This window comes from Burkholderia sp. LAS2, from assembly GCF_018417615.1.
Lineage (GTDB): Bacteria > Pseudomonadota > Gammaproteobacteria > Burkholderiales > Burkholderiaceae > Burkholderia > Burkholderia sola.
The window spans coordinates 1,085,235-1,140,363 of record NZ_CP071053.1 but is presented as its reverse complement, the minus strand read 5'-3'; the positions used below and the strand labels follow the sequence as shown (position 1 = coordinate 1,140,363).

At 67.9% G+C, this 55,129-nt stretch carries 55 protein-coding genes and 1 pseudogene (1 of these 56 running past the window's edge); 23 read left to right on the top strand and 33 right to left on the bottom strand.

The features are described from left to right. Together JYG37_RS25545 and JYG37_RS25540 are read left to right on the top strand one after the other, a co-directional pair. Nucleotides 1-32: the 3' portion of a DOPA 4,5-dioxygenase family protein gene (locus JYG37_RS25545; protein ID WP_089489893.1), read on the top strand. It extends 322 nt beyond the left edge of the window; 32 of the gene's 354 nt are visible here — the last part of the coding sequence; the start codon falls outside the window, past its left edge; it ends in the stop codon at nt 30-32. 118 nt (nt 33-150) lie between these two features. Further along, complete coding sequence (locus JYG37_RS25540; RefSeq protein ID WP_050013386.1) at nt 151-576, top strand: nuclear transport factor 2 family protein; 426 nt, start codon at nt 151-153, stop codon at nt 574-576. Between the two features lie 59 nt (nt 577-635). Here JYG37_RS25540 and trhA read toward each other — a convergent pair whose 3' ends face one another. The 3 genes from trhA to JYG37_RS25525 all read right to left on the bottom strand — a co-directional run bounded on the left by trhA (nt 636) and on the right by JYG37_RS25525 (nt 3,761). Continuing rightward, on the bottom strand, nt 636-1,256 hold the full coding sequence (gene trhA, locus JYG37_RS25535) for a PAQR family membrane homeostasis protein TrhA (protein WP_050013387.1): 621 nt from the start codon (nt 1,254-1,256) through the stop codon (nt 636-638). Between the two features lie 208 nt (nt 1,257-1,464). After that, the gene (locus tag JYG37_RS25530) at nt 1,465-1,671 is read right to left on the bottom strand and encodes a YbdD/YjiX family protein (RefSeq protein ID WP_050013388.1); all 207 of its coding nucleotides are present in this window, start codon (nt 1,669-1,671) and stop codon (nt 1,465-1,467) included. 11 nt (nt 1,672-1,682) lie between these two features. After that, nucleotides 1,683-3,761, bottom strand: coding sequence for a carbon starvation CstA family protein (locus JYG37_RS25525; RefSeq protein WP_050013389.1), 2,079 nt, complete (start codon nt 3,759-3,761; stop codon nt 1,683-1,685). Between the two features lie 269 nt (nt 3,762-4,030). On the opposite strand from JYG37_RS25525, the gene dapF reads away from it, so the two are divergent. The 8 genes from dapF (at nt 4,031) to JYG37_RS25485 (ending at nt 10,300) form a co-directional block, all read left to right on the top strand. After that, the gene (gene dapF, locus JYG37_RS25520; protein ID WP_089489894.1) at nt 4,031-4,843 is read left to right on the top strand and encodes a diaminopimelate epimerase; all 813 of its coding nucleotides are present in this window, start codon (nt 4,031-4,033) and stop codon (nt 4,841-4,843) included. Beyond that, nucleotides 4,840-5,724 (top strand): RNA polymerase sigma-70 factor, encoded by an 885-nt coding sequence (locus JYG37_RS25515; RefSeq protein ID WP_089489895.1) that lies wholly within the window; start codon nt 4,840-4,842, stop codon nt 5,722-5,724. Before dapF ends, JYG37_RS25515 begins: the two co-directional genes overlap by 4 nt. A gap of 209 nt (nt 5,725-5,933) precedes the next feature. Further along, nucleotides 5,934-6,413, top strand: coding sequence for a carboxymuconolactone decarboxylase family protein (locus JYG37_RS25510; RefSeq protein WP_050013392.1), 480 nt, complete (start codon nt 5,934-5,936; stop codon nt 6,411-6,413). Between the two features lie 75 nt (nt 6,414-6,488). Beyond that, nucleotides 6,489-6,890 carry a cupin domain-containing protein gene (locus tag JYG37_RS25505; RefSeq protein ID WP_050013393.1) on the top strand — a complete coding sequence of 134 codons (402 nt, stop codon included), beginning with the start codon at nt 6,489-6,491 and terminating at the stop codon, nt 6,888-6,890. Nucleotides 6,891-7,000: 110 nt separating this feature from the next. Further along, nucleotides 7,001-8,005, top strand: coding sequence for a LysR family transcriptional regulator (locus JYG37_RS25500; RefSeq protein WP_050013394.1), 1,005 nt, complete (start codon nt 7,001-7,003; stop codon nt 8,003-8,005). Nucleotides 8,006-8,210: 205 nt separating this feature from the next. Then, complete coding sequence (locus tag JYG37_RS25495) at nt 8,211-8,966, top strand: SDR family oxidoreductase (RefSeq protein WP_050013395.1); 756 nt, start codon at nt 8,211-8,213, stop codon at nt 8,964-8,966. 25 nt (nt 8,967-8,991) lie between these two features. Further along, nucleotides 8,992-9,507: an Ohr family peroxiredoxin gene (locus tag JYG37_RS25490; protein WP_050013396.1), complete on the top strand. Its 516-nt coding sequence runs from the start codon at nt 8,992-8,994 to the stop codon at nt 9,505-9,507. 40 nt (nt 9,508-9,547) lie between these two features. Then, complete coding sequence (locus JYG37_RS25485; RefSeq protein WP_213346152.1) at nt 9,548-10,300, top strand: SDR family NAD(P)-dependent oxidoreductase; 753 nt, start codon at nt 9,548-9,550, stop codon at nt 10,298-10,300. A 55-nt stretch (nt 10,301-10,355) separates the two neighbouring features. Here JYG37_RS25485 and JYG37_RS25480 read toward each other — a convergent pair whose 3' ends face one another. Beyond that, nucleotides 10,356-10,784, bottom strand: coding sequence for a PRC-barrel domain-containing protein (locus tag JYG37_RS25480; RefSeq protein ID WP_050013398.1), 429 nt, complete (start codon nt 10,782-10,784; stop codon nt 10,356-10,358). A gap of 438 nt (nt 10,785-11,222) precedes the next feature. Next, nucleotides 11,223-12,353, bottom strand: a complete 1,131-nt coding sequence (locus tag JYG37_RS25475; protein ID WP_050013399.1) for a 3-deoxy-7-phosphoheptulonate synthase — start codon at nt 12,351-12,353, stop codon at nt 11,223-11,225. A gap of 283 nt (nt 12,354-12,636) precedes the next feature. Between JYG37_RS25475 and JYG37_RS25470 the strand changes: the two genes are divergently transcribed. Together JYG37_RS25470 and JYG37_RS25465 are read left to right on the top strand one after the other, a co-directional pair. Continuing rightward, nucleotides 12,637-13,191 carry a hypothetical protein gene (locus JYG37_RS25470; RefSeq protein ID WP_050013400.1) on the top strand — a complete coding sequence of 185 codons (555 nt, stop codon included), beginning with the start codon at nt 12,637-12,639 and terminating at the stop codon, nt 13,189-13,191. Between the two features lie 28 nt (nt 13,192-13,219). After that, nucleotides 13,220-13,642: a hypothetical protein gene (locus JYG37_RS25465; RefSeq protein WP_089489899.1), complete on the top strand. Its 423-nt coding sequence runs from the start codon at nt 13,220-13,222 to the stop codon at nt 13,640-13,642. A gap of 99 nt (nt 13,643-13,741) precedes the next feature. On the opposite strand, the gene JYG37_RS25460 is transcribed toward JYG37_RS25465, so the two are convergent. Next, a complete protein-coding gene (locus JYG37_RS25460) occupies nt 13,742-14,452 on the bottom strand; it encodes a YceH family protein (protein WP_050013493.1) in 711 nt (236 codons plus the stop codon). Nucleotides 14,453-14,860: 408 nt separating this feature from the next. Here JYG37_RS25460 and JYG37_RS25455 point away from each other — a divergent pair, with 408 nt between their 5' ends. Then, the gene (locus JYG37_RS25455) at nt 14,861-15,622 is read left to right on the top strand and encodes an SDR family oxidoreductase (protein ID WP_124556552.1); all 762 of its coding nucleotides are present in this window, start codon (nt 14,861-14,863) and stop codon (nt 15,620-15,622) included. Nucleotides 15,623-15,639: 17 nt separating this feature from the next. Here the strand turns inward: JYG37_RS25455 and JYG37_RS25450 are convergent, their stop codons facing one another. Genes JYG37_RS25450 through JYG37_RS25440 form a run of 3 tightly spaced genes read right to left on the bottom strand, consistent with a single transcriptional unit; the run spans nt 15,640 to nt 18,070 of the window. Next, nucleotides 15,640-16,344: an MOSC domain-containing protein gene (locus tag JYG37_RS25450; RefSeq protein WP_050013403.1), complete on the bottom strand. Its 705-nt coding sequence runs from the start codon at nt 16,342-16,344 to the stop codon at nt 15,640-15,642. Then, on the bottom strand, nt 16,341-17,237 hold the full coding sequence (locus tag JYG37_RS25445; protein ID WP_050013404.1) for a dihydrodipicolinate synthase family protein: 897 nt from the start codon (nt 17,235-17,237) through the stop codon (nt 16,341-16,343). The genes JYG37_RS25450 and JYG37_RS25445 overlap by 4 nt, the downstream gene beginning before the upstream one ends. A gap of 50 nt (nt 17,238-17,287) precedes the next feature. Continuing rightward, nucleotides 17,288-18,070: an aldolase gene (locus tag JYG37_RS25440; RefSeq protein WP_213346151.1), complete on the bottom strand. Its 783-nt coding sequence runs from the start codon at nt 18,068-18,070 to the stop codon at nt 17,288-17,290. A gap of 134 nt (nt 18,071-18,204) precedes the next feature. On the opposite strand from JYG37_RS25440, the gene JYG37_RS25435 reads away from it, so the two are divergent. Both JYG37_RS25435 and hutC read left to right on the top strand, forming a co-directional pair. Then, a complete protein-coding gene (locus JYG37_RS25435; RefSeq protein ID WP_050013406.1) occupies nt 18,205-18,747 on the top strand; it encodes a helix-turn-helix domain-containing protein in 543 nt (180 codons plus the stop codon). Between the two features lie 31 nt (nt 18,748-18,778). Continuing rightward, nucleotides 18,779-19,516, top strand: a complete 738-nt coding sequence (gene hutC / locus JYG37_RS25430; RefSeq protein ID WP_124556554.1) for a histidine utilization transcriptional repressor HutC — start codon at nt 18,779-18,781, stop codon at nt 19,514-19,516. Between the two features lie 82 nt (nt 19,517-19,598). Here hutC and JYG37_RS25425 read toward each other — a convergent pair whose 3' ends face one another. Together JYG37_RS25425 and JYG37_RS25420 are read right to left on the bottom strand one after the other, a co-directional pair. After that, complete coding sequence (locus tag JYG37_RS25425) at nt 19,599-20,447, bottom strand: phytanoyl-CoA dioxygenase family protein (protein WP_124556555.1); 849 nt, start codon at nt 20,445-20,447, stop codon at nt 19,599-19,601. A gap of 31 nt (nt 20,448-20,478) precedes the next feature. Then, nucleotides 20,479-21,282 carry an ABC transporter substrate-binding protein gene (locus JYG37_RS25420; RefSeq protein WP_050013409.1) on the bottom strand — a complete coding sequence of 268 codons (804 nt, stop codon included), beginning with the start codon at nt 21,280-21,282 and terminating at the stop codon, nt 20,479-20,481. Nucleotides 21,283-21,637: 355 nt separating this feature from the next. Here JYG37_RS25420 and JYG37_RS25415 point away from each other — a divergent pair, with 355 nt between their 5' ends. Together JYG37_RS25415 and JYG37_RS25410 are read left to right on the top strand one after the other, a co-directional pair. Continuing rightward, nucleotides 21,638-22,138 carry a nucleotidyl transferase AbiEii/AbiGii toxin family protein gene (locus tag JYG37_RS25415; protein WP_213346150.1) on the top strand — a complete coding sequence of 167 codons (501 nt, stop codon included), beginning with the start codon at nt 21,638-21,640 and terminating at the stop codon, nt 22,136-22,138. 170 nt (nt 22,139-22,308) lie between these two features. Then, a complete protein-coding gene (locus JYG37_RS25410; RefSeq protein ID WP_213346149.1) occupies nt 22,309-23,172 on the top strand; it encodes a LysR family transcriptional regulator in 864 nt (287 codons plus the stop codon). 56 nt (nt 23,173-23,228) lie between these two features. Here the strand turns inward: JYG37_RS25410 and JYG37_RS25405 are convergent, their stop codons facing one another. Genes JYG37_RS25405 through JYG37_RS25395 form a run of 3 tightly spaced genes read right to left on the bottom strand, consistent with a single transcriptional unit; the run spans nt 23,229 to nt 26,192 of the window. After that, nucleotides 23,229-23,705, bottom strand: coding sequence for a nuclear transport factor 2 family protein (locus JYG37_RS25405; RefSeq protein ID WP_176016309.1), 477 nt, complete (start codon nt 23,703-23,705; stop codon nt 23,229-23,231). 53 nt (nt 23,706-23,758) lie between these two features. Further along, nucleotides 23,759-24,943: an amidohydrolase family protein gene (locus tag JYG37_RS25400; RefSeq protein ID WP_124594829.1), complete on the bottom strand. Its 1,185-nt coding sequence runs from the start codon at nt 24,941-24,943 to the stop codon at nt 23,759-23,761. A 49-nt stretch (nt 24,944-24,992) separates the two neighbouring features. After that, nucleotides 24,993-26,192 carry an amidohydrolase family protein gene (locus tag JYG37_RS25395; protein WP_213346148.1) on the bottom strand — a complete coding sequence of 400 codons (1,200 nt, stop codon included), beginning with the start codon at nt 26,190-26,192 and terminating at the stop codon, nt 24,993-24,995. 459 nt (nt 26,193-26,651) lie between these two features. Here JYG37_RS25395 and JYG37_RS25390 point away from each other — a divergent pair, with 459 nt between their 5' ends. Together JYG37_RS25390 and JYG37_RS25385 are read left to right on the top strand one after the other, a co-directional pair. Further along, nucleotides 26,652-27,302 carry an outer membrane lipoprotein gene (locus JYG37_RS25390; protein WP_124594832.1) on the top strand — a complete coding sequence of 217 codons (651 nt, stop codon included), beginning with the start codon at nt 26,652-26,654 and terminating at the stop codon, nt 27,300-27,302. 287 nt (nt 27,303-27,589) lie between these two features. Further along, entirely contained in the window at nt 27,590-28,099 is a 510-nt protein-coding gene (locus JYG37_RS25385) for a GNAT family N-acetyltransferase (RefSeq protein WP_050013494.1), read from the top strand. Nucleotides 28,100-28,164: 65 nt separating this feature from the next. Here the strand turns inward: JYG37_RS25385 and JYG37_RS35145 are convergent. Next, a pseudogene (locus tag JYG37_RS35145) lies at nt 28,165-28,275 on the bottom strand (glycoside hydrolase family 28); the annotation flags it as partial. 509 nt (nt 28,276-28,784) lie between these two features. On the opposite strand from JYG37_RS35145, the gene JYG37_RS25375 reads away from it, so the two are divergent. After that, a complete protein-coding gene (locus JYG37_RS25375) occupies nt 28,785-30,146 on the top strand; it encodes an aspartate aminotransferase family protein (RefSeq protein ID WP_124631362.1) in 1,362 nt (453 codons plus the stop codon). Nucleotides 30,147-30,269: 123 nt separating this feature from the next. Here the strand turns inward: JYG37_RS25375 and JYG37_RS25370 are convergent, their stop codons facing one another. After that, nucleotides 30,270-31,454, bottom strand: a complete 1,185-nt coding sequence (locus JYG37_RS25370; RefSeq protein ID WP_213346147.1) for a M20 aminoacylase family protein — start codon at nt 31,452-31,454, stop codon at nt 30,270-30,272. Between the two features lie 29 nt (nt 31,455-31,483). Beyond that, the gene (locus JYG37_RS25365) at nt 31,484-32,716 is read right to left on the bottom strand and encodes a diaminopropionate ammonia-lyase (protein WP_213346146.1); all 1,233 of its coding nucleotides are present in this window, start codon (nt 32,714-32,716) and stop codon (nt 31,484-31,486) included. A gap of 177 nt (nt 32,717-32,893) precedes the next feature. On the opposite strand from JYG37_RS25365, the gene JYG37_RS25360 reads away from it, so the two are divergent. Then, on the top strand, nt 32,894-33,370 hold the full coding sequence (locus JYG37_RS25360) for an Lrp/AsnC family transcriptional regulator (RefSeq protein ID WP_213346145.1): 477 nt from the start codon (nt 32,894-32,896) through the stop codon (nt 33,368-33,370). A 63-nt stretch (nt 33,371-33,433) separates the two neighbouring features. Here the strand turns inward: JYG37_RS25360 and JYG37_RS25355 are convergent, their stop codons facing one another. From JYG37_RS25355 to JYG37_RS25325, 7 genes are all read right to left on the bottom strand, one after another. Continuing rightward, the gene (locus tag JYG37_RS25355) at nt 33,434-35,158 is read right to left on the bottom strand and encodes a tannase/feruloyl esterase family alpha/beta hydrolase (RefSeq protein ID WP_089489911.1); all 1,725 of its coding nucleotides are present in this window, start codon (nt 35,156-35,158) and stop codon (nt 33,434-33,436) included. A gap of 33 nt (nt 35,159-35,191) precedes the next feature. Further along, nucleotides 35,192-36,340, bottom strand: a complete 1,149-nt coding sequence (locus JYG37_RS25350; RefSeq protein WP_050013420.1) for a porin — start codon at nt 36,338-36,340, stop codon at nt 35,192-35,194. 66 nt (nt 36,341-36,406) lie between these two features. Next, nucleotides 36,407-37,612, bottom strand: a complete 1,206-nt coding sequence (mhpT, locus tag JYG37_RS25345; protein ID WP_050013421.1) for a 3-(3-hydroxy-phenyl)propionate transporter MhpT — start codon at nt 37,610-37,612, stop codon at nt 36,407-36,409. A 211-nt stretch (nt 37,613-37,823) separates the two neighbouring features. Beyond that, nucleotides 37,824-39,737 (bottom strand): feruloyl-CoA synthase, encoded by a 1,914-nt coding sequence (locus tag JYG37_RS25340; RefSeq protein WP_213346144.1) that lies wholly within the window; start codon nt 39,735-39,737, stop codon nt 37,824-37,826. Then, nucleotides 39,734-41,182 (bottom strand): aldehyde dehydrogenase, encoded by a 1,449-nt coding sequence (locus JYG37_RS25335; protein ID WP_213346143.1) that lies wholly within the window; start codon nt 41,180-41,182, stop codon nt 39,734-39,736. Before JYG37_RS25335 ends, JYG37_RS25340 begins: the two co-directional genes overlap by 4 nt. 71 nt (nt 41,183-41,253) lie before the next feature. Continuing rightward, nucleotides 41,254-42,084 carry a p-hydroxycinnamoyl CoA hydratase/lyase gene (locus tag JYG37_RS25330; protein WP_050013424.1) on the bottom strand — a complete coding sequence of 277 codons (831 nt, stop codon included), beginning with the start codon at nt 42,082-42,084 and terminating at the stop codon, nt 41,254-41,256. A 234-nt stretch (nt 42,085-42,318) separates the two neighbouring features. Beyond that, nucleotides 42,319-42,822, bottom strand: a complete 504-nt coding sequence (locus JYG37_RS25325) for a MarR family winged helix-turn-helix transcriptional regulator (protein WP_050013425.1) — start codon at nt 42,820-42,822, stop codon at nt 42,319-42,321. 252 nt (nt 42,823-43,074) lie between these two features. On the opposite strand from JYG37_RS25325, the gene JYG37_RS25320 reads away from it, so the two are divergent. Continuing rightward, a complete protein-coding gene (locus JYG37_RS25320) occupies nt 43,075-43,479 on the top strand; it encodes a hypothetical protein (RefSeq protein WP_213346142.1) in 405 nt (134 codons plus the stop codon). Between the two features lie 105 nt (nt 43,480-43,584). Here the strand turns inward: JYG37_RS25320 and JYG37_RS25315 are convergent, their stop codons facing one another. The 8 genes from JYG37_RS25315 to JYG37_RS25280 form a co-directional block, all read right to left on the bottom strand. Next, nucleotides 43,585-44,487, bottom strand: a complete 903-nt coding sequence (locus JYG37_RS25315) for an SMP-30/gluconolactonase/LRE family protein (RefSeq protein WP_213346141.1) — start codon at nt 44,485-44,487, stop codon at nt 43,585-43,587. A gap of 50 nt (nt 44,488-44,537) precedes the next feature. Further along, nucleotides 44,538-45,557 (bottom strand): L-arabinose ABC transporter permease AraH, encoded by a 1,020-nt coding sequence (araH, locus tag JYG37_RS25310; RefSeq protein ID WP_050013427.1) that lies wholly within the window; start codon nt 45,555-45,557, stop codon nt 44,538-44,540. A gap of 31 nt (nt 45,558-45,588) precedes the next feature. Beyond that, a complete protein-coding gene (gene araG / locus JYG37_RS25305) occupies nt 45,589-47,136 on the bottom strand; it encodes an L-arabinose ABC transporter ATP-binding protein AraG (protein WP_050013428.1) in 1,548 nt (515 codons plus the stop codon). Nucleotides 47,137-47,157: 21 nt separating this feature from the next. Then, nucleotides 47,158-48,171, bottom strand: coding sequence for an arabinose ABC transporter substrate-binding protein (locus tag JYG37_RS25300; RefSeq protein WP_050013429.1), 1,014 nt, complete (start codon nt 48,169-48,171; stop codon nt 47,158-47,160). A gap of 96 nt (nt 48,172-48,267) precedes the next feature. Further along, nucleotides 48,268-49,197, bottom strand: a complete 930-nt coding sequence (locus JYG37_RS25295; RefSeq protein ID WP_050013430.1) for a Gfo/Idh/MocA family protein — start codon at nt 49,195-49,197, stop codon at nt 48,268-48,270. A gap of 25 nt (nt 49,198-49,222) precedes the next feature. Further along, nucleotides 49,223-50,152 carry a dihydrodipicolinate synthase family protein gene (locus tag JYG37_RS25290; protein ID WP_050013431.1) on the bottom strand — a complete coding sequence of 310 codons (930 nt, stop codon included), beginning with the start codon at nt 50,150-50,152 and terminating at the stop codon, nt 49,223-49,225. 49 nt (nt 50,153-50,201) lie between these two features. Next, complete coding sequence (locus JYG37_RS25285; RefSeq protein ID WP_124639023.1) at nt 50,202-51,560, bottom strand: MFS transporter; 1,359 nt, start codon at nt 51,558-51,560, stop codon at nt 50,202-50,204. Nucleotides 51,561-51,691: 131 nt separating this feature from the next. After that, nucleotides 51,692-53,443, bottom strand: a complete 1,752-nt coding sequence (locus JYG37_RS25280) for an IlvD/Edd family dehydratase (RefSeq protein ID WP_089489919.1) — start codon at nt 53,441-53,443, stop codon at nt 51,692-51,694. Between the two features lie 114 nt (nt 53,444-53,557). On the opposite strand from JYG37_RS25280, the gene JYG37_RS25275 reads away from it, so the two are divergent. Continuing rightward, entirely contained in the window at nt 53,558-54,508 is a 951-nt protein-coding gene (locus tag JYG37_RS25275; protein ID WP_050013434.1) for a LysR substrate-binding domain-containing protein, read from the top strand. An 18-nt stretch (nt 54,509-54,526) separates the two neighbouring features. On the opposite strand, the gene JYG37_RS25270 is transcribed toward JYG37_RS25275, so the two are convergent. Next, entirely contained in the window at nt 54,527-55,003 is a 477-nt protein-coding gene (locus JYG37_RS25270; protein ID WP_050013435.1) for an OsmC family protein, read from the bottom strand. Between the last annotated feature and the right edge of the window lie 126 nt (nt 55,004-55,129).

The window sequence follows — 55,129 nt, the reverse complement described above, 5'->3', positions numbered from 1 at the left end:
ATGCGCTGAATCTCGACGCGCTGGCCGGCTAGGCGCCACCCGCAGAGCGCCCGCGGCGCGGCCCGGCATCCACGTTTCGGGTCGACGTGAAACGTCTCGCGGCGGCGCACCCCTACAGTGGTTTCCGTGATCGACTTCCGGAAACCCGCCATGACACCCGCAGACACCGATGCCGATGCCCGGCGCATCCATGACGACTGGCACGCGGCCGTCGTCGCCCGCGACCTCGACGCGCTGATGTCGCTGTATGCCGACGACGCGGTGCTCGAAACGCCGCTCGTCGTCGCCACGCTGCCCGAACACGGCTCGGGCGTGCTGCACGGCAAGGCCGCGATCGGCGCGTTCTTCGCGGCCGGCCTGCGCAATCCGGACAACCCGCTCGGACGCTGGTACCGGACCGGGCTGTTCTTCTCGAACGGCCGCCAGCTCGTCTGGGAATACCCGCGCGCCACGCCGGACGGCGATCAGGTCGATCTCGTCGAGGTGATGGATCTGCGCGACGGGTTGATCGCGCATCATCGCGTGTACTGGGGATGGGTGGGCTTCGGCGCGCTGCGGGACGCGCCGCGCCGGTAGCGCATGCTGCGGCCGACTCGCGACGCGCGGAGCATCACGCGCTCAACGCGCCATGCCCCTCACGCGACATACATCGCGACACTGACGAACTGGCACAGGCTGCCGGCCAGCACGAACAGGTGCCAGATACCGTGTCCGTGGCGGATGCGTTCGTCGTTGATGAAGAAGTAGATCCCCGCGCTGTAGATCACGCCGCCGGCCACGAGCCATGCGGTGCCGACCGGCGGCAGCGCGTGGATCAGCGGCCGCACGGCGACGAGCGCGAGCCAGCCCATCAGCACGTACAGGATCATCGACAGCAGGCGCGTGCGGCGCCCGAGCGTCAGCTCCTGCACGATGCCGAACACGGCGAGCCCCCAGCTCACGCCGAACAGCGACCAGCCCCACGGGCCGCGCAGCGTGACGAGCGTAAACGGCGTATAGCTCCCTGCGATCAGCAGATAGATCGCCGCATGGTCGCATTTCTGCAGGATCGCCTTCAGGCGCGGGTTGCGCACGCTGTGATAGGCCGTCGAGATCGCGTAGAGCAGGATCAGCATCGCGCCGTACACGCTGAAGCTCACCACCTTGTACGGGTCGCCTTCGAGCGCGCCCATCGTCACGAGCGCGACGAGGCCGGCCACCGACAGCACCGCGCCGACGAGATGGGAAATGCTGTTGAAACGCTCACCGACATGCACGACGTGTTCTCCTGCGGTCCATCGGGAAAAGAAAGTGCCCTAATGATACCGGCGGCCGGATGCCGCCGCGCTGCGCGCGGGCAAACGGCACGCAAGCGCCCTGCGGTGCGCGTCGTCGGCCCACCAAAGAAAAAAGCGCCGCGACAGCCATCGCGGCGCTTCCGTTTCGATACCGAACCGATTCGTCAGGCGATTGCAACGGCCCGGTTCAGCAACACTTCCCCGCCCCCGACCCGTACCGCGCATTCTGACGCTCACGGAAGAATTCCTCGTACGTCATCGGCTCGCGGTCCGGATGGGTGTCGCGCATGTGCGCGACGTAGGTATCGTAGTCGGGCAGGCCGACCATCAGCCGCAACGCCTGCCCAAGGTAACGCCCCGCGCTGCGCAGGTCGCCGCCAAGATCGCTGAACATCGCGGCCCCCCTTAACGTCCGCTGCCGAGCGCCTGCGCGGCCGGCATCGCTTCGTACGGCGTCTCGCGCACGGTCGGCTTCGACTCGCGGCGCGCGCGCAGCACGGCGAGCAGGCCGTACACCGCGATCGCCACGACGACGAAGATGAACAGCCCGGCCAGCGCCGCATCGATGTAGTCGTTGAAGATGATCCGTTTCATCTGCGCGATCGACTTCGCCGGCGCGAGCACCTTGCCCTCGTCCACCGCGGCCTGCAGCTTCGCGGCGTGCGCGAGGAAGCTGACCTTCGGGTTCGCGTCGAAAATCTTCTGCCAGCCGGCCGTCAGCGTGCAGATCAGCAGCCACGCGGTCGGCACGATCGTCACCCAGGCGTAGCGCTCGCGCTTCATCTTGAACAGCACGACGGTGCCGAGCACCAGCGCGATCGCGGCGAGCATCTGGTTCGAGATGCCGAACAGCGGCCACAGCGTGTTGATGCCGCCGAGCGGATCGACCACGCCCTGGTACAGGAAGTAGCCCCACGCGGCCACGCACAGCGCGGTGGCGACGAGGTTGGCGGGCAGCGACTCGGTGCGCTTGAGCGCCGGGTGGAACGTGCCGAGCAGATCCTGCAGCATGAAGCGGCCCGCACGCGTGCCGGCGTCGACGGCCGTCAGGATGAACAGCGCCTCGAACAGGATCGCGAAGTGATACCAGAACGCCATCATCGCTTCGCCGCCGATCACCTGGTGCAGAATGTGCGCCATGCCGACGGCCAGCGTCGGCGCGCCGCCCGCACGCGCGATGATCGTGGTTTCGCCGACGGCCTTCGCGGTTTGCGTGAGCATGTCGGGCGTCAGCACGAAGCCCCATTGCGTGACGGTGTTCGCGACCGCTTCCGGCGTCGAGCCGAGCACGGCGGCCGGCGCGTTCATCGCGAAGTAGATGCCCGGTTCGATCACGCACGCGGCGACCAGCGCCATGATCGCGACGAACGATTCCATCAGCATCGCGCCGTAACCGATGAAGCGCGCGTTGGTTTCGTTGTCGATCAGCTTCGGCGTCGTGCCCGACGAGATCAGCGCGTGGAAGCCCGACACCGCGCCGCACGCGATCGTGATGAACAGGAACGGGAACAGGTTGCCCGCCCACACCGGGCCCGTGCCGTCGACGAACTTCGTCAGCGCGGGCATCTTCAGTTCCGGTGCGACGACCAGGATGCCGATCGCGAGGCCGAGGATCGTGCCGATCTTCAGGAACGTCGACAGGTAGTCGCGCGGCGCGAGCAAGAGCCACACCGGCAGCACCGACGCGACGAAGCCATAGCCGATCAGGATCCACGTGAGCTGCGTGCCGCTGAACGTGAACCACGCGGCGATCGCCGGCGAGGCGGCCACGTTCTGACCGAACGCGATCGCGGCCATCAGCCCGATGAAGCCGATGATCGACACTTCGCCGATGCGGCCCGGGCGGATGTAGCGCGTATAGACGCCCATGAACAGCGCGATCGGAATCGTCGCGGCGACGGTGAACGTGCCCCACGGCGAATTGGTCAGCGCCTTCACGACGATCAGCGCGAGCACCGCGAGGATGATCACCATGATCAGGAACGCGCCGAACAGTGCGATCACGCCGGGCACCGTGCCGAGCTCCATCTTGACGAGGTCGCCCAGCGAGCGGCCGTCGCGGCGCGTCGAAATGAACAGCACGATGAAGTCCTGCACCGCGCCGGCGAACACGACGCCGGCCAGGATCCACAGCATGCCGGGCGTATAGCCCATCTGCGCGGCGAGCACGGGGCCGACCAGCGGCCCGGCGCCGGCGATCGCGGCGAAGTGATGGCCGAACAGCACGTACTTGTTGGTCGGCACGTAGTCGAGGCCGTCGTTGTACTTGACCGCCGGCGTCATCCGCAGCCCGTCGAGCTGCATGACCTTGCTGGCGATGAAACGGCTGTAGAAGCGATACGCGATCAGATACACGCAGACTGCGGCGATCACGATCCAGAGGGCACTGACGCGTTCGCCGTGCGCGAGTGCGATCGTGCCGAATGCGAACGCGCCGAGCAGCGCGACCGCGATCCATAGCAGGGTACTGGAAGCCCGATTCATGGCGTCTCCTGGTCTCCAATGTGTTTTTGAGTGGATGCGGCGAGGCGCCGAACCCGCGTGACGTCGATGCGTCGTGCCGCAGCCTCGCAGAGGCCGCGGCGATGGGCCGTAGTATTCCGCGCGATGGGGGAGGCTTACAAGCGGATAACTACGTATGCGGGGCTACGTAGAATTACGTAGACCCCTGTCGCATGCGCCTCGTCGGGCAACAATTGCCCGCGACCGCCGAGCCACGTACAGTGTTCGCCTACCCCCACTCCGGAACCGCCATGCCGATCGCATTTCAGAAGATGAACGCGAATGGCGATGACTTCGTCATCGTCGACCTGCGCGATCAGGGACACGAGCAAGCGCACCGCGTCGATCGCGATCTCGTGCGGCGCATGGGCGACCGGCATCGCGGCATCGGCTTCAATCAGCTCGCATTGATCTCGGACTGCGACGACGCCACCGCGTACGTCGCCTTCCGGAATCCCGACGGCTCGACGCTCGATACCTGCGGCAGCGCGACGCGCGGCGCCGCATGGAAGCTGATGCGGGAAACCGGCGCGGCGTCGGTCGTGCTGCGCACGAATCGCGGCCGCTTGCACTGTTCGCAGGATGCGCACGGACTGATCAAGGTCGAGATGGGCGCTCCGCGGTTCGGCTGGCAGGACATACCCTTTGCCGAAGCCGCCGACACGCTCGCGCTGCCGCTGCCCGGCACACCGGCCGCCTGCAGCATGGGCAATCCGCACTGCACGTTCTTCGTCGACGATGTCGCTGCACTCGACCTCGAAACGCTCGGCCCGGCGATCGAAACGCATCCGCTGTTTCCGCGGAAAACCAACGTGCATTTCGTTCAGGTCATCGATCGCACGCACATTCGCCTGCGCATCTGGGAGCGCGGCGGCGGCGTGCCGCTCGGCTCCGGCTCGTGTTCGTGCGGCGCGGTGGTCAACGGCATCCGGCGCGGCCTGCTCGACGAGACCGTGAACGTCGAATGCGACGGCGGCAACGTGACGGTGCATTGGGATGGCACCGGCAATGTGTTCCTGAGCGGGCCGGTTGCATTCGGGTTCAGCGGGGTGTGGCTGTCATGAGCGACGACGCACAGATCTTCCACACGCTGCGTCCGCGCCTGCAAAAGATCGCGTACCGGATGCTCGGCTCCATCGCGGACGCCGAAGACATCGTGCAGGACGTGTGGCTGCGCTGGCACGACGCGGCGCGCGACGGTATCGAGAATGCCGAGGCATGGCTCGTCGCGGTCACGACCCGGACGTCGATCGACCGGCTGCGCGCGGCGAAGATCCGGCGCGAGCACTACACGGGTATCTGGCTGCCCGAGCCCGAACTCGGCGAATCGCCTGCGACGCCCGAGGAAATGACGGAGCGCGCGAACGACGTGTCGGTCGCCTATTTGCTGCTGCTCGAGCGGTTGACGCCGGAAGCGCGCGCAGCCTTTCTGCTGCGCGAAGTGTTCGATGCCGACTACGACGAGATTGCCGACGCGATCGGCAAATCCGAAGCCGCGTGCCGGCAGCTCGTCAGCCGGGCGAAGGCCCAGTTGCGCGACGACGACAGGCCGCGCCACATCGTGCCGCGCGAAACGCACCGGCAATTGCTGCAGACCTTTTCGCATGCCCTCGCGCAGGGCGATTTTCCGTCGATCCAGGCGCTCCTCGCCGAAGATGCGATGCTGATCGGCGACGGCGGCGGCAAGGTCCAGAGTTTCCCGAAACCGATGGTCGGCGGTCGCCGCATCGCACAACTGTTCTACGCGACGTGGTTGCGCTGCGGCAGCGGCGTCGAAATGCGTCCGGTCGTGCTGAACGGCGAATGGGCGATGCTGCGCATCATCGCCGGCCAGCTCGAATCCGCGATGGCGTTCGAGACGGACGGCACGCGCATCGTCCGGATTCTCGTGCAGCGCAACCCCGACAAGCTCGCGCGCATCGCAGCCGCGTGCAGTGCTGGCTAGGGCGTGTTCACGCCCTAGCGATGGGTTGAACCCCGAAGCGCGCGTCGTGCACCGCTCGATGCGGCATTGGTGCAGCCCGCGCAACACGATGCGTCCCTGTGCGTGGCTACCGCGCGCCGGCCCACACTCCTAAGATGATTTCGCGCGGCGCCCTGCCGCCCCCGACGCCCGCCCAACGCGGGCCAGCCTCTTCGTCGCCAGGAGAAATCATGACGCAGCGTCTCAACTACATGCATCAATCGCCGGAACTGTTCCGGCAATTCCTCGAACTCAGCAACCTGCTGCGCGGCAGCGCGATCGAGGAATCGATCCGTGACCTCGTGTCCGCACGCGCGTCGCAACTCAACGGCTGCGCATTCTGCCTCGACATGCACGTGAAGGAGGCTCGCCTGCACGGCGAGCGCGAGTTGCGCCTTCACCATCTCGCGACGTGGCGCGAATCGACGCTGTTCTCGCCGCGCGAGCGGGCTGCGCTGGCCTGGACCGAAGTACTGACGAAACTCCCCGAGCACGGCGTGCCCGACGACGTCTACGATCGCGTGCGCGGCCAGTTCTCCGAGAAGGAATTGTCGGACCTGACGTTCGAAGTGATGGCGATCAACGGCTGGAACCGCGCGAACGTGGCGTTCCGCACCGCTCCGGGCTCGGCCGACAAGGCTTACGGCCTCGACAAGGCCAATCTCGCCTGACGCCCGCGCCCGGCTACGGGCCGCTCCCTTCTTCGCCGCCGGCTGCCGGCCGGCGGCTTCACTGGAATCCATCCGATGATTCGCCTGAAACATGCCATCGCGGCCGCGCTCGTCGCCGCCTCGACCACCGGCGCTGTCCACGCGGCGCCTTCGGCCATCGTCACCCCGTTGATGACGAAGCCGCTCGACGCGTATCCGGGCAAGGAAGCCCTGATGATCTCGGTCGAATATCCGCCCGGCGCGGTCGACCCGGTCCACCGTCACCACGCCGAGGCCTTCGTCTATGTCGTCGAGGGCTCGATCGTGATGCAGGTGAAGGGCGGCGAGCCCGTCACGCTGAAGCCGGGCCAGACCTTCTACGAGGGCCCGAACGATCTGCACACGGTCGGACGCAACGCGAGCCGGACGCGGCCCGCGAAGTTCATCGTGCTGCTGTTGAAGGACAAGGGTGCGCCCGTGCTCGTGCCGGAGAAATAGCCGGCCCGCACGCCGCCGCGCCCTTTTTTGAAAAAATGCGGTGGGCGGTGTCACAGGCGGCAGCGCTGAACCGTCTAGTCGCATACGGACACCACGATTCCAGCGCCTCCATGCCCGACACCTCCATCCGCCGCCCCGACGCCGACGACCCTTTCGCACGCAGCTTCTCGACCTGCTACGCCGGCGTCGTCACCTTCCTGGCCGTTGTCACGGAAGGCAGCTTCGCACGCGCCGCCGATCGCCTCGGCGTCGGCCGCTCGTCGGTCAGCCGCCACGTGCAACGGCTCGAGGATCGGCTCGACGCCCGCCTGTTCCAGCGCACGACCCGCAGCATGTCGCTGACGCGCGAAGGCGAACTCTTCTACGAAAACTGCCGGCCCGGCATCGAGCATCTGGCGCAGGCGCTCGAGGACATGCGCGAGCTGCGCAGCGGGCCGCCGAGCGGACACCTGCGCATCGGCGCGACGCCGGGCTTCGGCCGCAAGGTCATCGCGCCGCTGCTGCGCGACTTCCATGCGCGGTATCCGGACATCACGCTCGAACTGCTGTTGAACGACAGGCCCGTCGATTTCTCCGCCGACCGCATCGACGTCGCGTTTCGCGACGGCCGCATGGAGGACAGCGCGATCGTCGCGCGCCGGCTGATTCCGATGCAGATGATCGTCTGCGCGTCGCCGTCGTACGCGCACCGGCACGGCTTGCCGCGCCACGTCGACGATCTCGAGCGGCATCGCTGCATCAACCTGCGCACCGCATCGGGCCGCGTGACGGAATGGGAATTCAGGATCGACGGGGCGACGCAGCAGCGCCAGATCGCCGCGCATCACACGTTCAACGACATCGATCTCGTCGTGCACGCGGCGCTCGACGGGCTCGGCATCGCGCAACTGCCCGCGTACCAGGTGTGCGACCTGCTCGCCGACGGCCGGCTGCTGAGCTGTCTCGGCCAGCACGCGCCGGACGACGGCGGCCACTATCTCTGCTACCTGAGCCGCAAGCATCTGCCCACGCGCATCCGCGTGTTCATCGACTACATGATCGAACAGACGCGGGCGCGCGATCTGCAGTGCCTGACCACGATGACGACGCTGGCGCCGCTGGAGACGGTCGATTGATGCATTCCCGGCAACATGGTGAGGGCTTGCCGGCCTCTACCGGATCGCGCGGCGCATGCCTACGATGCGGGCTGTTCGACAGGCACGCGAATACGGCGCTGCGCCGTTCGGCAACGTACCGGCCCGATCGCGCGAACGCGATGGGCGCCGGTTTCGGCAGATTCAAGCGGCGCGCATGTCGCGCGCCCGTTCAAGGAGAGCAATCGTGAAAATCGTCGTGATTGGTGGTACCGGCCTGATCGGCAGCAAGGTCGTCAGGAACCTGATCGCACGCGGCCACGACGCGGTGGCGGCCGCGCCGTCGACGGGCGTCGATACGATCACGGGCGCGGGGCTGGACGCCGCGCTGGCCGGCGCGGAGGTCGTCGTCGATCTCGCGAATTCGCCGTCGTTCGAGGAAGCGGCCGTGAAGGCGTTCTTCGAGGCGTCGGGGCGCAACCTGTTCGCCGCGGAGCGCGCGGCCGGCGTACGCCATCACGTCGCGCTGTCGGTGGTTGGCACCGACCGGCTGCAGCAGAGCGCGTATTTCCGCGGCAAGATCATCCAGGAGAACCTGATCCGCGAAGCCGGCGTGCCGTACACGATCGTGCGCTCGACGCAGTTCTTCGAATTCGTCGGCGCGATCGCGCAGGCCGGCGCGCAGGGCGACACGGTCCGCTTGACCACCGCGCACTTCCAGCCGATCGCATCGGACGACGTCGCGGCCGCCGTGACCGACTTCGCGCTCGACGCGCCGCGCAACGGCATCGCCGAAATCGGCGGCCCCGAGCGCGTGCGGATCGCCGATCTGGTCGAGCGTTTCCTGTCGGCGACGCACGACGCGCGCACGGTGACGCGCGACGCCAGCGCCGACTACTTCGGCGCCGTGCTGCAGGACGATACGCTCGTGCCGACAGCCGGTGCGCGCCTCGGCGCGACGACCTTCGACGCGTGGTTCCGGCAGAACCAGCCCGCGCGCTGAGCGCCTCGGCCGGATCACGCACATCATGACGCCGCTGCGCCCGCCGCCGCTATCGCTGCTCGACCGGTATCGCGGACGAGAACCGCAGACGCTGTACTCGACGACGGTGACCGTTACCGGCGGCGCGGCGGAGCACGGCCGCGCATCGGGCGTCGCGCGTTCCGACGACGGGCGGCTCGATGTCGAGCTGCGCCTGCCGTCCGCGCTCGGCGGACCCGGCGACGGCCCGAACCCGGAGCAACTGTTCGCCGCGAGCTATGCGGCGTGTTTTCACGGCGCGCTGAGCCTGCTGGCTGCACGGGCGGGGGTGTCGATCGCCGGTGCATCGGTGTCCGCGTCGATCGACTTCTGCCGCGATCCGATGGACGGGCTGTTCATGCTGAACGCGAACATTCGCGTGCGGCTGCCGGGCGTCGAACGCGTCGTGGCGGAAGAGCTCGTCCGCAATACGGAGCGTTTCAGTCCTTACACGAAGATGGCGCATGAGGGAATCAGCCACGTGGTGGCGCTGGCGCCGGCGGACGATGCGCACGAACGCTAAACGGCACGCACGTTCAACCCATCATCTTCACGAGAAAGTCATGCAGTCATTCGACAACAAGGTGGTCCTCATTACCGGCGGCGGCGCCGGCATCGGGCGGGCGGCGGCCGTCGCGTTCGCACGCGAAGGGGCGCGCGTCGTCATCACGGGCCGCCGCGAAGAGGCGCTTTCCGCCGCCGCGCGCAGCGCGCCGGGCATCGACTACGTGGTCGCGGATGCCGGCGATCCGGCCGACGCCACGCGCACGATCGACGAAGCGGTCGCACTGGCGGGGCGGCTCGACGTGCTGGTCAACAATGCGGGCGCGGGGGCGATCCTGCCGCTCGAGTCGGCGACCTTCGACGCGATCAGCGCGATCTTCCGCGTCAATACGCTCGGACCGTCGATGCTCGCGACCGCCGCGCTGCCGCATCTGAAAGCAGCCCGCGGCAGCATTGTCAACGTGTCGAGCACGTTCGGACACAAGGCCGCGGCGCTGTTGTCGCACTATGCAGCGAGCAAGGCCGCGCTCGAGCATCTGACGCGCTGCTGGGCGCTCGAGCTCGCATCGGCGGGCGTACGCGTGAACGCCGTCGCGGCGGGCCCGACGGAAACGGACTTCCTGTCCGAACGGATGAAGCTGTCGGCACCCGACATCGAAGCAATCAAGGCGCAGGAGCGCACGCGCATTCCGCTTGGCCGGCGCGGCGAGCCCGCGGACGTCGCGAACTGGATCGTGTCGCTCGCGTCGCCGCAGGCGGCATGGATGACAGGTCAGGTGATCACGGTCGACGGCGGACTCGACGCAACCTGACCGTCGCAAGGACGCGGGCACGCGACGTACGACGCGTGCCGCGCGATACGGCAAATCAGTGCTTTTCGTCGACCTTCTTCGGCTTCGGCGCCGACGGCACCTTCGCGTACTGGAACGCCGGCGTGGCCTTCAGCGCTTCCTTGGTCGCACCCGGCAGGTAGATGTTGCCGTTGCGCACGTCGAGCGACGCGATCGGCACCGCGACGTCGTGCGCGGCCACGCCGAGGAAGCCGCCTGCCGACACGATCGCGGCCGACACCGAGCCGTCCGGCGCGACGATCAGGTCGCGCACCTTGCCGACTTTCTGGTTCTCGTCGTTGTACACGGTCTTGCCGAGCACGCTTTTCTTCACGCTCCAGCCTTCGAGCAGCGCCTGCGATTGCTCGACGGTCACGCTGATCGGCTGCGCGCCCGCGATCTGCGCATGCGCGCTGATGCTCGACGCGAGGACGGTTGCTGCGAGGAGGGTCTTGTAGAACTTCATGTGTGATGCACTCCGGTTCGGTTGTTGTGGATTCCGGGAACGAAGCGACGCGGGCGCAATGGCTGATCGGTGAGCGCCCGCGGATGGCCGCCCCGCGGATGGCCGCCCCGCGGATGGCCGCCCCGCGGACGGCCGCCCCGCGCTTCGTCGGTCGCGTGACGGCCGGCCGCACCGCCACTGCGTGTGTGCGTGGCCGGACTGCAGCGAGCAACACGTCTTTCATGGTAGCGGGATTCGCCGGATCGTGCGTTGAGCGTGCAACGTGGCAAGCGGGGCGGAACGGATCAGGATCAAGGTTCGTGCAAACAGACGGCGCGCGCGGCGCGGAAAATGGCGCCGTGACCCGTCGATTAGCGCAATCTCACGGACGAGCGCCCGATCTTCGCGGCGTATCGAACACATCGAATCACGCGGCGGGCGCCGCGCCGCCGCGCAGCATCACGCATTCCGCGCATACACCCGGCGATGCCGCACCGCCTCCGCCAGCACGTCGAGCACCGGCTCCGTCTGCGTCCAGCTCAGGCACGCATCGGTGATCGACACGCCGTATTGCAGCGGCACGCCCGGCTTCAGGTCCTGCCTGCCCGCCTCGAGATGGCTCTCCACCATCACGCCGACGATCCGGTGCTCGCCCTGCCCCAACTGCCGCGCGAGATCCTGCGCGACCTCGATCTGCCGCTCGTGCGACTTGTTCGAGTTCGCATGCGAGCAGTCGACCATCACCTGCTCGCGCAAGCCGGCCTTGCGCAGCACCGCGCAGCTCGCTTCGACGTGCTCCGCATCGTAATTCGGGCCGTTCTTGCCGCCGCGCAGGATCACGTGCGCGTCGTCGTTGCCGCGCGTCTCGAAGATCGCGGCCATCCCCATCTTCGTCATCCCCATGAACGCATGGCTCGCGGCCGCGGCGACGATCGCGTCCGACGCGACCTGCACGCCGCCGTCGGTGCCGTTCTTGAAGCCGATCGGGCAGCTCAGCCCCGACGCGAGCTGACGATGGCTCTGGCTCTCGGTCGTGCGCGCGCCGATCGCGCCCCACGCGATCAGGTCGGCGATGTACTGCGGGCTCAGCAGGTCGAGGAATTCGGTCGACGCCGGCAGGCCCAGCGCGTTGATGTCGAGCAGCAGTTGCCGCGCGGCGCGCAGCCCTTCGTTGATGCGGAAGCTGCCGTCGAGGCGCGGATCGTTGATGTACCCCTTCCAGCCGACCGTCGTGCGCGGCTTCTCGAAGTACACGCGCATCGTGATCAGCAGGTCGTCCTTCAGCGCGTCGGCGGCGGCCTTCAGGCGGCGCGCATAATCGAGCGCCTGGTCGTGATCGTGGATCGAGCACGGGCCGACGACGAGCAGCAGCCGGTCGTCGCGGCCGTGCAGGATGTCGCCGATCGCGCGGCGCGTATCCTCGACGAGCGTCTGCGTCGCGGCCGGCACCGGCAGCTCGTCGAGCAGCAGCGCGGGCGAAATCAGCGGACGCACCGCGCCGATGCGGACGTCGTCGATGCGGGTGGTGTCCTGCGTCGCGTCGGCGCTGCCTACCTCGCGATCGTGGGAAGGATTGTCGAGGTTCTGCATGGTGATTCTCCGGGGGACATCTGTCTGGAATGATGGGCAGGCTCGATTATGGCACCCGTGCGGAACGATAGCGGGTTGCGGGGAAGTCGACCGAAATCGACACGACGGGTCGCGACGTGACGGCGATCGCAGTCCGCCGGCCATTCGGCCGAGTGGTCGCATGTCACCGCGGTGCCGTACGATCGTGGCTGTCCGCTGCCGATGCGGCCCCTCGCTCGACACCGGCGGCACCATGCGCCGCCTGCCTGCGACCGATCGTTCACCCCTTGCCCGACACGCCACGATGACCGTATCCGACCTCCTCAGCGCCATCCGCCAACCCTACGCCGACCTGCTCGCGCAAGCGGCCACGCAACCGGCCGCCGTCGTCGAGCCGGCCTACCGGAAAGCCGACGGCACGCTCGCCACCGAAGGCCCGCTCGCGCTGCCATGCCGGGCCGACACCATTCACGGCGAAGGCGAATCGGCTGGCCAGCCGGCGATGGTCGATTCGACCACACAACTCGATTTCGAGCCGTTCGCGTTCGAGCTCGAAACGGTAGCCGTATCGATCCATCCGTTCGTGTGGGACTGGGCGACGATCGAAGCCGACGGTCTCGACGAAGCCGCGGCCACCGAGGTGTTCAAGACCTGGTTCTTCGCGTGGTTCGACGCCGACGACGAAAGCATGCCGGCCGAAGACGGCCTGCACGGCATCGTTCACTATCTGTCGGAACCGGCGAACACCGAGCAAGGATGGCGCGTCAACGCGGATCTCGGCTCGGCGCCGGGCGCGGCGGTCGAGGACCTGCTGTTCCGGCTCGTCGATGCGGGCGCCACGCGAATCAGTGTCGGTTGAAGCGCTTTTCCATGACGGACAGACGAACATGAAAAAAACATTCGCGGCGTTGCTGGTGTGCATCGCATTGCCCGCGTCGGCGGAAGTCAGTACCGAAGTGCTGTGTTTTCAGACGAGCGGAGACAAACCCGTGCGCTTCGAATTGCGCACGTACTACGACGACGTGGCCAAGTGGCAAGGCGGTGTCGTCCGGTATGCGAAGTCGAAGACGGCGATCCCGCTGCTGTTCAAGCACGAGGATCACGAAGAACTGGCGGAGGGCCGACCGTACCAGTTCACGACCACGTGGTGGGAAATGGTCGACGGCAAGATCAACGGCGAGTACGAGATGACGAGCCAGGGCGCGATCGTCTATTCGATGACGTACCGCAACGCACGCACCGGCAAGCAAACGGATTTCGCGTGGGCGCAGGAGGTCGATGCGTCCGCGAAGGCGGGGTGCCGCTGGTAATGCGGCTTCGGGCAGGGTTGCGGAGCGCGTTCGTCACCCGGCGCGCGCGCGAGCGCGTGTGCGCCGGTGTCACTCCGTTTCAGGTGCCTTGGGCGTCTGTCAGCCCGCGTCGCCCGGCGCGTCGACGTCGATACCGAGTTCGCTCGCCATCCGCTGAACCAGCGCATTGAGTCGCGCCACTTCGTCCGCGAGGCGCTTCTGCTCGGCCTTCAGTGCCTCGAATTCGGAAGGCGGCACCGAATCCGCGCCACCGCCGGCATCCGCGCTCGCGAAGTCGGCCATGTTCACTTCGCCGCACATCAGGTGCATCCAGCGGTTCTCGCGCGCACCCGGTGCACGCGGCAGCCGGACGACGAGCGGCTGCGTGCGCGCCGCGAGTTCGTCGAGGAACGCCTCGACCGACGAGATATCCGCGAAGCCGTGCAGGCGCGCGCTGTTCAGGCGCAGCTCGGCGGCCGTCTGCGGGCCGCGCAGCAACAGGATCGTCAGCAGCGCGATCGCCTGGCTCGGGATGCCGAGCACGCGGTTCATGTTGTGCTCGAAACGCGGCACGCGGCTGCTGCTGCCTTCCATCACGAGGCTCAGGTGCTTCAGCCCGTCGAGCGCGGTCGTGACTTCGTCCTCACTGACGTTCATCACCGGCGCGCGCGCGGTTTTCTGGTTGCAGCCCGCGGTCAGCGCGTTCAGCGACAGCGGGTAGGTATCCGGCACCGTGTGCTGTTTCTCGACGAGCACGCCGAGAATGCGGGCCTCGAGGGGCGTGAGTTCGCGAAGGGCGCGGGGCGTGGGCGTATCCGGCGTGGTGTTCATGAGTAGCGTCGCGGCGTGCAGCAGGTGAAGGGAAACGATCGCGGCCCGCGCGGCATCGCGCACGGGCGAGCCATATGATAGCTCGCGGCGAGCGGCCCGGCGCCGCTCATCGCACCAGCGCGCGCACGTGCCGCGGCATGCTTTCGTCCGACGTAGCGGCGCGGCCGATCGCGCGCGGTGCAATGCGACGATGCGTGGGCCGCAGCGCCGCAGATTCGGCCTTCGCGCACACCCCCGCGTTTGCGCGATGCCCATGCCGGCGCTACGATAGGCGCTCATCACGATATCGAGCGCGCCGCGCGCGACCGTCTTCGCTCGTCGATACCACGCATCACTCGCCCCGAATTCACTGCCGCCGTGCGTGCGCGCCGCTCGCCACTACCGTTCACCCCTCACCGGTTCACCACCATGACTGCATCTTCTCCCGCACCCGTGCGCGCCATCGTCACCGGACACACGCGCGGCGTCGGCGCGGCGCTCGCCGAACAACTGCTGCAGGAAGGCATCGCCGTGCTCGGCGTGTCGCGCAGCCGCCATCCGTCGCTCGCGTCGCAGGCCGGCGAGCGCTTCGCCGAAGTCGAACTCGACCTGTCGGATTCCACGGCCGTCGCGGCCTGGCTGGCCGGCGACACGCTGTGCCGCTTCGTGGACGGCGCGTCGCTCGTGCTGCTGTTCAACAACGCGGGCATCGTCGATCCGATCGGCCCGCTCGCCGTGCAGGACCCGACGATCGTCGCCCGCGCGGTCGGCCTGAACGTCGCCGCGCCGCTGATGCTGTCGGCCGCGCTCGTGCAAGCCGCGTCGGCCGCGACCGAATGCCGGATCGCGCACCTGTCGAGCGGCGCGGCGCGCAACGCGTATGCGGGCTGGAGCATCTACTGCGCGACCAAGGCCGCGCTCGATCACCATGCGCGCGCCGTCGCGCTCGACGCGAACGGCGCACTGCGGATCTGCAGCGTCGCGCCGGGTGTCGTCGATACGGGCATGCAGGCCACGATCCGCGCGACCGACCAAAACAATTTCCCGATGCGCGAGAAATTCGACGAGTTGAAGGCGAGCGGCGCGCTCGCCACGCCCGAGGCCACCGCCCGACAGCTGATCGGCTATGTGCTGAGCGACGCATTCGGTAACGAGCCGACGGCCGACGTGCGCAACCTGCCGACGAAGTAAGCATCGGACGCGGCCCGTCATCCTTCGAGCCGCTTCGTCCAGTCCTCGACCTGCCGCTCCGTGCGGCGCTTGTCGAGCATCTTGCGCCAGCCGGGCGGCAGCAGCGGCACGTCGCACAGCGCGTCGAGCGCGGCCATGTCGAGCGTGCGTCGATACAGCACGTCGAGCACCGCCGACAACGGCCATTGCGGGTAGCGGCGCGCATGCAGCGCCAGCACGTCGCCCGCCGCCACCCAGCCTTCCTGCAGCACGCGGTAGTACCAGCCGGTCCGGCCGCTTTGCTGCACGAGCGCCGCCATCCTCGGATGATCGAAACGTGCGTTGAGCTTCGAGCACGGCTGCCGCGACTGCGACACCTGGAGCACCGCGCCACCCAGCGTGAACACGTCGCCGAGACACACGTCGCGCTCGGTGATGCCGCGCGTCGACAGGTTCTCGCCGAACGCGCCCGGCCGGGCGAGCACGTCGCGCGCGCCGATCTGCCCGGCCCACCACGCATAGTGATCGTGCGCATAGTGATGAACGGCCTTGTCGGGGCCGCCGTGATGCCGCGCATCGGCCTGCTCGTCGCCAGCAAAGCCGAGCGCACCCAGCCACCGGCGCGCATCGACCGGCTGCTTGTCGATCGCGCTCGCGTGCGGCGTGCCGGCGAGCGGCCGGCTCGCGCCGATCCGCACCGCGTCGATGACGGCCGCGATCGCCGGCCGCGCGTCGTCGCTCATGCCGCGGCAACCTCCGGCAGCGCCGCCAGCAGGCGCTCGAGTTCGCGCGTGCGTGCGTCGCCGAGCGGCAGCAGCGGCCGCCTCGGTTCGCCGGCGTCGAAACCGCGCAGCCTCAGCCCGGCCTTCACCGTCACCGGCAACCCGCCGTTGACGATGAACTGCAGCAACGGCAACTGCGCGTGAAAAACCGATCTGGCGCGCGCGAGATCGCCCGTGCGCATCGCGTCGAACAACGCGAGCGGCAACGCGGCATTCAGGTTCGGCGCGGCCGTGCACCATCCGGACGCGCCCGCGGCCAGCGCGGCGAGCGCCATCGGATTGCTGCCGTTGTAGAACGGAATCGTCCCGTCGCTCAACTGCGCGAGCCGGTGCATCCGGCCGATGTCGCCGGTGCTTTCCTTGACCATCGTCACGTTGTCGACAGCCCGGCAGATCGTCGCGATCAGGTCGGGCGACATGTCGACGCCGCTCGTCGCCGGGTTGTTGTACAGCATGATCGGGATGCCGATCGCGTCGCCGATCGCGCGATAGTGCGCGACGATCTCGTCGTTGCCGAGCTTCCAGTACGACACCGGCAGCACCATCACCGCATCGGCGCCGGCCTGTTCGGCGTAGCGGGCGCGGCGCACCGCGCCCGCCGTGGTGAGATCGGAAATCCCGACGACGGTCGGCACGCGCCGGCGCACCGCGCGAATCGACGCGGTGGCGACGGCCTCCCATTCGGCATCGGACAGGTATGCGCTTTCGCCGGTACTGCCCAGCGGCGCGATCGCGTGAACGCCGTCGGCGATCAGGCGTTCGATCAGCGCATCGAGCGCTTTCAGGTCGACGTCGCCGGCGGCGGAGAACGGCGTGACCGGGTAGGCAATGATGCCTTTCAGCAGGATGGACACGATGGGTATTCCTCAATGATTGTGTGAAGAGATCGAAACGGCGCACGCGCTCAAGCGACGCAATCCCGATGCGTACGCAACGCACGGCGTGCGTAGTAGTCGAACGTCACCGCATCGCGCTTCGGCTTCGAGATCCAGTCGTGCGCTTCGCGCGCCAGCGCCGGCGGCACCGGTTTGATCTCGCCGGCCGACATCGCGAGCAGTTGCAGCTTCGCCGCGCGTTCGATCAGCAGCGCGAGGATGCACGCCTCCTCGATCGTCTTGCCGACCACCAGCTGGCCGTGATGCGACAGCAGGATCGCGCGCTTGCTGCCCAGCGCCCTCGAGATGATCTCGCCCTCCTCGTTGCCGACCGGCACGCCCGGCCAGTCCTTCAGGAACGCGCAATCGTCGTACAGCGGGCAGGTGTCCATGTGCGACACGACCAGCGGCTGTTCGAGCATCGACAGCGCCGCGACATGCGCCGGATGCGTATGGATGATGCAGTTCACGTCCGGGCGCTCGCGATAGATCCACGTATGGAACCGATTGGCCGGGTTCGGAATGCCTTCGCCATCGACGACGTCGAGATCCTCGTTGACGCGCAGCAGGTTCGCGGCCGAAATTTCGTCGAAACCGAGCCCGAGCCGCTGCGTGTAGTACGTGCCGGCCGCATCCGCGCGGCAGGTGATCTGCCCGGCCAGGCCCGAATCGTGGCCGGCGTCGAACAGGATCCGGCACGTCAGCGCGAGCTTTTGTCGCGCAGACCAGCCGCTGTCGCCCACTTCCTTTTCAAGCCGCCGCTCCGCCAGCGCGACCAGCGCTTCCTTCGTCAAATTCAGCGTTTCCGCCATGTTCGCCTCCTGAATGAACCGGGTCTGCCGCGCCGTCCGCGGCCGTTTTTTCCGGCGTTCGTGACACACGATACACCGAATGACACTTTGTGTCATGCGTTACAATCGGTTTTTCGAAGGACACCTGGCGCCCCATGACGATTCGCCTGAAGCTGCTCAGAAAACAGAAGGGCTGGACGCTCGACGTGCTGGCCGACGAGACCGGCCTCACCAAGAGCTACCTGTCGAAGGTCGAGCGCGGCCTGAGCGTGCCGTCGATCGCGGTCGCGCTGAAGCTGTCGAAGGCGCTGAACGTCGACGTCGAGCAGCTGTTCTCGGAAAGCAGCAACCGCGAGCTGATCACGGTCACGCGCGCCGGCGAGCGCACCGCGATGGGCGCGGCAGCCGATAGTCACGCGCACCGCTTCGAGAGCATCGCGGCGGGCGTCGCGCCGAAGAAGATGCTGCCGTTCGTCGTGCATCCGCCCCACGAATTCGTCGCGTCGACGTTCCGCGAACACGAAGGCGAGGAATTCCTGTTCGTGCACAAGGGGCGCGTCGAAATCGAATTTCCGAACGAGACGGTGCAACTCAGGACCGGCGATTCAGTCTATTTCAACGCACTCATCCCGCACCGCACGCGCAGCCTCGGCGCCGCGCAGGCGGAGATCCTGGTCATCGTCAGCCACGACGACTAGCCTCGTCACTTCTTCGCGCAAGGATCTTCCGATGGTCACCAAGGCCACCGCACCGTTCCAGCAGATCAAGACGCTCGTTCGCCAGCACGTCGAGTCCGGCGACTGGCGCCCCGGCGACCGCATCCCGTCCGAGCTCGATCTCGCCGCGCAGTTCGGCGTCGCGCGCATGACGGTCAACCGCGCGCTGCGCGAGCTGACCGAGGAAGGCGTGCTCAAGCGCATCGCGGGCGTCGGCACCTTCGTCGCCGAGGTGAAGCCGCAGTCGAACCTGCTGATGATCGCGCATATCCGCGACGAGATCCGCGCGCGCGGCCACGAGTACCGCTGCCGCGTGCTCAGCCAGTCGCGCGAGCCCGCGTCGTTCGACGTCGCGGCCGCGTTCGGCCTGCCGGTCAACACGCCGGTCTTTCACGTGGTGTGCGTGCACGAGGAGAACGGCCGCCCGATCCAGCTCGAGGATCGCTACGTGAACCCGGCCGCCGCGCCCGGCTTCATCGATCAGGATTTCCAGACCGAGCCGCCGTCCGAGTACCTGTACAACAACGTATCGCACCACGAACTGGAAATCGAGCACGTCGTCGACGCGTCGCTGCCGACCGGCGAACAGGCGCGGCTGCTCGACATGCGCGCCGACGAGCCGTGCCTGACGCTCACGCGCCGCACGTGGACGGATGGCCTGCCCGTCACGTTCGTGCATTTCCTGCATCCGGGCAACCGCTACCGGCTCGGCTCGCGCTTCAAACCGGGCGCGGGGCGCCACCCGACCTGATCCTTCGTCGCACGCGCCCAACGCACGACGGCCGTTTCGTCCCTGGAACCGCCGCCGGGTTCGTTACCTCGACGCGCCAGAGTCAGATCGCGCCGACCTGCCCCGCATCGCGCGACCACACGACCGGAAACAGCGGGTGATCGAGCGGCGCACCGTCCGGCAGTTGTTCCGCGAGCCCGGGGAAATGGGGCGACGTTTTCCAGCGGCGCGGCGCGTGACGGATATCGTCGCCGACGAAGCGGATCGAAAACGCGCGCCGGCGGTTCTGCGTGCCGCCCGACGCATGCAGCGTCAGCATCCGGAAGCACACCATGTCACCCGGTTCGAGCGCCCAGCGACGGATCGGGAAGGCCGCGCGGTCGGCTTCGATGTCGGGCAGGTCGGCGAGGCTGCCTTCCGGAAACCACTTCGCCTCCTTGTCCATGAACGTGCGCGGCATCAGCCACGGCCCGCGATGCGAACCCGCGACGAATTCGAGCGTCGATTCGAGCGGCACCGGATCGACCGGAATCCACATGCTGACGTTGTCGTCGCCTTCGATGTCGTAGTACGGCTGGTCCTGGTGCCACGGCGTGCGCTGCCGCGTGCCGGGCTCCTTCACGAGCAGGTGGTCGTGATGCAGCCGCACGGTGTCCGTGCCCATCAGCGCGGCGGCGACCGACGGCGCCGGCGAGCGCACGATGAAGTCGCGATACGCGTCGTTGTGCTGCCAGTTGCAGAAATCCTCGAAGAACCAGCCCGGATCGTCGGGCCGGCTCGCGACCTTCGCGCGTTCGCTCGGCTGCGCGAGGTTCGCGTCGATGCCGGCCTGCAGCGCGGCCACTTCGTCCGGCGAAAAGATGCCCTTGATGCAGACCGCGCCTTCGTCGCGGAACGCGGCGATCAGTTCGGGCGTCACGGCTTGCGCGACGCGATCCTGGATACTCGTCATGGTGTGCCTGTCGGTTGGATGAGTCACGGGGTCACGGCGCCGAAGTCAGTTGCTGCTTTGCGCCGTAGATGTCGAAGTCGAAGTATTTCGCGGCGATCTTCTGGTACGTGCCGTTCGCACGGATCGCGACGATCGCGTCGTTCAGCCGCTTCTTCATGTCGCCGTCGCCCTTGCGTATGCCCATCGCCACGCCGTGTCCGGTGATCCGCGCGTCGGTCACGTCCGGGCCCGCGAACGCGTAACCCTTGCCGCGCGGCGTCTTCAGGAACGAGTAGCCAGCCTGGGTCTTGTCCTGGAACGTCGCATCGAGCCGGCCGTTCACCAGATCCTGATACACCTGGTCCTGATTCTGGTACGACACGATCGTCACGCCCTTGGTCGCCCATTCGGCCTTCGCGTACGCCTCCTGCGTCGTGCCCTGGTCGATCCCGACGCGCTTGCCGGCGAGCGACGCGGCATTCGGCAGCAGCTTCGAGCCGACCGGCGCGACGAGCGCGCCCGGCGACGCATACAGCTTGTTCGAGAAGTCGATCTGCTTGAGCCGCTCGTCGGTGGCCGTCATCGCGGACATGATCACGTCGAACTTGCGCGCACGCAGCGCCGGGATCATCCCATCGAAGCTCTGTTCGACCCACACGCACTTCGCATGCAGTTGCTCGCAGATCGCGTTGCGCAGGTCGATGTCGAAGCCGGCCAGCGAGCCGTCGGGCTGCTTCGCCTCGAACGGCGGATACGTGGGGTCGATGCCCCAGCGGATCGTCGACGCGTCCTGCGCGAACGATACGAGCGGTGCGAACGCCAGCGCGGTGACGAGGAGCTTTGCGGTGCGGTTCATGGCATGTCCTTGAAGGTCTCGACGCGGCGGGCGACGCCGGCGTTCGGTTTGGGGCGATGCGACGGGGTGCCGGCGCGGGGCGCGAAAGACGAGGGACTTCGGTGAAACTGCCATGCAGTCTAGACCGCTTGATTTTTGAGCACAAGCAGGGAAATGCGGGAGGGCGGCGGATTAATAAAAGATCGAAGCCGGGGACGCGGGTGACGCTCCAGTGAGAGATTTTCCGGGAAATTTCGGATGTTTACCCTGCGCGATCCCGCACCTGACCCAGAATGCGTTTTCCGGACACCGGCCACCACCGCGATGTGTTTCCCGCGGTTCCGTCGAATCTACTGGCAACGTGCCCTATACTGCGATGGAATTTTTCAACGTGAATCCCCACATCAGCGATGCCGCGTCCGACATCACGCCGAATGATGAGGAACACGCCGGGTTCGTGAAGCTGATGCTGCCCGACGGCGAAATCGACTTCGTGGTCTCCCGGAATCTGACGTCTCCCGGCTACGACGAACGGACGCTGATGGATCGTGTCGTCAAGGTCGAGACTTCCGCGGAAATCGTCGCCAAGAAAATGCGGCACCGCGGCGATCGTCCGACTGCGCGGGACCTGTTCGATCTGTGCCTGGTCATCGAGCGGGAGCCGGAAAGCTTGATGGAAGCCGGTGCGTTCCTCGTTCGGCATCGCGACACGTTTCTGCGTCTGCTCAACGAGCATCGCGCCTTCGTACAACCGCGGTTCGACGACATCCGGACACTCGGCTACACGCCGTCGTTCGACTATTGCGTTGAACTCGCCGACGCATTCCTGCGAAAACTCCCCGGCGGCACGCCTGAACCCAAATCGCGCCGCCGCTGATCCCTACCGCGCCCGCGAACGTCATCCACAGGAAGTCGTCAAGCACCTCACAATCCCGCAAAACACCCGCCCAACTCGGGCGAAACCGCGATTGCCCGCGCTGCCCTGCCATGTTAAAAGTCGTCGCACGCATTTGAAAATGCAATGCCCGAATCCCTAGAAGTGCATAAATGAATAGACCCCTGTTCGACATCGACCTGCTGCGTGCGCTGGTGATGGTCGCCGACTGCGGCAGTTTCACGACGGCGTCCGCGCGCCTGCATTCGACGCAGTCGACGGTCAGCCAGAAGGTGCGCCGGCTCGAGGAAATCGCCGGCCACCGCCTGCTCGACCGCGGCGCGCGCGACGTGCGGCCGACCGATGCGGGCGTGACGGTGCTCAGTTATGCGCGACGCATGCTCGCGCTGAACGACGAGATGCTGGAGGCGCTGTCGGGCGCGACGGTCGCGCTGACGATCCGGCTCGGCGTGCCCGACGATTTCGCGGCGGGCCGCACGACGCACGCGCTCGCGGCGTTCAAGCGCGAGCATCCGCAGGTGAAGCTCGAAGTGACGTGCGGGCTGAGTCGCGACATCAGCGCCGCGTACGATCGCGGCGAACTCGACCTCGTGCTGATCAAGCAGCGGCGCGACAGCCGCGAGGCCGTCGTGCGCTGGCCGGAGAAGCTACGCTGGATCGACAGCGCGAAGCATCCGTCGATCGATCTCGACCCGGTGCCGATCGTCGTGTTCCCGCCGCGCGGACTCTACCGCGACGACATGATCAAGGCGATCGAGGAGCGCGGCCGCCGCTGGCGGATCAGCTTCACGACGTCGAGCCTGAGCGGCATCCAGGCGGCGGTCGCAGACGGGCTCGGCATCAGCGTACTGCCCGCGCGCGTGGTGACGGACGAGCATGTGGTGCTGACCGCGAAGCAGGGCTTCGCGCCGATCGAGCATATGGACATCGCGATCCTGCATCGGCCGACGGCCGACCCGATGGTCCGCGTGCTGACGAAGACGCTCGCGGCGATGCTGGAACTCGAAGGGCGGTAGGCGAAGCGGATTTCGAACGGGAGCGGCGCGCAGGGGGGCGCCGCGCGCCACACGTGTCAGAACATCGTGTTGCCGTTCGCCGCCTGCTCGGGCACCGGCTGGTTGACGTCCCAGTGTTCGACGATCTTGCCGTGCTCGAGCCGGAAGATATCCATGATCGCGCTGCCGCGCGTGCCCGGTTCGCGCACCGCGTGCACGTGCAGGATCACGTAGTCGCCGTCGACGAACGCACGCTTGATCTCGCTGTGCGACTGCGGATACTTGTCGCGCAGGAACGCGACGAACTTGCGGAAACCGTCACGCCCGTCGGCCGCGTTCGGGTTGTGCTGCACGTAGCGATCGCCGACATACGCGAGCGCGGCGTCCGCATCCTTGTCGTTCAAGCCTTTCTCGTAGAACGCGAGCACCGTGCGCCGGTTGGCTTCCTGCTGCGCGTCGTCGGCCGAGCCGGTCGCCACCGCATGCGCAGCGCTCACGGCGAACAGGGCCGCCGCCATCCATCGTGCGGCCCGTGCCGCGGTCGTGCGTCGCATCGTCGTCTCCCGACATCCGGTTGAAACCGGATCATACCGGGGCGACGCGGCGCTCAGACCAGCGCGCCATGACGCGCGACGATCTTCCCGGACGATACGACGAGACGCCGCACCGGCCGCGCGACGACGGCCTCCGCGAACGTCAGCGCATCGACGAGCACGACGTCCGCGCGGCTGCCCGGCTGCAGCCCGTAATCCGCGAAACCGCAGCCGCGCGCCGCGCCGTGCGTCACGCAGTCGAGCGCGACTTCGAGCGCATCGTCTCGGCGGAAATCGTTGCGCATGCCGATCAGCATCGCGCGTTCGAGCATGTCGGGCGAACCGTAGGGCGTCCACGTGTCGCGCACGCCGTCGTTGCCGCCGATCACGGTCACGCCTGCCGCGCGGCACGCGGCCACCGGCGGCACCGGCACCGCGGCCGGCGCGGTCGTGACGATGCCAACGCCGAGCTCGGCCATCCGCGCGAGCAGCGCATCGCGCTCGCGTTCGACGAGATCGCCCAGACAGAAACCATGACTGATCGTGACCTTGCCGTGCATGCCGTGCGTCGCGGTGCGCTGCAGGATCAGGTCGAGCGAGTACGCGCCCATCGACCCGCGCTCGTGCAGATGGATGTCGAGTCCGCGGCCGTGGCGTTCGGCGATCGCGAACAGCACGTCCACCGCCTCGACCGGATCGCCTTCGATCGCGCACGGATCGAGCCCGCCGAGCAGGTCGGCGCCGGCGTCGAGCGCGTCGGATAGCAACGCATCGGTGCCCGGCCGCTTGAGCACGCCCGATTGCGGAAACGCGACGATCTGGATCTCGACCTGCCCGCGCAGCGTCTCGCGCGTCGCGAGCACGCCGTGCAGATGGCGCAGCCCGGCTTCGGTATCGACGTCGACGTGCGTGCGGATGCGCGTCGTGCCGGCCGCGAGGAACGCGCGCGCCAGCGCGAGCGACGCGGCGCCCGCGTCATGCCCGCTCGTCGCGCGATAGCGGCGTTCGTTCTCGATACGGTCGACGAGACGCGGCCCGACCGCGTTGCGATACCACGGCATCCCCCAATGGGTCTTGTCGAGGTGCGTGTGGCCTTCGACGAGGCCGGGCAGCGCCAACGCGAGCGCGCCGTCCTCGATCGCACAGCCGGCGGGCGCGTCGAGCGACGGGCCGACGCGCGCGATGCGATCGCCTTCGATCAGGATATCGAGCGCGGCGTCGGCGTTCGTGCGGACATTGCGGATCAGCAGGTTCGTCATGTCGGTTCCGGTCGGGTCGGTCGGTGCAAGGTGCCGCGGGTCGGGCGGATCAGCGCGTAAAGCGCAGCGACGGCGCGAGCGGTGCGCCCTGATCGCTTTCGCCGTGGCGGAATACCCAGCGTTCGGCCGGCACGCCGGCGACGGCTGCCGCCGCATTCGGCGCACGCACCGCGACGAAGCTCGCGTCGCAGCCGACCGCGATTCCGTAGTGCTCCTTGCCGATCACGCGCGCGCCGGCGTGCGTCGCCATGTCGAGTGCGATGCCGAGCGCTTCGTCGGTGTAGAAGCCCGACCGGTAGCCGACCATCATCGCGCGCTGCAACATGTCGCCGTTGCCGTACGGCCACCACGCGTCGCGGATGTTGTCGTTGCCCGCGAACACGTGCACGCCCGCGTCGCGCAGCCGTTGCACCGGCGGGAACGCGCAGTCGCCCGGTGCATTCGTCAGGATCGATACGCCGGCGTCGGCCAGCACCGCAGCGGTGCGCTGCACGTCGTCGGCGCTCACCTGGCCGAGCGCGTACGCATGGCTCACGTTCACGCGTCCGCCGAGCCCGGCCGCGCGCGTGCGCGCCGCGATCCGCAGCAATTGCGCGATGCCCGTTTCGCCCGGCTCGTGCAGGTGGATGTCGATTTTCGCGCCGCGCTTCTCGGCGATGCCGAACACGATGTCGAGCTGGCCGTCCGCATCGCCGTCGAGCGTCGTCGGGTCGATTCCGCCGACCACGTCCGCGCCTTCGCGCACCGCCGCATCGAGGATCTCGGCGGTGCCCGGGCACGTGATCACGCCGGCCTGCGGAAACGCGACCAGTTCGATGTCGACGATCCCGCGCCACTGTTCTCGCGCGGCCATCACGGCGTGCAGGTTCGACAGCCCCGTCGTCGCATCGACGTCGACGTGGCTGCGCATCGCGATCGTGCCTAACGCGGCGGCCTGCGCGATCAGCGCGTTCGCGCGCTCGACGATCGGCGGCGCGGCCGCGAGCTGGCGCTTCTCGACCGCGAGCCGCTCGCGCAGCGAGCCGACCGGCTCATGCGGCACCCAGCGATCGCCGACGAAGCTCTTGTCGAGATGGATGTGGCCGTCGACGAAACCGGGCAGCACGACGCGGCCGTCGAGGTCGATCGTCTGCGCGCCGGGCGCGGCGGTGCAATCGGCGCCGATCGCGGCGAAGCGGCCGTCGCGGACGACGAGATTGACGGGTTGGCCGCTGGCGTCGCGGGCGTTGATGAAGAATCGTTCGGTCATGGCTTCGATTGGGGCGGTCGCGGCGCGACACCGACGCGGACAGGGGAGGAAACGCGGCCGGCGCGGCGCGACCGTTGGCAGGGAATCCGGCCACGATATCGGACGCCGCTGCGCGAGGCCAATTAAAAGTCGCGATGCCGCGCATTCGATTTCCCGATGTGCGGCGCGCAGCGCCGGCGGACCGAACGCGGAGACGGGTTTCGTTGGCCGTGGAAGCGGCTGGAATGTCGGCGGCCGCGCGGGGGTGCAGCGCCCGCACGCGTGCGCCGGGGAACCGCGTCGCGCCGTTGCCGGCCGCCCCTTCGACGCCCACCCCACCGGCGATTTACGCGGCAACAGACTTTACACGTTGTTACCCGGCCGCACCGGACGCGCATCCGGCCATTCCTTATACTCACGCCGAGTTCGCCACCCTGACGGGAATCCATCGGCGGACACGTTGCCGATGCAGGAAACATCATGATGCGCATGCCTTCCACGAAGACCGTTCTGTTCGCCTCGCTCGTCGCCGTGGCGGCGCTTCCGCTCACCGCGTGCGTCGCGCCGGGCTACTACGGCGCGCAGCCGGGCTATCCGCAGCAACAGCAATACGCGACGCCCGGCTATGCGCAGCCCGCATATTCGCAGCCGGGCTACGTGCAGCAGCAACCGGCGTATCCGAACCAGGCGCCGCAACCGTACGATCAATACGGCAACCCGTCGCAATACGGCTCGCAGCCGTATGACCAGTACGGCAACCCGCAACAGCAATACGCGACCCCGTACGGCACGCAGTACGGCACCGTGTCGAACATCCAGCCGGTCAACGGCTCGGTCGCTCCGTCGGGCATCGCCGGCACCGTCGTCGGTGCGCTGGTCGGTGGGCTGGTGGGCAACCAGTTCGGCCGCGGTCACGGCCGCGATGCGGCGACCGTGATCGGCGCGCTCGGCGGCGCGGTGGCCGGCAACCAGATCGGCCAGCAGATGGGCGCCGCGCAAGGCCCAAGCAGCTACCGGATCGACGTGCAGGTCAGCGACGGCTCGATGCGCTCGTTCGACGTGCAGTCGCCGGGCAACCTGCGTCCGGGCGACCGCGTGCAGATCAACGGCAATCAACTGTCGCGCTATTGATTCCCGTGGCGTGCGCGTGAGTTGATCGCGCGCACGTCGCCTGTTCGACGTCGTGCGCCAGACCGGCGCGACCGCGCATGCGCTTGACGCGCACCCTCCTTGATCGCGGTACGACACGCCATCATCACTGTCTTCTCCGTTCACGATCGCGCCCGCCGCCCCTGCGACGCACCGCGCATCGCCACGCGGCATCCGGATTCCTATTAGGATTAGGACGATGCATCCCCGCGACCGCCGCAGCGGCGCGCCGGCATGCACACCCCTCAACCGGAATGCCGCCGATGACGATGACGACAACGATCCGCCTGCTTGACGCCGCCGACGCGGCGCAGTTCCAGACCGTCCGCCTGCGTGCGGTCGACACCGCCCCGACGTCTTTCCTGCCGACGCTCGACGAAGAGTCGCAGGTGCCGGTCGACGAATTCGCGAAACGCCTCACGCCGACGCAGGCACAGGCCGTGTTCGGCGCGTTCGACGGCGGCACGCTCGTCGGCATCACCGGCGTACGCCGCGATGCGCGCACGAAGATCGCGCACAAGGCGACGATCTGGGGCGTGTACGTCGACGCCGCGTATCGCGGGCAACGCGTCGCGCAGGCGCTGCTCGACCGCGCGACCGCGCATGCGGCGAACGCGTGGGGATGCAGCCAGCTGATGCTGTGCGTGAACGAAGTCAACCACGCCGCGGAGCGGCTGTATGCGTCGCAGGGATTCGTGCGGTTCGGCACGGAGCCGCGCTCGATGTGCGTCGACGGCCGCTTCTACGACGAGCACTACATGGTGAAGACGCTGGCGTAGCGTATTCGTGTTCGCGTGCAGGTACCGATCGGCCGCACGCGAACGTCGTGGCGTGTCACCTCATCTCACCGCTTGTCGGTGATCGTCGTGTTGACGACCTGCCCGGCGATCGTCACGTTCGTCAGCGTCATCGCGCTCACGTTGAACGCATAGATCGGCCCCGGCGACGTGACCGTCACGTTCTGCACGACCGGTGCTCGCGTGCACATCGCGTCGCTCATCAGTTGGTCGTCGCAGCCGAGCGTGACGATGAAGGTGCGGCACGTTACCCGCTTCGATGCGGGTGATCGGAGAGAAAGATGAACGACGACGATGGGCGCCATGGGCGCGCCTTCCGGGGAAGGGTATCGATGCGCTGGGCGACAGCTCGCATTTATACGTCGTCATACCATATCGCGCAGTCGACGCACGCTTCGCACGGATCATGCATCCGTCGCTTACCCAGTTTTTACGCGCACAGCCGTATATATGTGTGCACACACTCACATTTCACTGCCTACGCTTAGAGATAAGTTGTCGTATGTTTATGCGCAAAAACTTCAATTAAATCGTCTCGGCCGACCTATCCGCCAAAGCGATTTCCCTGCTCGCCAACCGCCGCCGACCCGCCTCGGTAATTCCGCCTCTGTTCAGCTCCCTGCTGCCCGCGCTATCGTTTCCCCTATCCCCCAGCCAGGAGCTGCCTTTGCCTACCCGCCACGGAGTGGACCTCATCCGCGCCCGCGCGCTGTTCGATCGCGAGCGCCGCGCGTTCACCGAAGCCATGCCGGTCTCCCGCGCACTCTCCGCGGAAGCGTCCGAGCACTTGCTGTTCGGCGTGCCGTTGCACTGGATGCAGGACTGGTCGACCCCGTTCTCGCTATACGTGAAGGAAGCACGCGGCGCGACGTTCATCGACGTCGACGGTCATCGCTACGTCGACTTCTGCCTCGGCGATACGGGCGCGATGTTCGGCCATGCGCCCGAACCGGTCGCCCGCGCGCTCGTCGAGCAGGCCACGCGCGGCTATACGACGATGCTGCCGAGCGAGGACGCCGCCTGGGTGTCGCGCGAACTCGCGCGCCGCTTCCAGCTGCCGGTCTGGCAATTCGCGCTGAGCGCGAGCGACGCGAACCGCTTCGTGCTGCGCTGGGCGCGCGCGGCCACCGGCCGCAACACGATCGTCGTGTTCAACGGCTGCTATCACGGTACCGTCGACGACGTGTTCGTCGATCTCGTCGACGGCCGCCCGGTGCAGCGCGACAGTCTGCTCGGGCAGTCGTACGACCTGCTCGCGAACACGCGCGTCGTCGAATTCAACGATCTGGACGCGCTCGAAGCGGCGCTGAAGGACGGCGACGTCGCGTGCGTGCTCGCCGAGCCCGCGATGACGAACATCGGTATGGTGCTGCCCGACCCCGGCTTCTGGGAGGCCGCGCGCGAACTGACGCGCCGCCACGGCACGTTGCTGGTGATCGACGAGACGCACACGATCAGCAGCGGGCCCGGCGGCTACGCGGTCGCGCACGGCCTCGAACCGGACATGCTGGTGGTCGGCAAGCCGATCGCGGGCGGCGTGCCGTGCGCGGTGTACGGCTTCAGCGCCGAATTCGCGGAACGCGCGAAAGCGGCGAAGCTGAATGCGCCGCCCGGCCATTCGGGGATCGGCACGACGCTCACCGCGAACATGCTCGCGATGCATGCGATGCGCGCGACGCTTGCCGAAGTCGCGACCGACGCCGCGTATGCGTACATGTTCGCACTCGCCGCACGGCTCGCGGCTGGGCTCGACCAGGCGATCGCAAAACGCCGGCTGCCGTGGTGCGTGACGCGCATCGGCGCGCGCACCGAGTTTCAGTTCGCGCCCGTGCCGCCGCGCAACGGCACGCTGGCCGGCGCGCAACTCGACAGCGAACTCGAGCACATCGTGCACCTGTACCTGCTGAATCGCGGCGTGCTGATCACGCCGTTCCACAACATGATGCTCGTGTGCCCGCAAACGACGGCCGACGATGTCGATACGCTCGTCGCACAGTTCGATGCGTGCCTGGGTGAACTGGCCGGTTGATCGAATGCGACGACGGACGATCCTCGACGCGCCGGCAAACCGGTGCGCTCGAGCATCGATGCGTCGTCAATGACGAAGGTACGCCGCACGCGCGGCGAACCGAATACGCAGCGACCGCCTCCGCTACACCGCCTTCAACGCGCGTCGCGCCACTTCCGCGAAATAGCGCGCGCCGGTCGGCAAGATCTCGTCGTTGAAATCGTACGTCGCGTTGTGCAGCGGCACGCCGCCCTGCCCGGCCACTTCGCCGTTGCCGATGAACACGAAATTGCCCGGCACCGCCTGCAGGAACGCGCCGAAATCCTCCGAGATCATCATCGGCTGCACGTCGGCGTTCACCGCATCGGCGCCCGCGACGTGCGCGGCGGCCTGCGCGGCCGTGTCGACCCATTCCGGCGAATTCACCGTCGGCGCGAACTCGTGCGTGTACTCGAACGTGCAGGCCGCACCGTGCGTACGGCAGATCCCTTCGCTGATCTCGCGCATCCGCGCCTCCAGCAGCGCCTGCACGTCGCGCGAATAGCTGCGCGTGTCGCCCTTGATCGTCACCGTCGACGGCAGCACGTTGCGCAGCCCGTCGGTGATGAATTCCGTGCACGAGATCACCGCCTGCTGGCCCGGGTCGAGATTGCGCGACACGATCGTCTGCAGCGCGAGCACGATCTGCGCGCCGATCACGATCGGATCGATGCCCATGTGCGGCCGCGCCGCATGCGTGCCGCGCCCGTCGATCCGGATCACGAAATTGTCTTCGCTCGCCATGATGCCGCCCGCACGCGTCGCGAACGTGCCCGCGCGCATGCCGGGCATGTTGTGCGCACCGAAGATCGCGTCGACCGGAAAGCGCTCGAACAGCCCGTCGGCCATCATCGCCTTCGCGCCGCGGCCGTGCTCTTCCGCCGGCTGGAAAATGAAGCGCACCGTGCCGTCGAAATCCTTGCGCTCGGCCAGCAGTTGCGCGGCGCCGAGCACCATCGACATGTGGCCGTCGTGCCCGCACGCATGCATCTTGCCGGGCGTGCGCGACACGTGTTCGCGGCCCGACGCGTGCTCGACGATGTTCAGCGCGTCCATGTCCGCGCGAATGCCGATCGTGCGCTGGCCCGTGCCGACCGTCAGGTTCGCGACGAGCCCCGTGCCGCCGATGCCGCGATGCACGTCGAGCCCGAGCGTCGTCAGGATCCGCGCGACGTAGTCCGACGTGTTCACCTCTTCGAATCCGGTTTCCGGGTGCTGGTGCAGATACCTGCGCCAGGTCTTCAGTCGGCCCTGCAGCGTGCTTTCTGCCGTTGCGTCGATTGCATCCATTGCGTTCGCCTCGTCGGTGGTCATGTCGTTCAGGCCGCCACCGCCGCGCGGCTCAGCCAGTCGCGCTGGCGCGCGAGCACCGCATCGGCCGTCTCGCCGACGCAGTTCCGGTACACGGACGGCGCGGTCGCCCCTTCCGTGTTGATCGCCAGCACGCGCGCGTTCGCGTCGAGCCCGACCTGCCGCGCGCGCGCCGGGTCGCGCATCAACACGGCCAGCCCCGCCACACCGGCCGCGCCCGATTCGCCGGCGACGAGCGGCACGTCGCGTTCGCTGCCGGCCGCGAGGCCACGCATCGCCTGCACCGCATCCGCGTCGTCGATCAGCATGAAGTGGTCGATGCACATCTCGAGAAAATCCCATGCGAGCGGCGACGCCTCGCCGCACGCGAGCCCGGCCATCACCGAATCGACGCTGCCGCTCGCCTTCGTCGCGCGGCCGGCCAGCGCGCTCTGGTACAGGCAGTCGGCCTGGCGCGGCTCGACGACGACAAAGCGCGGCCGCTGCACGCCGTCACGCTCCCACAGGTAACTCGCGACGCCCGCGGCGAGGCCGCCCACGCCGCCTTGCAGGAACACGTGCGTGAACGGCCGGCCGTCTTCCTCCGCGGCCTGCGCGGCCGCTTCGGCGGCGATCACGCCGTAGCCCTGCATCACGTCGCGCGGAATCGCTTCGTAGCCGTCGTACGACGTATCCGACACGACGTACCAGCCGTTCGCCTGCGCGAGCTGCGCCGCGCAGACGACCGATTCGTCATAGTTCCCCGCGATGCGCACGATCCGCGCGCCGTACGCGGAGATCGCGCGTTCGCGCTCGGCGTCGACGTGCGCGTGCAGCACGATCACGCAGCCGCAGCCGATCGCACGCGCGGCGGCAGCCAGCGCGCGGCCGTGATTGCCGTCGGTCGCGCTGATCACCGTCAGGTCGGCCAGTGCCGACGCGTAGCGGCCGGTGACGAGCCCTTGCGGATCGAGTGCCTGCGTGCGGCGCAGCCGCTTCACGAGCCGCACCAGCGCGATCGGCGCGCCGAGTGCCTTGAAGCTGCCGAGCGGCGAACGGCACGACTCGTCCTTCACGCTGACGCTCGCGACGCCGAGCCGCGCGGCGAGATCGGGCAGCGCGCGCAGCGGCGTGCGTGCATTGCCGACGAGCGGCCAGTGCGCGAGCCATGCGCCGCTTTCGTCGGCCGACGCGATGTTCATCACGCGGCGCAGCGCGTTCGGGTAGGCGGTGCGCGACGCGCGCGGGTTGGCGATCAGCATGGCGAAAGGCTCCGGAGCGGGACCCCTGGGGGGTCCGTCGGGTGAGTCGGATCGGGCAGCGCGGGTTGCGCGCGCCGTCGGTTTGAAAAATAATATTGCGCGGTCGGGTGAATGAAATCGCCAAATCGACCGCTCCGACGCAAAAATTTCTCATTCTTCGAGGTTGCACGCGCCATCATGACGATCCCTCTCGATGCGTTCGATCGCAAGCTGCTGATGGAAGTCCAGCGCGACGCGCAGACGCCGCAGGCCGAGCTCGGCGCGCGCGTCAACCTGTCGACCGCTGCCGTGAACCGGCGGCTGCGGCGTCTCGCGGAAGCGGGCGTGATCGAGCGTTATACGGCCATCGTCGCGCCGGACAAGGTCGATCATCCGCTGACGATCGTCGTGAACGTCGAGGTCGAGAGCGAGCAGATCGACCAGCTCGACGCGATGAAACGCGCGTTCGAGCGCTGCCCGCAGATCCAGCAGTGCTACTACGTGACGGGAGAATGGGATTTCGTGCTGATCCTCGCGGTGCGCAACATGGATCAGTACAACGCGCTCACGCTCGAGCTGTTCTTCGCGAACAACAACGTGAAGCGGTTCAAGACGCTGGTCAGCATGAGCCGCGTGAAGGTCGGGCTCGACGTGCCGGTCGATGCCGGCGAGTGAATGCGGCGATGAAGCGGCCGGCGCGTGACAGCGTGCGCCGGCCGCTTCCCATCGACGGCTACGTCAGCGACAACTGAAGCTCGCCGCCGAGTTCAAGTCGCCCGAACCGTTGTAGCGCGCAACCTGCGGATACGGGCACAGCGGCCGCGTACGCCCCGCGCCCCACGACGCGGGCACGTCCGCGTTCGGCACCGCGTTCGTCGTGTCGCGCGCGGCAGCCACGACCGCCGCGGGCGCCTGCCCCTGTTCGACCCACGCGACGAGCGGCGTCAGCATGTCGAACTGGTCGGCGGCCGGCCCGCCGGAGCAGTGGTTCATCCCCGGCACCGGATAGAAGCGTGCGAAGCTCGACGCATCGCCGCCGTTCGCCTGCGCGACCTGCGCGTACCAGTCGCGCGTGTCGTTGAACGAGAACACCGGGTCGCCCGTGCCGTGATAGACGAGCAGCTTCGCGCCGCGCGACTTCAGCGCGGCGAGGTTCGTCTCGTCGGGCGGCGTCATGAACGACCATGACGATTGCGTATAAGTGCCGTTCGTCGCGAAGATTGCCGGCGCATCGTGGTCCATGTCGAAGCCGAGCGCGAAGCCGGCGAGGTTCGCGAGCACCGCGGCGGTTTTCGGCGGCGTCATGAACGTGAACGCCATCGCGGCCGGGTCGAGCATGATCGAGTTCGACTGCTTCCATGCAGCCCAGCCAGGGCCCGACAGGCCCGGATCGTACGGAAAGCTCGCGTACAGCGCCGTGCCCGCGCTGTTGCGCGCCCCGGCGAACACGTTCTCCAGCGCGGTTTTCTGCGCAGGCGTCAGGCACGACCCGGTGCGCGTGCCATTCGCGCAGGTGGGAACATCGGCATCGACGCTGAAGTGCGCCTGGCACGCGGCGACGTCCTGCACCATCCCGTCGGCCGCGCCGTCGAGCGCGTCGCATTTTTCGAGAATCTTCGCGCCGACGAACTGGCGTTCCGCATCGTTGAAACCGCTGCGGATATCCGGCAACCCGTTCGTTCCCGTGGCCGATGCGATCTTCGCGAACTGCTGCGCGCCGTACATCTCGCCGATCGCCGCCTTCGGCAGATGGAAGCCCGGATCGCCCGCGATGATGCCGTCGTAGTCGGCCGGATTGCGCACCGCCGTGACCATCGCGTGACGGCCGCCGTTCGAGCAGCCGCCGAAATAGCTGCGATCGGGCGCCTTGCCGTACGCGAGCCGGATCACCTGCTTCGCCATCGGCGTCAGCGCGTCGACGGCGCCGTAGCCGTAGTCGATCCGCGCCTGCGGATCGAGGCCGAACAGCGGATTCTGCGCGGCGCTGTGCCCAGAATCCGAGCTGATCACCGCGAAACCCTGGTTCAGCGCGTTGGTCAGCGGCCCGCCGCCGCCGATCTCGCCGGTCGCGGTCACGACGTTGCCGTCGAGCCCGCCGTTCGCCTGGTAAAAGAAGCGGCCGTTCCATGCTTTCGGCAAGCGCATCTCGAAGCCGATCGCATAGGTCTTGCCGTCCACCGCGCTCACGCGCTCGTTCATTTTCCCCGCGATCACGCAGTGCTCGGCGACCGGCTTGCCGGCCACCGTCAGCGCGCCGGCCGCCGCGGTCGTCACCGACGTGAACGACGTGTTCGCATACGCGAGCTTCGCGGCGAGCGCGTCGCAGGTCTGCGCCATCGCGGCCGGCGTCGCGGCGCTCAGGTGCGTGGGCGGCGCGCTGATCGAATCGTCGCCGCCGCAACCGGCGAGCAGGGCGGCGGCGGACAGCGGCGCAATACAGAGGAATGCAGATTTCCTGTTCAAGATAACTCCCATTCGGTTCGTCACGCCGCTGAATCAGAACATGTGCCGCACGCCGACCATCGCGCCGAGCTGCCCCATCCCTGCGCCGGGCGTCGTGCCGGGCCCGCCGCCGCTGACCGAGTAGCGCGCGTGCGCGCTGTTCCACAGATACGACGATTGCGCATAGACGGCCGTGCGCTTGGTCAGCAGATAAGTCGCGCGCAGCGTGGCCATCGTCGCGCGCGTGTCGTGCGCGCTGTTGACGATCCGGTAGCCTTCGCCGTCGACGATGAAATCGGGCTTCACCGCATACGACGCGCCGACGAAGAACAGGTCCGAATGCGCGCCGGGCGCGGCCGGCGAACCGGTCGACACGCGCCGCCCGATCCAGCCCGCGCCGATCTTCGCGCCGGCCGCCTGCGCATACGCGCTCACGTGCGTACGCGCATCCTTGCCGCCGCTGCTCGTGAACGGGACGGGCGCCACGCCGTCGAAGAAGTTGGCGGCCGCGCCGGTGCCGCCGCGCTGTTCCTCGTACGATGCCGCCGCACCGAAGTACGCGCTGTCGTACTTGAGCATCACCGACCAGTTGCGGCACTGCACCGCGTCGCCCGGCACCTGCCCCGCGCACGTGCCCTGCCCCGGCGAGTTGCCGGTGCCCGCGCCGTCGCGGCCGAACGAATACGCGGCGCCGAACGTCACGCCGCGATACGCGCCGACGTAGGTCACCGCGTTGTCGGCGCGGCCGTTCGGCACGTACGCGTCGAACGAGCCGAGCCCGTAGATGTCGGGGCCGATGATGTCCGCGCCCTGCAGCGCGAGATAGGTCATCGTGTACTGACGGCCGAACGCGAGCGTACCGAAGCCGCTCTTCAGCCCGACGAAGGCCTGGCGCCCGAACAGCCGGCCGCCCTGGCCGAGATCGCCGCCGCGTACGTTGAAGCCGCTTTCGAGCGTGAACACCGCCTGGTAGCCGCCGCCGAGATCCTCGGTGCCGCGCAGCCCCCAGCGCGACGGCAGCTCGCCCGTCACGCCCGGCATCCGCACGACGTGGTCGCCGGCCGCGTTCGCGTGCGACACGAACTCGACGCCCGTGTCGATGATCCCGTACAGCGTCACGCTCGACTGCGCGTGCGCGCCCGGCGCGGCAAGCGCGCAGCACGCGCCGGCGGCCAGCAGGCCGTTCCTTGTCTTCGTCTTCATTTCGTTGCGTCTCCAGACCGTGTTGAATTGCGCGCTCTGACGGCGCGCCTTGAAAAAAACGAAACGTCAGTCGTCGGCTTGCGGGCGACGAATCAGCACGAATGCAGCGAAGGCCGCGACGAGCGTGACGGGGATGCTCGCGCCGATCACGACCGGCGCGCTGCGGCCCGCGGCCAGCAGCGTCGCGGCCGCGAGCGGCCCGACGACGGAGCCAAGCCGGCCGACGGCCACCGCCGCGCCGACGCCGGTGCCGCGCATCGCGGTCGGGTAGTAGATCGCCGCGAGCGCATACAGCACCGACTGCCCGCCGACGACGAACATCCCCGCCGCGAACGCGGCCGCCGCGAGCGACGCGAAACCGGGCGCGGCCGCGAGCGCGGCGAGCGACAGCACGATCCCGACATACATGCCGCCGACCACGCGCGACGCGCGCATCCGGTCGAGCGCCGCGCCGATGCCGAGCGCGCCGAGCCCCGCGCCGACGTTGAACGCGATCTGCACGAGGCCGACGTGTGCGCGATCGAGCCCGCGCGAAGCCATCAGCGACGGCAGCCAGTTCAGCAGGAAGTAGAGGACGATCAGCGTGCAGAAGTAGCTGACCCACAGCGCGACCGTCGACGTCGTGCGCCCGTCGCCGAACAGCGTCTTCCCGACGCTCGTGCGTGATGCCTGCGTGCCCGCGACGTCGAGATACGCGCGCGATTCCGGCAGGCACCACACGAGCAGCGGCACGAGCAGCAGCGGGCCCACGCCGCCGACGTAGAAAATGTGCCGCCATTCGGTGTCGCCCGCGAGCAGCACGCCGATCACCGACGCGATCACGCCGCCGAACGGGATCCCGCAGTACATCGTCGCGACCGCGCTGCTGCGCGAGCGCGGCTCGACCGCTTCGGACGACAGCGCGATCAGGTTCGGCATCGCGCCGCCGAGGCCGATGCCGGTCAGCACGCGCACGACGACGAGCATCGCGAACGTCGATACCTGCGCGGTCGCGATCGACAGCAGCCCGAACAGCACGACCGATGCGATCAGCACACGCTTGCGGCCGATCCGGTCGGCGAGCCGCCCGCCGAGCATCGCGCCCGGCAGCAGCCCGAAGGTGCCCGCGCTGAACGCGATGCCCATCTGCGACACGGACAGCCCGAATTCGCGCGCCATGCGCGGCGCGGCGACACCGACCGACTGCAGGTCGAGCCCTTCGAGGAGAGCGATCGCGAAACACAGCGCGAGCGTGGTCGCGACCGTGGATTTTTCGGCAACGTAAGTGTTCATGTCTCCATTCCCATGTCTTTGTAGTCGGTCGGCCCTGCAACGGCCGCCGCGCGCCGCCGCCGGCCAGTGGCGGTTCGGCGCGCGAGGTGTCGTATGAACGGCCGCCTTTATCAGGCAACCTGATTCACTGGCCGAAAAAATGCCTGCCGGTGTCGTGGCCGGCCGGTCGTTGTGCGTGCTGCTTACCGCTGCAACTGCCCGTGCGTGCTGCTTACGCGTAAATCACGTCGGGATCGCGTCGCGCCGGGTCGTACAGCGCGTCGATCGTCGCCGCGCGATGCTTCTGCACGGCCACCTGGTTCAGCGAACCCTTGTCGGTCACCTCGCCGAGATCGAGCGACGGCGGCGTGTCGATCAGCCGGATCCGCGCGACGAACGTCGACCCGCCGCTCGCGTTGCGGTTCAGCGCGGCGAGCCACGCCGCGAACGCCGCGCGCACGGCCGGCGCGCGCAGCACGTCGGTCACGGATGCGTCGGCCGCCAACCCCGCCAGCGCACGGCACGCATCGACGCGCGGGAACACCAGCAAGCCGATGTCGTCGCGATTGATCCCGGTGACGACCACGTCCTGCACGTACGGCGCGCCGGTCGACACCGCATTCGCGCGCAACGGCCCGACGCTGACGAACGTGCCGCTGCTCAGCTTGAAGTCCTCGGTCAGCCGCCCGTCGAACAGCAGCCCGAGTTCCGGCCGCTGCGGATCGGCAAAGACGCCCGCGTCGCCGCTGCGGTAGTAGCCTTCTTCGTCGAACACGTCGCGCGGATCGACGTCCGCATGCCAGTAGCCGCGCATCACGTTCGGCCCCTTGAAGCGCAGTTCGTGCTTGCCGCCGCACGGCACGAGCTTCGCGTCGCAGCCGGGCGCGGGCAGCCCGATATAGCCGGCGCGCATCAGCGGTCCCGTCGTGAACAGGCACGACGGCGACGCCTCCGTCATCCCGAGGCCGGCCATGATCCGGATGCGCTCGCCGCAATGCGCTTCGGTCACGCGGTCGAGCCGGTCCCATGCGGCCTGCGACAGCCCCGCGCCGCCGAAGAAATACAGCTTCACGCGCGAGAAGAACGTGTCGCGCAGCTCGGCATCGCGTTCGAGCGCGGCGGTCAGCTCTTCCCAGCCCTTCGGCACGTTGAAGTAGATCGTCGGCGCGATCTCGCGCAGGTTGCGCACGGTTTCGTCGAAGCGGCCGGGCATCGGGCGGCCGTCGTCGATATACAGCGTGCCGCCGTTGTACAGCGCGATGCCGAGGTTGTGACTGCCGCCGAACGTGTGATTCCACGGCAGCCAGTCGACCAGCACCGGCGGCTCGCGCGTGAGTTCCGGCATCGTCTGCCGCAGCATCTGCTGGTTGCTGCACAGCATCCGGTGCGTGGTCGGCACCGCCTTCGGCTGCTTCGTCGAACCGGACGTGAACAGGATCTTCGCGAGATGGTCGGGGCCGACCGCCGCGTGGATCGCGTCGATCGTGCGCGGAACGGTGGCGAGCAGGCGCGACAGCGGCACTGCGCGGCTCTCGACATCGGTTTGCGCATCGGCGTCGCGGGCCACGATCAGCGTTGCATCGGCCGGCAACGTCGCATCGAGCGCACGCGCGAACGGCGCACGTTCGGCGACGAACACCGCGCCCGGCCGCAGCACGCCGAGCGTGTGACGCAACTTGCCGTAGTCGGTCGACACCAGCGAATACGCGGGCGAGATCGGCGAATACGGCACGCCGGCCAGCATCGCCGCGAACATCATCTGCAAATGCTCGAGATCGTTGCCGGACAGCACCGCGAGCGGACGCTCGGCCGACAGCCCGAGATCGACGAGACCCTGGCCGAGCACGCGCGCGCGTTCGAGCATCTGCGCGTACGTGATCTCGATCCAGCGGCCATCGGCGCCGCGCCGCGCGGCCAGCACGCGGTCGGGATGCGCGTGCGCGCCGCGCACGAGGCAGTCGGTGATGCGCGTCGGGTAATCGCCGAGCGGCTCGCGCGAGCGCAGGTACCAGGTACCGTCGTCGGCGCGGCGAATCTCGGCCGCGCCGACCGCGACGGCGGCCGCGCGGTAGCGCACGGCGTCGGCGTCGGCGTGTTGGCCGACCTGAAGCGGCGCCTTCTCTGCATTCATCGTCGGCTCGCTCATATCGGGTAGTGGCGCGGCGCGGTCTGCACGGTGATCCAGCGCAGCTCGGTGAATTCGGCGATCGACGCGCGGCTGCCGAAGCGGCCGTAGCCGCTCGCCTTCGTGCCGCCGAACGGCATCTGCGCTTCGTCGTGCACGGTCGGCCCGTTGACGTGGCAGATCCCCGATTCGATCCGGCGCGCGACCGCCATCGCACGTGCGATATCGCGGCTGAACACGCTCGCCGACAGCCCGAATTCGCTGTCGTTCGCGAGCGCCACCGCTTCGTCGTCGCTGTCCGCACGCAGGATCGCGACGACCGGTGCAAAGGACTCCTCGCGATAGAGCCGCATGTCGCGCGTCACGCCGTCGACGATCGCCGGCTGCATCGTCGCGCCTTCCACACGGCAGCCGAGCGGCAGTTGCGCGCCAAGCGCACGCGCATCCTCGACCAGCGACGCCGCGCGCGCGGCAGCCGACGCATCGACCATCGTGCCGAGCGCATGACCGGCCAGCGGATCGCCGGCGACCAGCGCGCGCGCCTTCGCGGCGAGCCGCTCGACGAGCGCGTCGGCGATCGGCCGTGCGGCGATCACGCGCTCGGTCGACATGCAGATCTGCCCCTGGTTGAAGAATGCGCCGAACGCGATCGCGTCGACGGCCGCATCGAGATCGGCATCGTCGAGCACGAGCACCGGCGCCTTGCCGCCGAGTTCGAGCAGCACGGGTTTCAGGTGCGCGGCCGCGTGGCGCGCGATGATGCGGCCGACGTGCGTCGACCCGGTGAAGTTGATCCGCTTCACCTGCGGATGCGCGATCATCCGCTCGACGAGCTCAGGCGCATCGGCCGCCGCGTGCGTGATCACGTTGACCACGCCCGCGCCGAGCCCTGCCTCGTCCAGCACCGCACCGATCAGCGCATGCACGCCGGGGCACGCCTCGGACGCCTTCAGCACGACCGTGTTGCCGCAGGCGAGCGGCATCGCCAGCGCCCGCGTGCCGAGGATCACCGGCGCGTTCCACGGTGCGATGCCGAGCACCACGCCGCACGGCACGCGCATCGCGAGCGCGAGATTGCCCGGTACGTCGGACGGGATCACGTCGCCGGCGATCTGCGTCGTCATCGACGCGGCCTCGCGCAGCATGTTCGCCGCGAGCGTCGCGTTGAAGCCGAGCCAGGCGGGCGTCGCGCCGGTTTCGGCGACGCCGGTCGCGATGATTTCGTCGATGCGCGCGTCCATCAGGTCGGCCGCCTTCAGCAGCCGGCGGCGCCGCTCGGTCGGCGCGAGTGCCGCCCACGCGGGGAACGCGCGATGCGCGGCGTCGATCGCCGCGTCGGCGTCGGCCACGCCGGCCGCCGGCGCGCGCGATGCGAGCGCGCCCGTCGCGGGGTTGAAGCGGTCGAAGGTGCGGCCGTCGCGGGCGTTGCACCACTCGCCGCCGATCAGCATCCGTCTGTCGGTCATGTCGTCTCCTGCCTTGCCTGTCTCTTGCGATTACGCCGGCGGGGAAGCCGGCGGCTGCGTCCGCGCTTGTCTCAGCGCTTGTATGCCTGCAGGCCCGGCTTGATCGTCTTGTCGTCGAGGAACTGCTTCAGCCCCTGTTCGCGGCCGCGCTCGGGGTCGCGCAACTGCGCCTGGTCGAGCTTCGCATACAGGTAATCCTCGCACTGCTCCCACGTGAGCTCGCGCGAACGCTTGAAGCCGTGTTTCGCCGCGCGCAGCACCACCGGGTTCTTGTCCATCAGCCGCGCGGCGAGCGCGATCGTCGCGTCGCGCAGCCCGGCGAGCGGCACGCTGCTGTTCACGAGACCCATCTCGGCCGCTTCCGCGCCCGTGAACGTGTCGCCGGTCATGATGTAGTGCAGCGCGCGGCGATGCCCGACCGTGTCGGCCATCGCCTTGCTGACGAGGTTGCCCGGCGGGATGCCCCAGTTGATCTCCGACAGCCCGAACACCGCTTCATCGGCCGCGATCGCGAGGTCGCACGCGACGAGCGGCGAGAACCCGCCGCCGAAGCACCAGCCGTTCACCATCGCGATCGTCGGCTTGTTGTACATCCGCAGACGGCGCCACTGCCATTCCGACGCGTCGCGGCGCACTTTTTCCTGCAGCGCGTCGGAACCGCCGTCGATCTCGCGGAAATATTCCTTCAGATCCATGCCGGCCGTCCACGCGGCGCCCGCGCCGGTCAGCACCAGCACCTTCGCCTCGTCGTCGAACTCGACCGCGTCGAGGACTTCCAGCATCTCCCTGTTCAGCGTCGGGCTCATTGCGTTGCGCTTCTCGGGGCGATTCAACGTCACCCACGCGATGCCGGCCTCCACTTTCACTTCAACGGTCTGCCAGCGGTTGTCGTACTTGCTCATGTCTGTTCCTGTCGTTCGTTTCCAGTGCGATTCGGTGCGCAGCATCCCTGCTGCGGACGACTTCATTTAATATCAGGCTACCTGATATTGCAAGCGGCACGAGCGCCGGTGTAAACCCGGAGCGGAACGCGGGGAAAGCGACGGGAAATCGGGGAGCGGTCGGGAGGCCGCCGATGGCGCGTACGAAGCGAGCGCGGGCCTGGCAGGCCCGCGTCGTGAAAACCGGGGAAGCGGTCAGCCGCGCAGGTTGCGCGAGAACAGTTCGAGCGCGCGCTGCACGTGCGCGGCGTCGTCGGCCGGGATGTCGCCGAGCATGCGCTTTTCGAGCGGGCGCAGCACGGCTTCGCATTCGCGCAGCATCGCCGCGCCCGCATCGGTCAGCGTCAGCAGGATGATGCGGCCGTGCGACGGGTCGGCTTCGCGCGTGACGAAACCGCGGGCGGCCATCACGCTCATCACCTCGTTCGCCGACTGCGGTGTGATCCACGAGCGCTCGGCCAACTGCGCGTTCGACGATGCGCCGCGCGCCTCGAGCACCGACAGCGCCGTGTACTGCGCGAGCGTGATGCCGAGCGGCGCGAGCGCGTCGGTCATGTGGCGGCGCAGCAGCCGGTCGAGGCCGCCGATCACGTAGGTCAGGCGCTGTTGCACGCGCGGCTTCGGCTTGTCGGCCGGCGTGCGGGCGACGTTCTTCGCGGCGGGTTTCGAACGGGCGGGCTTGGTCGGGGTGGAACTCATGGCGCGGGCTGGGTGGAATTGCGGGCCATCTTACCAGCAGGTGGGGGGACGGACGCATAGTCGCGACATCACGCTTAACGTCCCTCCATGTTCTCAGTTGCCTCGTATAAGTACGAAATTACCGGTCCGCACATCCATTAAATTACCAAAAACAATCGATTCTCATCTTGAAAATGGTTCGTCACTTCGTGATGGGGTAAAAGAATAGTGACTGCAATACTGGAACCAACAATGGTTAATACAGGAAGAAATATGCAGACCAGCCTCACAAGAATCACTGAGCTAGCCATTCTTGTGTTTTTGCTGATTGGTTTTTCCATTCATATGACCAGACCAAATTATGGTCAATGTGATTTTTTTGAAAAAGAACTGAATGGAGGGAAGAAAGAATTTGGAGGTGTGGAATATTACGCAAAGTTGTGTGGAGCGAATGCCCGGAATGGGCATGAAGTGAGGCTTCAGCTTTTTGACGGAACTGGGGAATTGCGCGCTCGACGCTATTTTTTATACTACGTAAATTCGGCGACTGAGCGAGAACTGGTAGAGGGTGTCGGCGGAATCGTATATTACGATAGCTCGAGCAGCGATGTGATGCAGTTAATTGCGATTCCGCCTACCAAATGGGATTGGATTCGCGCCCGACTACCTTTATTTTAATTGTCGTGATTGAGTGTGAAAGAAAAAAAAGCCCCCGAGCCTTCACAAGTCGGGGGCTTTCGTTTTGCCCGCTGGCCGATAGAACCTGCCGTCCACACCCGCCATTCATCCAGTATGTGTCCCCGCAAACCGCGCGGTCGGCAGCCCCGCATGCCGCGTCTGCGCGACGAACACACCGCCCGCGTGCGCGTCGCTCGCCAGCGCATCATCGCTCAGGCCAACACGTGCACTCGTCACATACAACCGGCCGTCACCGTCAATCGCAACGCAGCTCGGCTGCGCGGTCGGCACCGCCACGCGGTCCGTCTCGACGCCATCGGGCCCATAACGCACTACCCGCCGCCCACCCCACTGCGCATTCCACAGCCCGCCGTCGCGATCGACGATCGAGCCGTCCGGATCGCCATCGACATCGGTCAGCCGCGCGAACGACCGCACGTTCGCGACGTCGCCACCCGCCCGGTAATCGCACACAAAAATCTCGCGCACCAGCGAATCGCAGAAATACATCTTCGTGCCATCCGGCGAGAACCCGATGCTGTTCGCGATCGCGGCCGCAGGCAACGCAAGCCGTTCGAGCGTCAGATCGGCATTGAGCCGGTAGAACCCGCCGACCGCTTTCGGCGGCTCGCTGCCTTCGTCCTTCATCCCGAACACGAACGCGCCGGAACCGTCGCAGCGCCCGTCGTTCAGCCGCGTCGGCAGCTCGGGTTCGACGTCGACGATCCGCGTGAACGCACCGCTACGCAGATCAAGGAACGCGAGATGCGTAGCGAGCCCGACGAGCAGCACGTCCGGCTCGTCGGTCAGCGCAAAGCACGCGAGCCGCTCGGGCATCGCCCATTGCGCGAGGTCCGAACCGTCCGCGCGGCAGCGCCACAGTTGCGCGCCTTCGATGTCCACCCAGTACAGCGCGTGCGTCCTGTCGCACCACGTCGCGCCTTCGCCGAGCGTGTTGCGGCTGTCGGCCAGCAGCGTCGCCGCCGTGCCCGGATGAGTCTGTTGCATGCCGTCTCCCGATATTCGTCGTATTTGCAGGCGGCCGCGCGTGGTCGAAATCAGATCTTCATCGCGCGCCGCTGGTTGCGACGATACTGGTCGAACAGCACCGCGAGCAACAGAATTCCGCCGCGTATCAGATATTGGTAAAAGGTCGGCACGTTCAGCAGGCTCATCGCGTCCTGCACGGAGCCCATGATCAGCACGCCGACCAGCACGCCGGAGATCGTCGCGACGCCGCCCGTCAGCGACACGCCGCCGAGCACGCACGCGGAAATCACGCCGAGCTCGAGACCGACCGACGTCTTCGGGTCGCCGAGGCTCATCCGCGACGCGAGCATCACGCCGGCGAAGCCGGTCACGAGCCCCTGCAGCACGAACACGGCGATCTTGATGCGCATCACCGGCAGCCCCGCGAGCAGCGCGGCCTCGCCGTTGCCGCCGACGGCCAGCACGTTCTTGCCGAACACCGTCTTGCGCAGCAAAAAGCCGAACACGACGAAGCCGACGATGTTGCTCCAGATCGGAAACGAGATGCCGAGGAACGACCCGCCGCCGAGATCGAAGAAGCGCTCTTCCGAGATCATCACCGCGTCGCCGTTCGACGTGATGAATGCGAGCCCGCGCACGACTTCCATCATCGCGAGCGTGACGATCAGCGAGTTGATCCGGTAGCGCGCAATCAGCACGCCGTTCACGAGCCCCACCGCGCCGCCGGCGAGCACGCCGGCCGCGACGCCGAGCACGATGCTGTGCGTCGCGGTAATCAGCGTCGATGCGACCACACCCGAGAACGCGACGATCGACGCGACCGACAGGTCGACTTCGCCGAGCGCGAGCACGAACATCATCGTCACCGAGATCGAACCGATCAGCGTGACCGATAGCAGCAGGCCCTGGATGTTGCGCGGCGTGAGGAAGTCCGGCACGGTCAGCGACAGCGTCGCGAACAGCACCAGAAACACCATCACGATGCCGGAGCGGTTGATCAACTGCCACACGCCGCCGCGCGCGCGCGCGGGCACGGCGGGCGTATCCGGGGAGGGGGAAGTACGTTGGGGTTGCATTGCCTGGCTCATAACGTTTGCTTTCCAGTTTGACTGCGGGCCGCTAGCGCGGCAGCGCGAGCTTGATCAGCGCATCGGGCGTCGCCTGCGCCTTCGCGACCTCGCCCGCGATCCGTCCTTCCTTCATCACGACGATGCGGTCCGACACGCCGATCACCTCGGCCAGATCGCTCGACACGAGGATCACCGTGCGGCCCGCTTCCGCGAGTTCGTAGAACAGGTTGTAGATTTCGGCGCGCGCGCCGACGTCGATGCCGCGCGTCGGCTCGTCCATCAGGAACACGTCGATGCGCTCGGCCAGCCAGCGCGCGAGCACGACCTTCTGCTGGTTGCCGCCCGACAGCGCGCCGATCGGCGTTTCGCCGTCGCGGGTCTTGATCGCGAGGCGCTCGATGTATTTCTGCGCGAGCTCGCGTTCGCGCCGCCCGTCGAGCAGCACGCGCGCCGGGCTGAAATGACGGCGCGCGCTGATGTTGAGGTTGTCGGCCACCGACGCGATCGCGACGATGCCTTCCTGCTTGCGGTCTTCCGGGCACAGCGCGATGCCGGCACGCACCGCGTCGCGCGGGCTGCCGAACGCCACCCGCTTGCCGTTCAGCTCGACGTGGCCGACGGTCGGCCGTACCGCGCCGTACAGCAGCTTCATCAACTCCGAGCGGCCCGCGCCGACGAGCCCGAAGAAGCCGACGATCTCGCCGCGCCGCGCGGTGAACGACACGGACTCGGCCAGCCCCGGCCCCGCCAGCCCCTTCGCTTCGATCAGCACGTCGCCGGCCGGGCGCGGCCGGTAGCCGTACACGTCCTCGATCGAGCGGCCGACCATGCAGCCGATCAGCCGGTCGCGGTCGAGATCGGCGACGGAATCGAACGTGTCGATGCGGCGGCCGTCGCGAAACACCGTCACGCGGTCGCACAGTTCGTACACTTCCTCCATCCGGTGCGTGACGTAGATGATCGCGCGGCCTTCCGCGCGCAGCGCGCGGATGATCCGGAACAGTTGCGTGGTTTCGCGTGCGGACAGCGAGCTCGTCGGTTCGTCGAACGCGATCACGCGCGCATCGCGCATCAGCGCCTTGCCGATCTCGATCATCTGGCGCTGGCCGATCGACAAATACTTCACCGGGATGCCCGGATCGATGTGCTCGCCGAGCCGCTCCAGCGCATCGAGCGCGCGCGCGGCGAGCGCACGTTCGTCGACCACGCCGAGCCGGCTCGGCAATTGCCCGAGCATCAGGTTTTCCGCGACCGTCAGCTCGGGCACCAGATGCAGCTCCTGGTAGATGATCGCGATGCCGGCCTCGAGTGCCGCGCGCGTCGACGCGAAGCGCTGCGCCGTGCCGTTCAGCGTCAGCGTGCCGGCCTGCGGCTGGTTCACGCCGGACAGCACCTTCAGCAGCGTCGATTTCCCCGCGCCGTTCTCGCCCATCAGCCCGTGCACTTCGCCCGCGCGCACCGACAGCGACACCGCGTCGAGCGCACGCACGCCCGGAAACGTCACGGTGATGCCGTCGAGCGCGAGCAGCGGGCCGTCCGGCGGCGTACCCGCTTCGGCGTCGTGGCCGGACACGGCCGTCATCGTCTGCATCGTCATCGCGTTCTCGCCTCGCCCCGCTCAGATACCGAGTTCGGCGCGCACGGCCTGCCAGTTCGCGCGCGTCATCAGCTTGCCGCTCGTCTGCGTGTCGGCCGGCGGCGTCTTGCCGTTGCGGATCCAGTCGACGAGGTTCTGCGTGCTGTCCTTGCCGTGGTTCGTCGAGCTGACCGCGATCGTCCCGTAGAAGCCGGTCGGCTCCTTCTTCTGGAACTCGGCGAACGCCTCGCCCGCGCCGTTGATGCCGACGCCGATCACGTCGGCCGCCGGGATGTGCAGCTGTTCGGTCGCGCGCACCGCGCCGAGCACGGTTTCCTCGTTCAGCGCGTAGACCACCCATTTCTTCACGTTCGGATGGCGGGCGAGCACGGGCGCCGCCGCGCTGAAGCCGCCTTCGTCGTCGGTCGTCTTCTGCGGCGCGTCGAAGATGTTCTCCTTGCGGAAGCCGTTCGCGAGCAGCGCCTGCGTCGCGCCGTCGGTGCGCAGCTTCGCGGTCGGCAGCTCGTAGTTCGTGATCCGCAGCGCGCCGACTTCTTCCGGCTTCCAGCCGCGCCGCTTCATCTCGTCGGCGATCGCCTGGCCGACCTGGTTGCCGATCTTGGTCGCCGACATCCCGAGGTGCGGCACGTTCGGCAGCGGCTTGCCGCTCGAATCGACGAGCTGGTCGTCGACGGTCACGAACTTCATGTTGTAGCGCTTCGCGCGCGACGCGATCGCCGGCCCGAGGCGCACGTCCGGCGCGCAAATCACGAAGCCCTGCGCGCCTTGCGAGCCGAGGTTGTCGATCGCGGCCAGCACCTTCTCGCCGTCGGGCGTGCCGATCTTCACGACCGAGAAGTTCTCCTTCTGGCCGAGCGCGGATGCCGCATTCTGCTCGTTGATGAACCACGCCTGCTCCGGCATCTTCACGAGGAAGCCGATCTTCAGCGGCGCATCGGCATGCGCGGCGCCCGTCATCCCGAGCGGCGCGATGCAAAGCGCGGCCAGCAGCGCGCGCAGGGTGTGTCGACGGATCGTGTGAGTCGTGCGGTTCATGGTGTCTCCTTGGTATCGGCTGATGCCGTGATGCGTGTCGAAATATCAATCAATCGTCGCGTGCGCTTCATGCTTCATGGCGAAGCGCACGCAGGTTCAGCGGCCGAACGCGTCGGTCTGCACGCGCCGGCCGAACAGGAAGGCATCGGCGACGAGCCGCAGCGGCCGCACGTCGACGTCGCTTTCTCCACGCGCGATCAACGCGTGGAAATGCGCATACAGCGCCGGGTATTCGCGCTCCGGCCCGATCTCGACCGGCTCGCCCGCGATCGACAATTGCGCGCCGCCGCGGCTGATCGCGAGCACGCCGTCGGCCGTGTCGACCGCGATCTCCCATTGCTCGACCGGGCCATGCCGCCAGTCGAATTCCGCGCGCACCGGTACGCCGTCGGTATCCGCGCAATCGAGTTCGGCCGCGATCGGCATCTGCGCGTCGCTCGGTACGATCAGCGTCGCCTCGCGCAGCACCAGCTCGCGCGGCAGGATCCGCGTGACGATCGACAGCGCGTTGATGCCCGGATCGAACACGCCGAGGCCGCCCGGCTCCCAGATCCACTGCTGCCCCGGATGCCAGCGCCGCACGTCTTCCTTCCAGCGCACCTGCACCGCGCGGATCGTGCGTTGCGCGAGCCATGCACGCGCCGGCTCGACCGCGCTCGCGCAGCGCGAATGCCAGGTCGCAAACAGCGTGAGGCCACGCTCGCGGGCCAGCGCGTCCAGCGCCGCCACTTCGCCGAGCGTCGCGCCCGGCGGCTTCTCGAGCATCACGTGCTTGCCGGCTTCGAGCGCCGCGCGCGCCTGCGCGTAGCGCACCTGCGGCGGCGCGCACAGCGACACCGCGTCGAGCTCGGGCTCGGCGGCCAGCAGCGCGTTCAGATCCGGATAATTGCGCACGCCGTTGACTTCTGCGTGACGGCTCGCGCAGGCAGTCAGCGCGAAGCCCGGTTCGGCGGCGATCGCCGGCAAATGCTGGTCGCGGGCGATCTTGCCGATCCCGACGACACCCAGCGAAATTGGATGGCTCATCGTGCGTCTCTCCTTCGCGAATCGCTCAGCGCGCCCAGCGCAGCACGAGCGGATCGAGCCGGCGCGCGATCGCGAGCAATTCCGCGCGCGTGTCCGGGTGCAGTTCCGGCATCGGATGCCGCGGCCGCTCGCACGCGATCACGCCGCCTTCGCGCATCAGCGCCTTCGCGGTGAGGATCCCGGATTGGCGGTTCTCGTGATTGATCAGCGGCAGCCACGTCTGGTAATGCGCGAACGCATCGTCGTGGCGCCCGTCGCGCCATGCTTCGAGGATCGGCCGGATACCGTCCGGGAAGCCGCCGCCCGTCATCGCGCCGGTCGCGCCCGCATGGAGGTCGGCGAGCAGCGTGATCGCCTCCTCGCCGTCCCACGGCCCCTCGATCGCGTCGCCGCCGAGCCGGATCAGCTCGCGCAGCTTGTTCGCCGCACCCGGCGTCTCGATCTTGAAGTACGCGACCTGCTCGATCTCGCGGGCCATCCGCGCGAGGAACGGCGCGGACAGCGGCGTGCCGCTCGCCGGCGCGTCCTGGATCATGATCGGGATGTCGATCGCATCGGACACGCGCGCGAAGAAATCGAAGATCTGCGCTTCCGGCACGCGAAACGTCGCGCCGTGATACGGCGGCATCGCCATCACCATCGCCGCGCCGAGCTGCTGCGCGCGCAGGCTGCGCGCCGCGCAAACCTGCGTGCTGTAGTGCGACGTCGTGACGATCACCGGCACGCGGCCGGCGACGTGTTCGAGGATCGTGCACGTGAGCACGTCGCGTTCGTCGTCGGTGATCGCGAACTGCTCGGAGAAGTTCGCGAGGATGCACAGCCCGTCCGATCCGGCGTCGATCATGAAGTCGACCGCGCGCTTCTGGCTCGCGAGGTCGAGCTCGCCGGTGTCGGAAAACGTCGTCGGAACGACGGGGAAGATGCCGCGATAGCGCGGTGTGCTGCTCGATGTCATGGTGGGTCCTGCGTCGGTCGAATCGGCGTTCAGCCGGAAAACAAGGCGTTCAGGATTCGCGGGCGAATGCGCCCGCGGCCGGCTCGGGCGCGCGCAGCGCGGCCCGGACCACGAACGTCATCAGCACCGCGAACAGCAGCGTCGCCGCGAGAAAGTACAGGCCGGCCGCGAGGCTGCCGGTCGATGCCTTGATCAGCCCGATCCCGTACGGCCCGACGTAGCCGCCGAGATTCGCGAGCGAATTGATCGCGGCGATGCCGACCGCGGCGCTCGTGCCGGCCAGGAATTCGCCGGGCAGCGCCCACACGACGGCCTGGATCGAATAGAGCGAGAACGCGGTCAGGCAGATGAACATGAATTGCAGCGCCGGCTGCCGCACCCACGCGCTCGCGGCCATCGTCACGGCGGCGGCCGCCGACACGACGACGATGTGCCAGTAGCGCTCGCGCTTGCGATCCGAATGGCGCGGCACGACGAGCAGGCCGACCACCGCGAACAGGTAGGGCACGGCGGACAGCAGGCCGGTCGTCGCATCGCCGGCGCCGAACGCGTGGATGATCGTCGGCAGCCACAGCGACAGCCCGTAGATGCACAGCGGGAACGGCAGGAACAGCGCGGCGAGCAGCAGCACGCGGCGGTCGCGCAACGCGGCGAGCGGATTGCCGTGCGAATCGGGGCGATACGTGTCGCGGTCGGCGGCGAGCTGCCGCGCGATCCAGCGGCGTTCGTCGTCGTTCAGCCAGCGCGCATGCGCCGGCGATTCGGGCAACAGCCGCAGCGTCGGCCATGCGAGCAGCACGGCCGGCAAGCCGCTGACGACGAACAGTGTCTGCCAGTCCGACAGGCCGAACCACCCGTGCGTCGACAGCAGCCATCCGGCGAGCGGCCCGGTGACGATACCGGCGAGCGGCTGCGCGAGCACGAGCAGGCCGATCACGCGGGCGCGATCCCGCATCGGGAACCATTGCGTGAGGAAGTACAGGATGCCGGGATAGAGGCCGGCTTCGGCCGCGCCGAGCAGGAAGCGCAGCATGTAGAAGCTGGTCGGCCCCTGCACGAGCGCCATCGCCATCGTGATCACGCCCCACGTCGCGAGGATGCGCGCGAACCACACGCGTGCGCCGAAGCGGCCGAGCGCGAGGTTGCTCGGCACCTCGCACAGGAAGTAGCCGATGAAGAACAGTCCGGCGCCGAGCCCGTACGCGGCGTCGCCGAGGCCGATCGCCGCGTTCATGTGGAGCTTCGCGAAGCCGACGACGGTACGGTCGACGTACGCGACCACGTAGATCAGCGCGAGGAACGGCACCAGCTTGCGCGTGAGCAGGCGGGTCAGTTGCCGTTCGTCGACGGCTGCCGGCGAATCGGACTGTTCCGCCGCGGCCTGCGCGGGCGTGTACTGCGTCGTCATCTTGTCTCCTGTCGGCCCACGTTAGCGCTTCAGCGCTTACGTGGGCCCCATGCTTCGCGGTCGGCCCATGCTAGCGCTTCAGCGCTTACGCGGGCCGTATCTCTGCACAACCGGCGGTCACCGCCCGCCACTCAATGCGAATGGCTCGGCACGTCCGCGCCGCGCATGCCGACCAGGAAGTCGAGGTCGCACCCCTCGTCGGCCTGCAGCACGTGATCGATATACAGCCGTGCGTAACCGCCCTTGCCGAGCTGCCCGGCCACGCCCGGCGCCGCGGTCGGATCGACGTCCGACAGGCGGCGCTGCAGCTCCTCGTCCGTAATGTCCAGATGCAGCGTGCCGGCCTCGCAGTCGAGTTCGATCCAGTCGCCGTTGCGCACGGCAGCAAGCGGCCCACCGGCCGCGGCTTCCGGCGCGACGTGCAGCACGACCGTGCCGTACGCGGTGCCGCTCATCCGCGCATCGGAAATCCGCACCATGTCCTTCACGCCCTGGCGCAGCAGCTTCGGCGGCAGCCCCATGTTGCCGACCTCGGCCATGCCCGGATAACCGCGCGGCCCGCAATTCTTCAGCACCATCACCGAGCTCGCGTCGATGTCGAGCGCTTCGTCGTTGATCGTCGCCTTGTAGTGGTCGAGGTTCTCGAACACCACCGCGCGGCCGCGATGCTTCAGCAGTTCGGGGCTCGCCGCCGACGGTTTCAGCACCGCGCCGCGCGGCGCGAGATTGCCGCGCAGGATGCAGATCCCGCCGTCCGCGATCAGCGGGCGGTCAAGCGGACGGATCACTTCATCGTCGTAGTTCGGCGCTTCGCGCACGTTGTCCCACAGCGACTTGCCGTTCACGGTCAGCGCGTCCGGGTGCGGCAGCAGCCCGCCTTCGCCGAGCCGGCGCAGCACGGCCGGCAGGCCGCCCGCGTAATAGAACTCTTCCATCAGGAAGCGCCCCGACGGCATCAGGTCGACGATCGTCGGCGTGTCGCGGCCGATGCGCATCCAGTCTTCCAGTTCGAGCGGCACGCCGATGCGGCCGGCGATCGCCTTCAGGTGAATCACCGCATTGGTCGAACCGCCGATCGCCGCGTTCGCGCGGATCGCGTTCTCGAACGCCGCGCGCGTCAGGATCTTCGACAGCACGAGCCCTTCGAGCGCCATCTCGACGATCCGGATACCCGACATGTGCGCGAGCACGTAGCGGCGCGAATCGACGGCCGGAATCGCCGCGTTGTGCGGCAGCGCGACGCCGAGCGCCTCGGCCATGCACGCCATCGTCGACGCGGTGCCCATCGTGTTGCAGGTGCCGGCCGAGCGCGACATCCCGGCTTCGGCCGACAGGAAGTGATGCACGTCGATCTCGCCGGCCTTCAGCGCTTCGTGCAACTGCCACACGGCCGTGCCCGAACCGATGTTCTTGCCCTCGAGCTTGCCGTTCAGCATCGGGCCGCCCGACACGACGATCGCCGGCACGTCGCAGCTTGCCGCGCCCATCAGCAGCGCGGGCGTCGTCTTGTCGCAGCCGGCGAGCAGCACGACCGCGTCGATCGGGTTGCCGCGGATCGCTTCCTCGACGTCCATCGACGCAAGATTGCGCGTGAGCATCGCGGACGGGCGCAGGTTCGATTCACCGTTCGAGAACACCGGGAACTCGACCGGGAAGCCGCCCGCTTCCGAGATGCCGCGCTTCACGTGCTCGGCGAGCTTGCGAAAGTGCGCGTTGCACGGCGTCAGTTCGGACCACGTGTTGCAGATGCCGATGATCGGCCGGCCGTCGAATTCGTGATCGGGAATGCCCTGGTTCTTCATCCAGCTTCGGTACATGAAGCCGTTCTTGTCGTTCGTGCCGAACCATTGAGCGGAGCGCAGCCTGGGTTTTGTTGCCGACATCGTCAGTCCTGTGGTGACGGGATACCGGCGCAGTCTAGGCAGAATTTTGATAACTGGCTAATGACGATTTAGGCGATTACGATATCGATTCAGATATCGATATAAACCCGTACGATGACCGAAGCCAGCCCGTGGGGAAACCGCGCCCGCCTGAAGACGCGCCAGTTGCTGCTGCTCGTCGCGCTCGCCGACGAAGGCAGCATTCACCGCGCGGCGGCCGCGCTGAACATGACGCAGCCGGCCGCGTCGAAGCTGCTGCGCGAACTCGAGGAATCGATCGGCGCGGTGCTGTTCGAGCGCCTGCCGCGCGGGATGCGGCCGACGCTGTACGGCGACGCGCTGATCCGCCACGCGCGCGCGGCGCTCGGCAGCCTCGACCAGGCGCGCGAGGAGCTGGCCGCGCTAAAGGCCGGGCATCTCGGCCACGTCGCCGTGGGGGCGATCACGTCGCCGGGCCTGCGGCTCGTGCCGCCGGCCGTCGCCGCGGTGAAGGGCACGCATGCGGGCCTGCACGTGTCGGTCGAGATCGACACCAGCAACGTGCTGCTCGAACACCTCGCTCAGGAAAAGATCGACATCGTGCTCGGCCGGCTGTCCGCCGAACACGACAAGCTGCGCCTGCGCTACGAACCGCTGACCGGCGAGTCGGTGGCCGCCGTCGTGCGGCCCGGCCACCCGCTGCTCGCGCAGGCGCCGCTGTCGCTCGCAGACGTGCAGCGCGCCGCGTGGGTCGTGCCGCCGGCCGGCAGCGTGCTGCGTCACCGCTTCGAGCTCGTGTTCCAGCGCGCGAGCCTCGCGCCGCCGGCGAACGTCGTCGAGACGGCCGCGCTGCTGTTCATCACGCAATTGATCGAGCAGAGCGACATGATCGCGGTGCTCGCCGAGGACGTCGCGCACTACTACGCGCGGCACGGCATCGTCACGGTGCTGCCGCTGGAGATGGATTGCCGGATGGACGATTTCGGGCTCATCACGCGCACCGACCGGCTGCATTCGCCGGCCGTCGCGGTGATGGTCGATGCGATTCGGGCCGCGGCGCGGGAGGTTTACGGCGTCGCGCCGTGACTGTGCAGCTGCGGTTGCCTACTCCGCGGCAAACTCGACCACCGGTTCGCAGCGAATCGGGAAGTTGACCGAATTCGCGATGTAGCACTGCGCATGCGCATCGTGATGCAGATGCGCGGCCCGTTCGCGATCGTCGCCGGCCCGGATCGTCACCTGCGGCCGCAGCACGATCTCGGTGAAGCGGCCCGCTCCGGCGCCGTCGACCATCATGCCTTCCGCGTGGTCGACGTAGGCCAGTACGCGGATGCCGGCCTCCGCGCACAGATGCAGATACCAGAGCTTGTGGCATGCCGACGCCGACGCGAGCAGCAGGTCTTCGGGGTTCCAGCGCGCCGCGTCGCCGCGGAACGCCGGGTCCGACGAACCGGGGATATCCGGCTTCGAACCGGCGCGGATCACGTGATCGCGGCCGTACTCGCGATACCCCGACGTGCCGGTGCCGCGATTGCCCGTCCACTCCACTGCGACGCGATAGTGATGTTCACCCGATGCCATCTCGCTCTCCATTGATGTCGGTTGTCTTGACCGGTCCGAACGGGCCGGACGCCGTTACGTGAAGCCCGCCGGTGATCGCCATTCTGGCACCGGATCGTCGTTTGGTATACCATTATTCCAAAATAA

Bases quoted from the DNA above. Each gene is read 5' to 3' on its own strand.
- JYG37_RS25540 (WP_050013386.1), top strand. From the start codon at position 151: ATGACACCCGCAGACACCGATGCCGATGCCCGGCGCATCCATGACGAC.
- JYG37_RS25530 (WP_050013388.1), bottom strand. From the start codon at position 1,671: ATGTTCAGCGATCTTGGCGGCGACCTGCGCAGCGCGGGGCGTTACCTT.
- JYG37_RS25525 (WP_050013389.1), bottom strand. From the start codon at position 3,761: ATGAATCGGGCTTCCAGTACCCTGCTATGGATCGCGGTCGCGCTGCTC.
- dapF (WP_089489894.1), top strand. From the start codon at position 4,031: ATGCCGATCGCATTTCAGAAGATGAACGCGAATGGCGATGACTTCGTC.
- JYG37_RS25515 (WP_089489895.1), top strand. From the start codon at position 4,840: ATGAGCGACGACGCACAGATCTTCCACACGCTGCGTCCGCGCCTGCAA.
- JYG37_RS25510 (WP_050013392.1), top strand. From the start codon at position 5,934: ATGACGCAGCGTCTCAACTACATGCATCAATCGCCGGAACTGTTCCGG.
- JYG37_RS25505 (WP_050013393.1), top strand. From the start codon at position 6,489: ATGATTCGCCTGAAACATGCCATCGCGGCCGCGCTCGTCGCCGCCTCG.
- JYG37_RS25500 (WP_050013394.1), top strand. From the start codon at position 7,001: ATGCCCGACACCTCCATCCGCCGCCCCGACGCCGACGACCCTTTCGCA.
- JYG37_RS25490 (WP_050013396.1), top strand. From the start codon at position 8,992: ATGACGCCGCTGCGCCCGCCGCCGCTATCGCTGCTCGACCGGTATCGC.
- JYG37_RS25485 (WP_213346152.1), top strand. From the start codon at position 9,548: ATGCAGTCATTCGACAACAAGGTGGTCCTCATTACCGGCGGCGGCGCC.
- JYG37_RS25480 (WP_050013398.1), bottom strand. From the start codon at position 10,784: ATGAAGTTCTACAAGACCCTCCTCGCAGCAACCGTCCTCGCGTCGAGC.
- JYG37_RS25475 (WP_050013399.1), bottom strand. From the start codon at position 12,353: ATGCAGAACCTCGACAATCCTTCCCACGATCGCGAGGTAGGCAGCGCC.
- JYG37_RS25470 (WP_050013400.1), top strand. From the start codon at position 12,637: ATGACCGTATCCGACCTCCTCAGCGCCATCCGCCAACCCTACGCCGAC.
- JYG37_RS25465 (WP_089489899.1), top strand. From the start codon at position 13,220: ATGAAAAAAACATTCGCGGCGTTGCTGGTGTGCATCGCATTGCCCGCG.
- JYG37_RS25460 (WP_050013493.1), bottom strand. From the start codon at position 14,452: ATGAACACCACGCCGGATACGCCCACGCCCCGCGCCCTTCGCGAACTC.
- JYG37_RS25455 (WP_124556552.1), top strand. From the start codon at position 14,861: ATGACTGCATCTTCTCCCGCACCCGTGCGCGCCATCGTCACCGGACAC.
- JYG37_RS25450 (WP_050013403.1), bottom strand. From the start codon at position 16,344: ATGAGCGACGACGCGCGGCCGGCGATCGCGGCCGTCATCGACGCGGTG.
- JYG37_RS25440 (WP_213346151.1), bottom strand. From the start codon at position 18,070: ATGGCGGAAACGCTGAATTTGACGAAGGAAGCGCTGGTCGCGCTGGCG.
- JYG37_RS25435 (WP_050013406.1), top strand. From the start codon at position 18,205: ATGACGATTCGCCTGAAGCTGCTCAGAAAACAGAAGGGCTGGACGCTC.
- hutC (WP_124556554.1), top strand. From the start codon at position 18,779: ATGGTCACCAAGGCCACCGCACCGTTCCAGCAGATCAAGACGCTCGTT.
- JYG37_RS25425 (WP_124556555.1), bottom strand. From the start codon at position 20,447: ATGACGAGTATCCAGGATCGCGTCGCGCAAGCCGTGACGCCCGAACTG.
- JYG37_RS25420 (WP_050013409.1), bottom strand. From the start codon at position 21,282: ATGAACCGCACCGCAAAGCTCCTCGTCACCGCGCTGGCGTTCGCACCG.
- JYG37_RS25415 (WP_213346150.1), top strand. From the start codon at position 21,638: ATGGAATTTTTCAACGTGAATCCCCACATCAGCGATGCCGCGTCCGAC.
- JYG37_RS25410 (WP_213346149.1), top strand. From the start codon at position 22,309: ATGAATAGACCCCTGTTCGACATCGACCTGCTGCGTGCGCTGGTGATG.
- JYG37_RS25405 (WP_176016309.1), bottom strand. From the start codon at position 23,705: ATGCGACGCACGACCGCGGCACGGGCCGCACGATGGATGGCGGCGGCC.
- JYG37_RS25400 (WP_124594829.1), bottom strand. From the start codon at position 24,943: ATGACGAACCTGCTGATCCGCAATGTCCGCACGAACGCCGACGCCGCG.
- JYG37_RS25395 (WP_213346148.1), bottom strand. From the start codon at position 26,192: ATGACCGAACGATTCTTCATCAACGCCCGCGACGCCAGCGGCCAACCC.
- JYG37_RS25390 (WP_124594832.1), top strand. From the start codon at position 26,652: ATGATGCGCATGCCTTCCACGAAGACCGTTCTGTTCGCCTCGCTCGTC.
- JYG37_RS25385 (WP_050013494.1), top strand. From the start codon at position 27,590: ATGACGACAACGATCCGCCTGCTTGACGCCGCCGACGCGGCGCAGTTC.
- JYG37_RS25370 (WP_213346147.1), bottom strand. From the start codon at position 31,454: ATGGATGCAATCGACGCAACGGCAGAAAGCACGCTGCAGGGCCGACTG.
- JYG37_RS25365 (WP_213346146.1), bottom strand. From the start codon at position 32,716: ATGCTGATCGCCAACCCGCGCGCGTCGCGCACCGCCTACCCGAACGCG.
- JYG37_RS25360 (WP_213346145.1), top strand. From the start codon at position 32,894: ATGACGATCCCTCTCGATGCGTTCGATCGCAAGCTGCTGATGGAAGTC.
- JYG37_RS25350 (WP_050013420.1), bottom strand. From the start codon at position 36,340: ATGAAGACGAAGACAAGGAACGGCCTGCTGGCCGCCGGCGCGTGCTGC.
- mhpT (WP_050013421.1), bottom strand. From the start codon at position 37,612: ATGAACACTTACGTTGCCGAAAAATCCACGGTCGCGACCACGCTCGCG.
- JYG37_RS25340 (WP_213346144.1), bottom strand. From the start codon at position 39,737: ATGAGCGAGCCGACGATGAATGCAGAGAAGGCGCCGCTTCAGGTCGGC.
- JYG37_RS25335 (WP_213346143.1), bottom strand. From the start codon at position 41,182: ATGACCGACAGACGGATGCTGATCGGCGGCGAGTGGTGCAACGCCCGC.
- JYG37_RS25330 (WP_050013424.1), bottom strand. From the start codon at position 42,084: ATGAGCAAGTACGACAACCGCTGGCAGACCGTTGAAGTGAAAGTGGAG.
- JYG37_RS25325 (WP_050013425.1), bottom strand. From the start codon at position 42,822: ATGAGTTCCACCCCGACCAAGCCCGCCCGTTCGAAACCCGCCGCGAAG.
- JYG37_RS25320 (WP_213346142.1), top strand. From the start codon at position 43,075: ATGCAGACCAGCCTCACAAGAATCACTGAGCTAGCCATTCTTGTGTTT.
- JYG37_RS25315 (WP_213346141.1), bottom strand. From the start codon at position 44,487: ATGCAACAGACTCATCCGGGCACGGCGGCGACGCTGCTGGCCGACAGC.
- araH (WP_050013427.1), bottom strand. From the start codon at position 45,557: ATGAGCCAGGCAATGCAACCCCAACGTACTTCCCCCTCCCCGGATACG.
- araG (WP_050013428.1), bottom strand. From the start codon at position 47,136: ATGACGATGCAGACGATGACGGCCGTGTCCGGCCACGACGCCGAAGCG.
- JYG37_RS25300 (WP_050013429.1), bottom strand. From the start codon at position 48,171: ATGAACCGCACGACTCACACGATCCGTCGACACACCCTGCGCGCGCTG.
- JYG37_RS25295 (WP_050013430.1), bottom strand. From the start codon at position 49,197: ATGAGCCATCCAATTTCGCTGGGTGTCGTCGGGATCGGCAAGATCGCC.
- JYG37_RS25290 (WP_050013431.1), bottom strand. From the start codon at position 50,152: ATGACATCGAGCAGCACACCGCGCTATCGCGGCATCTTCCCCGTCGTT.
- JYG37_RS25285 (WP_124639023.1), bottom strand. From the start codon at position 51,560: ATGACGACGCAGTACACGCCCGCGCAGGCCGCGGCGGAACAGTCCGAT.
- JYG37_RS25280 (WP_089489919.1), bottom strand. From the start codon at position 53,443: ATGTCGGCAACAAAACCCAGGCTGCGCTCCGCTCAATGGTTCGGCACG.
- JYG37_RS25275 (WP_050013434.1), top strand. From the start codon at position 53,558: ATGACCGAAGCCAGCCCGTGGGGAAACCGCGCCCGCCTGAAGACGCGC.
- JYG37_RS25270 (WP_050013435.1), bottom strand. From the start codon at position 55,003: ATGGCATCGGGTGAACATCACTATCGCGTCGCAGTGGAGTGGACGGGC.